The 57,671-nt window shown below is 61.9% G+C and carries 42 protein-coding genes (1 of these 42 only partly in view); 21 read left to right on the top strand and 21 right to left on the bottom strand.

What is annotated here, in order from left to right; genetic code table 11:
- Window positions 1-133: 133 nt before the first annotated feature.
- The 3 genes from I7X13_RS01005 to I7X13_RS00995 all read right to left on the bottom strand — a co-directional run bounded on the left by I7X13_RS01005 (window position 134) and on the right by I7X13_RS00995 (window position 3,053).
- Window positions 134-1,054 (bottom strand): helix-turn-helix domain-containing protein, encoded by a 921-nt coding sequence (locus I7X13_RS01005; protein ID WP_198074028.1) that lies wholly within the window; start codon window positions 1,052-1,054, stop codon window positions 134-136.
- 168 nt (window positions 1,055-1,222) lie between these two features.
- Complete coding sequence (locus I7X13_RS01000) at window positions 1,223-2,104, bottom strand: NAD(P)H-binding protein (protein ID WP_198074027.1); 882 nt, start codon at window positions 2,102-2,104, stop codon at window positions 1,223-1,225.
- A 76-nt stretch (window positions 2,105-2,180) separates the two neighbouring features.
- Window positions 2,181-3,053, bottom strand: coding sequence for a helix-turn-helix domain-containing protein (locus tag I7X13_RS00995; protein WP_198074026.1), 873 nt, complete (start codon window positions 3,051-3,053; stop codon window positions 2,181-2,183).
- A gap of 124 nt (window positions 3,054-3,177) precedes the next feature.
- Between I7X13_RS00995 and I7X13_RS00990 the strand changes: the two genes are divergently transcribed.
- A complete protein-coding gene (locus tag I7X13_RS00990; protein ID WP_198074025.1) occupies window positions 3,178-4,338 on the top strand; it encodes an XdhC family protein in 1,161 nt (386 codons plus the stop codon).
- Here the strand turns inward: I7X13_RS00990 and I7X13_RS00985 are convergent, their stop codons facing one another.
- Window positions 4,339-5,259 carry a DUF6268 family outer membrane beta-barrel protein gene (locus tag I7X13_RS00985; RefSeq protein WP_198074024.1) on the bottom strand — a complete coding sequence of 307 codons (921 nt, stop codon included), beginning with the start codon at window positions 5,257-5,259 and terminating at the stop codon, window positions 4,339-4,341.
- A gap of 114 nt (window positions 5,260-5,373) precedes the next feature.
- Here I7X13_RS00985 and purU point away from each other — a divergent pair, with 114 nt between their 5' ends.
- The gene (gene purU, locus I7X13_RS00980) at window positions 5,374-6,207 is read left to right on the top strand and encodes a formyltetrahydrofolate deformylase (RefSeq protein WP_198070304.1); all 834 of its coding nucleotides are present in this window, start codon (window positions 5,374-5,376) and stop codon (window positions 6,205-6,207) included.
- 67 nt (window positions 6,208-6,274) lie between these two features.
- Here purU and I7X13_RS00975 read toward each other — a convergent pair whose 3' ends face one another.
- The 14 genes from I7X13_RS00975 to I7X13_RS00910 form a co-directional block, all read right to left on the bottom strand.
- A complete protein-coding gene (locus tag I7X13_RS00975; protein ID WP_198070303.1) occupies window positions 6,275-6,568 on the bottom strand; it encodes a hypothetical protein in 294 nt (97 codons plus the stop codon).
- A 109-nt stretch (window positions 6,569-6,677) separates the two neighbouring features.
- Window positions 6,678-8,066 (bottom strand): NAD-dependent dihydropyrimidine dehydrogenase subunit PreA, encoded by a 1,389-nt coding sequence (gene preA, locus I7X13_RS00970; protein WP_198070302.1) that lies wholly within the window; start codon window positions 8,064-8,066, stop codon window positions 6,678-6,680.
- Window positions 8,067-8,144: 78 nt separating this feature from the next.
- Window positions 8,145-9,470, bottom strand: a complete 1,326-nt coding sequence (locus I7X13_RS00965) for an FAD-dependent oxidoreductase (RefSeq protein ID WP_198074023.1) — start codon at window positions 9,468-9,470, stop codon at window positions 8,145-8,147.
- A gap of 92 nt (window positions 9,471-9,562) precedes the next feature.
- Window positions 9,563-10,429 (bottom strand): nitrilase-related carbon-nitrogen hydrolase, encoded by an 867-nt coding sequence (locus I7X13_RS00960; protein ID WP_233454624.1) that lies wholly within the window; start codon window positions 10,427-10,429, stop codon window positions 9,563-9,565.
- A gap of 245 nt (window positions 10,430-10,674) precedes the next feature.
- Complete coding sequence (gene hydA / locus I7X13_RS00955; RefSeq protein WP_198074022.1) at window positions 10,675-12,048, bottom strand: dihydropyrimidinase; 1,374 nt, start codon at window positions 12,046-12,048, stop codon at window positions 10,675-10,677.
- Between the two features lie 154 nt (window positions 12,049-12,202).
- Complete coding sequence (locus I7X13_RS00950; RefSeq protein ID WP_198074021.1) at window positions 12,203-13,555, bottom strand: aminotransferase class III-fold pyridoxal phosphate-dependent enzyme; 1,353 nt, start codon at window positions 13,553-13,555, stop codon at window positions 12,203-12,205.
- Window positions 13,556-13,657: 102 nt separating this feature from the next.
- On the bottom strand, window positions 13,658-15,130 hold the full coding sequence (locus I7X13_RS00945) for a CoA-acylating methylmalonate-semialdehyde dehydrogenase (RefSeq protein WP_233454623.1): 1,473 nt from the start codon (window positions 15,128-15,130) through the stop codon (window positions 13,658-13,660).
- Between the two features lie 210 nt (window positions 15,131-15,340).
- Complete coding sequence (locus tag I7X13_RS00940) at window positions 15,341-17,437, bottom strand: WG repeat-containing protein (RefSeq protein WP_198074020.1); 2,097 nt, start codon at window positions 17,435-17,437, stop codon at window positions 15,341-15,343.
- 26 nt (window positions 17,438-17,463) lie between these two features.
- Complete coding sequence (locus I7X13_RS00935; RefSeq protein ID WP_198074019.1) at window positions 17,464-17,946, bottom strand: DUF6799 domain-containing protein; 483 nt, start codon at window positions 17,944-17,946, stop codon at window positions 17,464-17,466.
- A 150-nt stretch (window positions 17,947-18,096) separates the two neighbouring features.
- Complete coding sequence (locus I7X13_RS00930; RefSeq protein ID WP_198074018.1) at window positions 18,097-18,723, bottom strand: cyclase family protein; 627 nt, start codon at window positions 18,721-18,723, stop codon at window positions 18,097-18,099.
- 114 nt (window positions 18,724-18,837) lie between these two features.
- Window positions 18,838-21,474 carry an MGH1-like glycoside hydrolase domain-containing protein gene (locus I7X13_RS00925; RefSeq protein WP_198074017.1) on the bottom strand — a complete coding sequence of 879 codons (2,637 nt, stop codon included), beginning with the start codon at window positions 21,472-21,474 and terminating at the stop codon, window positions 18,838-18,840.
- A gap of 82 nt (window positions 21,475-21,556) precedes the next feature.
- Window positions 21,557-22,372 (bottom strand): SDR family oxidoreductase, encoded by an 816-nt coding sequence (locus I7X13_RS00920; protein ID WP_198074016.1) that lies wholly within the window; start codon window positions 22,370-22,372, stop codon window positions 21,557-21,559.
- 209 nt (window positions 22,373-22,581) lie between these two features.
- A complete protein-coding gene (locus I7X13_RS00915) occupies window positions 22,582-23,898 on the bottom strand; it encodes a sensor histidine kinase (RefSeq protein WP_198074015.1) in 1,317 nt (438 codons plus the stop codon).
- 80 nt (window positions 23,899-23,978) lie between these two features.
- Complete coding sequence (locus I7X13_RS00910) at window positions 23,979-24,656, bottom strand: response regulator transcription factor (RefSeq protein ID WP_198074014.1); 678 nt, start codon at window positions 24,654-24,656, stop codon at window positions 23,979-23,981.
- 162 nt (window positions 24,657-24,818) lie between these two features.
- Here I7X13_RS00910 and I7X13_RS00905 point away from each other — a divergent pair, with 162 nt between their 5' ends.
- The 7 genes from I7X13_RS00905 to I7X13_RS00875 all read left to right on the top strand — a co-directional run bounded on the left by I7X13_RS00905 (window position 24,819) and on the right by I7X13_RS00875 (window position 37,832).
- Window positions 24,819-26,165: a TolC family protein gene (locus I7X13_RS00905; RefSeq protein ID WP_198074013.1), complete on the top strand. Its 1,347-nt coding sequence runs from the start codon at window positions 24,819-24,821 to the stop codon at window positions 26,163-26,165.
- 126 nt (window positions 26,166-26,291) lie between these two features.
- Window positions 26,292-27,260: an efflux RND transporter periplasmic adaptor subunit gene (locus I7X13_RS00900; protein WP_198074012.1), complete on the top strand. Its 969-nt coding sequence runs from the start codon at window positions 26,292-26,294 to the stop codon at window positions 27,258-27,260.
- Window positions 27,261-27,299: 39 nt separating this feature from the next.
- The gene (locus I7X13_RS00895; RefSeq protein WP_198074011.1) at window positions 27,300-30,482 is read left to right on the top strand and encodes an efflux RND transporter permease subunit; all 3,183 of its coding nucleotides are present in this window, start codon (window positions 27,300-27,302) and stop codon (window positions 30,480-30,482) included.
- A 183-nt stretch (window positions 30,483-30,665) separates the two neighbouring features.
- Window positions 30,666-33,998, top strand: a complete 3,333-nt coding sequence (locus I7X13_RS00890; RefSeq protein WP_198074010.1) for an efflux RND transporter permease subunit — start codon at window positions 30,666-30,668, stop codon at window positions 33,996-33,998.
- Between the two features lie 53 nt (window positions 33,999-34,051).
- Complete coding sequence (locus I7X13_RS00885) at window positions 34,052-35,242, top strand: efflux RND transporter periplasmic adaptor subunit (protein ID WP_198074009.1); 1,191 nt, start codon at window positions 34,052-34,054, stop codon at window positions 35,240-35,242.
- A gap of 148 nt (window positions 35,243-35,390) precedes the next feature.
- Window positions 35,391-36,842, top strand: a complete 1,452-nt coding sequence (locus I7X13_RS00880) for an efflux transporter outer membrane subunit (RefSeq protein WP_198074008.1) — start codon at window positions 35,391-35,393, stop codon at window positions 36,840-36,842.
- A gap of 183 nt (window positions 36,843-37,025) precedes the next feature.
- Window positions 37,026-37,832 carry a phosphatase PAP2 family protein gene (locus I7X13_RS00875; RefSeq protein ID WP_198074007.1) on the top strand — a complete coding sequence of 269 codons (807 nt, stop codon included), beginning with the start codon at window positions 37,026-37,028 and terminating at the stop codon, window positions 37,830-37,832.
- A 112-nt stretch (window positions 37,833-37,944) separates the two neighbouring features.
- On the opposite strand, the gene I7X13_RS00870 is transcribed toward I7X13_RS00875, so the two are convergent.
- A complete protein-coding gene (locus tag I7X13_RS00870) occupies window positions 37,945-38,241 on the bottom strand; it encodes a hypothetical protein (protein ID WP_198074006.1) in 297 nt (98 codons plus the stop codon).
- A gap of 406 nt (window positions 38,242-38,647) precedes the next feature.
- Between I7X13_RS00870 and I7X13_RS00865 the strand changes: the two genes are divergently transcribed.
- The 6 genes from I7X13_RS00865 (at window position 38,648) to I7X13_RS00840 (ending at window position 48,001) form a co-directional block, all read left to right on the top strand.
- Window positions 38,648-40,300: a TldD/PmbA family protein gene (locus I7X13_RS00865; RefSeq protein ID WP_198074005.1), complete on the top strand. Its 1,653-nt coding sequence runs from the start codon at window positions 38,648-38,650 to the stop codon at window positions 40,298-40,300.
- Between the two features lie 102 nt (window positions 40,301-40,402).
- A complete protein-coding gene (locus I7X13_RS00860; RefSeq protein ID WP_198074004.1) occupies window positions 40,403-41,722 on the top strand; it encodes a TldD/PmbA family protein in 1,320 nt (439 codons plus the stop codon).
- A 125-nt stretch (window positions 41,723-41,847) separates the two neighbouring features.
- Window positions 41,848-43,500, top strand: a complete 1,653-nt coding sequence (locus I7X13_RS00855) for a TldD/PmbA family protein (RefSeq protein WP_198074003.1) — start codon at window positions 41,848-41,850, stop codon at window positions 43,498-43,500.
- A 44-nt stretch (window positions 43,501-43,544) separates the two neighbouring features.
- Window positions 43,545-44,879 carry a TldD/PmbA family protein gene (locus I7X13_RS00850; RefSeq protein ID WP_198074002.1) on the top strand — a complete coding sequence of 445 codons (1,335 nt, stop codon included), beginning with the start codon at window positions 43,545-43,547 and terminating at the stop codon, window positions 44,877-44,879.
- Window positions 44,880-44,992: 113 nt separating this feature from the next.
- Window positions 44,993-46,642 carry a TldD/PmbA family protein gene (locus I7X13_RS00845; protein WP_198074001.1) on the top strand — a complete coding sequence of 550 codons (1,650 nt, stop codon included), beginning with the start codon at window positions 44,993-44,995 and terminating at the stop codon, window positions 46,640-46,642.
- Window positions 46,643-46,675: 33 nt separating this feature from the next.
- The gene (locus I7X13_RS00840) at window positions 46,676-48,001 is read left to right on the top strand and encodes a TldD/PmbA family protein (protein ID WP_198074000.1); all 1,326 of its coding nucleotides are present in this window, start codon (window positions 46,676-46,678) and stop codon (window positions 47,999-48,001) included.
- A 107-nt stretch (window positions 48,002-48,108) separates the two neighbouring features.
- Here the strand turns inward: I7X13_RS00840 and I7X13_RS00835 are convergent, their stop codons facing one another.
- Window positions 48,109-48,738: a porin family protein gene (locus I7X13_RS00835; protein WP_198073999.1), complete on the bottom strand. Its 630-nt coding sequence runs from the start codon at window positions 48,736-48,738 to the stop codon at window positions 48,109-48,111.
- 255 nt (window positions 48,739-48,993) lie between these two features.
- Between I7X13_RS00835 and I7X13_RS00830 the strand changes: the two genes are divergently transcribed.
- The 6 genes from I7X13_RS00830 to I7X13_RS00805 all read left to right on the top strand — a co-directional run bounded on the left by I7X13_RS00830 (window position 48,994) and on the right by I7X13_RS00805 (window position 57,428).
- Entirely contained in the window at window positions 48,994-49,617 is a 624-nt protein-coding gene (locus I7X13_RS00830; RefSeq protein WP_198070276.1) for a DUF4159 domain-containing protein, read from the top strand.
- 98 nt (window positions 49,618-49,715) lie between these two features.
- On the top strand, window positions 49,716-50,693 hold the full coding sequence (locus I7X13_RS00825; protein ID WP_198073998.1) for an AAA family ATPase: 978 nt from the start codon (window positions 49,716-49,718) through the stop codon (window positions 50,691-50,693).
- 82 nt (window positions 50,694-50,775) lie between these two features.
- Complete coding sequence (locus I7X13_RS00820) at window positions 50,776-51,657, top strand: DUF58 domain-containing protein (protein ID WP_198073997.1); 882 nt, start codon at window positions 50,776-50,778, stop codon at window positions 51,655-51,657.
- Window positions 51,658-51,719: 62 nt separating this feature from the next.
- Entirely contained in the window at window positions 51,720-53,363 is a 1,644-nt protein-coding gene (locus I7X13_RS00815; RefSeq protein ID WP_198073996.1) for a BatA domain-containing protein, read from the top strand.
- Complete coding sequence (locus I7X13_RS00810) at window positions 53,360-55,612, top strand: DUF4175 family protein (protein WP_198073995.1); 2,253 nt, start codon at window positions 53,360-53,362, stop codon at window positions 55,610-55,612. Before I7X13_RS00815 ends, I7X13_RS00810 begins: the two co-directional genes overlap by 4 nt.
- Window positions 55,613-55,616: 4 nt before the next feature.
- On the top strand, window positions 55,617-57,428 hold the full coding sequence (locus tag I7X13_RS00805; RefSeq protein WP_198073994.1) for a hypothetical protein: 1,812 nt from the start codon (window positions 55,617-55,619) through the stop codon (window positions 57,426-57,428).
- Window positions 57,429-57,459: 31 nt separating this feature from the next.
- Here the strand turns inward: I7X13_RS00805 and pelA are convergent, their stop codons facing one another.
- Window positions 57,460-57,671 carry the 3' portion of a pectate lyase gene (gene pelA / locus I7X13_RS00800; protein WP_198073993.1) on the bottom strand. Its footprint extends 1,846 nt past the window's final position, so only the last 212 of its 2,058 coding nucleotides appear in the window; its start codon lies off the right edge, out of view; it ends in the stop codon at window positions 57,460-57,462.

Genomic DNA, 57,671 nt, shown 5'->3' with positions numbered 1-57,671 from the left:
GATTACCCCGCAAAGGTCCGGCAGGCGGGCAGCGGCGCTATTGCGCCGGTCAAACCATTTGCTGAATAAATCAAACAACTAAAAAGCCGTTATAAAGGACGCCGCAAAGCCCAACGTCCTTAACCAAAAACCCTCAACTCCGGAAATCACTCGGTGTCAAGCGCGTCTGCCGCTTAAAGAAATTGCAGAAGTGTGCCACATCGGCAAAGCCCAGGCTATCGGCAATTTCGGAAATATTCCAGTTCGTTTGCTTCAGCAGGATTTTGGCTTCCTGCGCTATCCGGCTGCCAATCAGGGCAGTGGTGGTGTGGCCGGTGGCTTCCTTGAGCACGCGGTTGAGGTGGTTGACATGCACGGCCAGATGGGCAGCATAGTCGGTGGCGGTGCGCAAGCGCAGGCGCTGCTGCGGCGATTCCAACGGAAACTGCCGCTCCAGCAGGTCGGCAAACTGGGCCGTGAGGCGGGTCGAGGCGTTTGGCGCAGGCACCGCTGCCGGGGCCGGCTGCAGTTTCTGCACGTAGTAAATCATTTCTAGCAAGTAGGCGCGCAGCAGGTCGTACTTGTAGGCGAAGTCGGAAGCAATTTCCAGCTCCATCTTCTGAAAAATGGCTTCTATGGCAGCAAATTCGGCATCCGTCACCCGCACAACCGGGTACGCGCCGGGCTGGTAAAACGGCAATTCCTCCAGCGCCGTCCGGCCCTTGGTGGGCTGCAGAAACGCCTCGGTGAAGATGCAGAAGTGACCGGTCTGGCTCTGGTCGTGCGGCAGCCAGCGGTAGGGCACGCGCGAAGAGGCAAACCACAAAGCGCCGGCTTCTACTTCCACCGCCTGGTCGGCATACTCGATGCGACTACGGCCCCGAATCAGGCTGATTTTGTAAAAGGAGCGTCGGTCAAAGCTCATCGGCGGCCGGTCGCGGTTGGCCAGCATCAGGTCCGCCACGTTGAAGACGTTGAAATGGCCGATTTCGCGAGGCTGCTCCGGTAGCAAAAGCGTCTCAGCAGCCTCCGGCGCCAGTTTGGTGTAAAGGTCGGAAAGCGGACGGGGTGACATGGCGAAATTTTGTAGAAATCAAATGTAAGCCGCCCTACAAAAGTATGCTATAAAAAACGCTATGCTAAGCTTGTCGAAGCATTTCTACCGCACAAGTAATTTATTTACTATTGTGGTAGAGATGCTTCGACAAGCTTAGCATGGCGTTCAATTAACAATCGGTCCCGACTAAAAAGCTGCCGCAAACTCCCGGGCGAAATCCTCCAATTTTACTTCGCCCAAAACCGGCCGGTGTTGCCAATAATCCTCGCCCAATTTACCGCTGTTAATGCTAGCGTAGATGTCCACAACTTCGTTGGCTCTGATTACGGGCACGCCGTGGCTCGTCATGTTTTCCCGCATCTGGGCATCCGTGAAAGCCACCCATTTCAGGTCAGGCTTACCAATGGCCGCGCCGATGGCGTGGGCGACTTCATCGGCCGTGCGCTCGTCGCTGGCCACGTAGCGCACGGCCTGACCGGACCCATCAGTAGGTTTCACCAATTCATCAGCCGCTGCGGTGGCAATGTCGCGCGGGTGCACAAAAGAAACCTTTATATCGCCGGCGTAATTGGCGCCCATTATCCCCGCGCCTTTTATCATCCCGGCCGAAGTGTAGAAATTGGTAAAGAAAGAGGTAGGCCGGAGATGCGTGAGCGCAATGCCGGGCACCTGGCGCAAAATACCTTCCACGTCGTGCGTGCCCAGGATGCCGCCGGTGCCCTTGCTCAGGTGTGCGCCCCAGCTGCTCAGCTGCACCACCCGCCGCACGCCGGCTTGCCGAAGGGCTTGCGCATAATTATGGCCCACTTGCTGATGGTAAGCCCGCGAATCGGCCACGGCAAAGTTGGGTGGCACCATTAGGTACGCGGCATCGGCACCGGTGAAAGTGGCTGTAAGGAAACCGGCATCTTCAACCGAGCCAATGGCAGCGGTTGCGCCCAAAGCTTCTATTTCGGCGCGCTTTTCCGGCTTGCTGCTGATAACCGTGACGGCATGGCCCTGCTGCACCAGCGCAGTGGCCAGGGGCTTGCTGATGTTCCCGAGGGAACCAGTGAGGATAATTTTCATGGGACAAAGCTCCGTTCGGACTTACCCTTGAAAAAGGGCAAAACGGCGGCAAGATTGGGCCAAAGTGCGGCAAGCATCAGGCCCAGCGCTGGCGGTAGGCTGCGGGCGAAACCCCGATGCTTTTCCGGAAAAACCGACCAAACGCGGACTGGTCAGCAAAATGCAGCGTATCCGCGATTTGGGCAATGCTGAGGGCTGGGTTTTGCAGAAGCACAGTGGCTTCCAGCAGCACGGCCTGGGCCAGCCATTCCACGGCGCGTTTGCCGGTGGCTTCCTTCACGGTTTCGGCCAGATGCTTGGGGCTGATGCAGAGTTTGTCGGCGTAAAATGCCAGGCTTCGCTCGGTAGTGTAATGCGTATTGACCTGCTTTTTAAATTCGGCGGCAATCAGCTGGCTTCTGGTCTGAATGGCATTCGCCGTAACGTGTTGCAAGTTGTAAATGGGCGCGATTTCGTGCAGCAAAATTTGAATAAGGCTGCACAGAATTTCCTCCCGATAAGTATGCGGCGCGTTATATTTCTGCCCAATGGAATGCAACAGTGCGGCAATATTATCGATTTGAAGCGCAGTTAATTGAAATACGTGGCGGGCATCTCGCTCAAAAAACGAAAAGGCGTCCGGATTCAGATTACTATTGGCAGAAATAAATTCTCTGGTAAAAAATATGCTTAATGCATCAAAATCAGCCGACATAAATGGCCACTGCTTGATAGCATACGGCGAGAGAATCATCAGCGAACCAGGCCTGATTTCGTAGTTTTCGAGGTTTACTTTCAGGCGGGCAGTACCGCGCAGGCACAAGCCGATTTTGTAATAATTGCTACGATAAGGCAGGTCGATGGGCAGGTGGGACGGCGCGGAATTCGGCCCCAAAAAGAAAACCGCCGCCGTTTTTTCCTCCGCGGCAGTGAGCTTATTTAATTGATAGACGGGAATAGTAGCAGTCATAAATTTCTACATGCGGGCTGATTGTTGGCGGCCCACTTCCAATCCAAAACCACTTTCTCCGGTCAGTGGTTTGCATAACCCCATGCCGCTACCGGGCGTACTGCCTGCGCAAACTACCGCCCTCATGACCGAACTCCAACGCCTGCTCCTCGCCTACGACCGGTACCGCGCCGAGGCCCGGCCATGCGCCCTGGCCACCGTGGTGGAGGTGTTGGGCTCGGCCTACCGCCGCCCCGGAGCCCGCATGCTCGTGACCGAAGACGGAGAACTGACCGGAGCCATCAGCGGCGGCTGTTTGGAGGGCGATGCTCGCCAACGGGCGCGCCAGGCCATTTTTCGGGGCCATCCGGCGCTGGTTACTTACGATACCCGCGACGAGGATGACCCGCGCCACGGCCTCGGCCCCGGCTGCCAGGGCGTGGTTCGCATCTTGCTGGAGCCGCTGGATTTTGACGCATCCGATAACCCGGTGGAGCTGTTGCGCGGCTTTGCCCAATACCCCGAGCCGGCGGTGCTGGCCACAGTATTTGAAACCGATACTACCGGCCTCAAAGCTGCCGTGGGGCAGCGGGTACTACTATCGGCCACCGGCGCATTGCGAGGCACTCCCCTGCTGGCCGCCCCCCTGGCCGAAGCCGCCAGCACAACACTGGCGCAGGACAAATCACAGATTCTGGATATTGAAACCGATGCCGGGCCGGTGCGGGCACTGTTGGAGGTGCTACGGCCACCTCTGAGCCTGGTAGTATATGGGGCGGGCAACGATGCGCAGCCGCTGGTGCATCTGGCAGCCTCGCTCGGCTGGCACATTACCGTGCTGGATGGCCGGCCCAACCTGGCCACCGCGGCCCGGTTTCCGGAAGCAGCCGAGGTACGCATCGTGCCAGTGCGTGAGTTGCAAACGCTGACCCCAGATGCGGGCGCGTACCACGTTTTGCTTAGCCACAATTATGCTTATGATTTGGCTGCGCTGCAAGTGCTACTCCCTTCTTCGGCCCCGTACATCGGTCTGCTGGGCCCCCGAGCCAAAGCCGGCCGGCTGCTCGGTGAAAGCGAGCTGGACTTATCCGAAGCAGCCATCTCGGATGCGCTGCGAAACCGCCTCCACAGTCCCATCGGGCTGAGCCTGGGCGGCGAAACGCCGGAGGAAATAGCGCTGGCTATTGTAGCCGAAATCCAAGCAGTGAAGAACAGGCAGCGACCCCAGCACCTGCGCGATACAACGGCGGCTATTCATGCTGACTCACCTAGCACGAGCAGCGCGGCACCGGTTGGGGCGGCCTAATCAAGGGGCCGGAACCCGGTAGCTCAGCGCCAGCCGGAACGCCAAGCCTTTTTCAATCGGTGAGCTTAGCGGCGTAGGAGCCTTGCCCAGACCGATGTAGTCGATGGTAGCGGGCCATTGGTCGTCCTTGGCATATACCTCCAGCCGCCGCGTCACGGCATAGGCGGCGGTGGCCCGGAGCGCCCAATGGGCACTCAAATACGTTTCGGCAAACAAACCGTAATGCCCCTGCTGGTACTGGAAATACTGGTCGTTATTCAGCAGCCGGTAGGCCGTATTGATGCCATTCAGATTGAAGCCGACATTGACCCGGGGCGTGGCAGCGTAACTAGCCGTGAAGGTGGTCGGCAAGTCGCCAAACAGCCGCCACCGCTCCCCCAGCCGCCAGTCGAGCCCCAACAGCAGCACGTACTGCGGCCCGTAGAACTGCTGTCGGTAGCCCACCGTCAGGCGATAAGCCCGGCGGGCACTGCTGCGGTAGGCCGCCCGCAGCACGCCGCCCCAGGTCACGTCGGCCCCGCGCACCTCGCGCAGGTCTGAGTTGAGGGACGGCAGCGCGATGGCGGTAAGCTCGGTACGGGGCGACACGCGCTGCCGATAGCCCAGCACTGGCGTGATGCCGTACACATTGTTCACTTCAAATCCTGGCCGGCTGCCGCTGAAACGTACTATTTCAAGATTCAGACCCGCCAATACCGCGTGTGAAGTGTCGGCCGCCACGGCCAGGGGCACAATAATATTGGCCCGAAAAATATCGCCCCTAAACGTGGCTTCGCTGCCGCCTTTCAGCTTCAAGGGCAGCACCTCGTAGCTGAGGCCGATGCCTTCGGCGTAGCCTTGCGCCCGGCTGAGATTGGGCGTAAACAGGCAGGCGCTGAGCAGCAGGGCCGGCAGCAGCCGGGCAGGTAGAGGTGAATGCACAGAATATTTTGGTAGAATTGAGCGACAAATAAAAGCGCAATTATCCAATAGCTAGCGCTCTACTTTTGCAGCGCGGCCTTCAGCCGCCTCACCCGACTACTTACCCTATTTCGCATGGCGCATCTACTACTCATTCATTGCCCCGACGAGCCGGGCCTGGTTTACAAAATCACGGGGGTGCTGTTTAAACACGGCCTCAACATCGTTCGCAACGGCGAGTTTGTAGAGCGCGACGGCAACCACTTTTTCATGCGCACCGAGGTGGCCGGCGAGTTTGACGCAGAGGCACTTCAAGACGACTTGGGGTTAGCGCTGCCGCCCTCTGCCGTCATCCGCCTCACCACCAACCAGCCCAAAAATATTGTGCTGATGGCCACCAAAGAGCACCACTGCCTCAGCGAGCTGTTGGTGCGCCACGAGTTTGGCGAGCTGAATGCCCGCGTGCTGGCCGTCATCAGCAACTACGAGGTGCTCGGCGACCTCACCCGCAAGTTCAACCTACCCTTCCACTACCTGCCCCACGCCGACCGCTCCCGCGAAACCCACGAAGCCGAAGTGCTGGCGGTGCTGGCCCAATACCAGCCCGATTTTGTGGTACTGGCCAAGTACATGCGCATCCTGACTCCCGAATTTGTGGCGCACTATTCCAACCGACTCATCAACATTCACCACTCCTTTCTGCCGGCCTTCGTGGGGGCAAGCCCTTATGCGCAGGCCTACGCCCGGGGCGTAAAAATTATCGGGGCCACCGCGCATTTCGTCAACGAGCAGCTCGACCAGGGCCCCATCATTGCCCAGAACGTCATCCCCATCGACCACACTCAGAGTGCCCACGAAATGGCCCAGGCCGGCCGCGACGTGGAGAAAATTGTGCTGGCTCGCTCCCTCAAAATGGTGTTCGACGAGCAGGTGTTCGTCCACGGCAACAAAACCGTCATCTTCGACTGAAAGGCCATAAAAAAGGGGACTACTCACTTTATTAAGCGAATAGCCCCCTTCAATTAATTGCTGTCGGTTAGTGGCCCCGGCCGTGGCCACCGCCGCCGTGGTAGCCTCCGCCACCATAACCACCGTGGTAGCCACCGCCGTGGCGCCCCCCATCACCCCGGTACCCACCGTAGGCGGGCCGATATGCCGGCCGCACCACCACAGTCCGAGGCGCGTAATACGGACGGGCATAGCCGTAGCCATACGGCTGCACGGGCGGGTAATAACCGTAATCGGGGCCGTAGCCCGGGCCAGCCGCAACACAGCCACCCAGCATGAGCAGGCTGATACTCAAGGCAAAAATTACTGATTTGGTCTTCATGATATAGCAGCGTGCCAGAGCACGTCGATTTACAAGTGAATGTACTTCTTACGTCTATAAACAAAATGCGGACCAGAATTAGTGCCGTGAAACTGCGTTATTGACCAGCTTAAGCCTCGGTTGGCAACACCGTTTCGCCGGAATACAGCCGGGCTTTGCCGGGCAGCGTTTTGTGGCGCTCCTTGCCGAGAGCGGCGCTGGGCTCAGGCACCCAGTGGTGGCGGCCGCCGGCCTTTTCGTCGTTGAATTCGGTGGGTGCGGTGCCGGCTTCGGTGCGCTCTTTCCAGGTGAGGTGCTGGGTAGCGTCGTCGGTGCGCTCCATGGTGATGCATTGCTCCACGGGGCATACCAGCGAACACAGGTTGCAGCCCACGCAGTTTTCCTCGATGATTTCGGGGATGCGCGTGCCGGCGTTCAGCTTGATGGCCTGGTGGGCGCCATCTTCGCAGGCCGTGTAGCATAGCTGGCAGCCAATGCACTTGTCCTCGTTGATGTTAGCCGTCACCTTATACTTCATGTTCAGGTCTTCCCAGTGCAGCACATTGGGCAGGGCCTTGCCCACGAAGTCGTAGATGGTATTGAACCCCTTCTCCACCATGTACTGCTCCAGCCCTGAAGTCATCTCGCGGATGATGCCGAAGCCGAAGTGCATAGCCGCTGTGCACACCTGCACCGAGCTGGCCCCTAGCAAAATATGTTCCACCGCATCGCGCCAGTTCTCAATCCCGCCGATGCCCGAAATGGGCAATTTGATATCGGGATGCTGGGCGCAGTTTTTCACCATGTTCAGAGCAATTGGCTTCACGGCCGGGCCGCAGTAGCCGCCGTTGGTGCCCTTGCCATCCACAATCGGATACGGGGAGAATTGGTCCAAATCAACCCCCACAATGCTCTGAATGGTATTGATGAGCGAAATGGCATCGGCCCCGGCCCGACGAGCGGCCATGGCCGGCTCCGTGATATCCGAGATATTGGGCGTGAGCTTCACGATGACAGGCTTTTTGGCCACTTCCATCACCCATTCCACTATCATCTGGAGTACCTTGGGCTCCTGCCCCACGGCCGAGCCCATGCCGCGCTCGCACATGCCGTGCGGGCAGCCAAAGTTCAGCTCGAAGCCATCAGCGCCCGCGTCCTGGCTCTGGCGCACGATGTCGTGCCACTCCTGCCGCGTCTGCACCATGAGCGAGGCGATGACGGCGTGGTTGGGGAAGCGCTTTTTCACTTCCTCAATCTCGCGCAGGTTATCGGCCAGCGGCCGGTCCGAAATCAGCTCGATGTTGTTGAAGCCCACGAGGCGCTTGTCACGGTAGTTCACGCCGCCGTAGCGGCTCGATACGTTGACAACGGGCACGCCCAGGGTCTTCCACACCGCACCGCCCCAGCCGGCGTCGAAGGCCTTCATGATTTGGTAGCCGGAATTGGTGGGCGGAGCCGAGGCCAGCCAGAACGGGTTCGGCGATTTGATGCCGGCGAAATTGATGGATAAATCAGGCATAATGTAGCGCGGACGTTTAGTCCGCGATTGAATACGAAATGTGGAAAATGGGCTCAACTCGCGGACTAAACGTCCGCGCTACTTGCTCAAATAAGCGTGAATACCGCGCGCCGTGAGCTTGGCCTCGGCGGCGGCGTTCACCACTTCGGCCCCGCCATTCCAGGCATCACCGGAAGCGAAATATTTGGGGTTCGACGTTTGCCCGGTATGCGCATTGGCGATGATGCGGCCTTTACCATCCAGTTTCAGGCCCGGAATCAGGCTCAGAAACTCCGTTTGCTTGGCCTGGCCAGTGGCTTTAATCACCATATCGCAAGGCTCCACAAATTCAGAACCGGCGATTTCCGACACTTTGCCGTCCTTGGTTTCGGTGCGGATAAATTTTACGCCCGCCACGTAGCCATTACCCGTAATTTCAACCGGCGCCACATTGAACAAGCCCTTCACCCCTACCCCTTTAGCCAGGTCGTATTCGAACTCATAAGCGCCCATTTCTTCCTTGGCCCGGCGGTAAGCCAGAATCACGTTTTCCGCCCCCAGACGCGAAGATTCGGAGGCGGCATCCATGGCGGTATTGCCGCCACCCAGCACAATTACCTTGCGGCCCACGGCAACTTTATGCTGGAACTCACGCAGTTCGGCAATAAATTCTACCGCGCCGGTGCAATTTATTTTATCCTCGCCGGGCAATCCCAATTCATTGGTTTTTCCGAGGCCAATACCCAGGAAAATAGCATCATATTTATTTTCCAGCTTTTCTAATTCTTCACGCGAAGAAATAGCTGAATTAAAATGCACATTGTAGCCGAATTGCGATTGCAAATAGGCCATTTCGGCCAGCGTTTCTTCGTTGGTAATTTTATACGGTGCAACGCCGTAAACCGTCAGGCCCGAAGGCTGCGCTTTGGCTTCAAAAACATCAACATCATAACCTAAAGAGCGAAGCTCGCAAGCCGCCGAAATACCAGCCGGACCCGCCCCAATTACCGCTACTTTCTTGCCGTTATCCGCCCCGGGGCCGAACAGCTTTTCGCCGTTTTTAATCACCTTGGTGGTGGCAAAGCTTTGCAGGCGGCCAATCTCTATTGGCTTCACTTCCTGCAGGTTATACACACATGCACCTTCGCACAGCACTTCTGTGGGGCACACTTTTCCGCAGGCATTGCCGAAGTAATTGGCTTCGTAAATGGTGCGCGCCGCGCCGGTGTCGTTTCCCGAGTTTATCTGACGAATAAACTGAGGAATATCAATCCCCGACGGGCACGCTTTTATACACGGCGCATCAAAGCAAAAAAGGCAGCGGGAGCTTTCGTAAAGCGCCTCGGTGCGGTTCATCACCGGCTTCAGCTGCGCGAAATTTTCCGCGAATTGCTGCTCGGTGGTAGGTGTAGAAAATTCAGCCATTGGGGAAGGTTAATTTCGAAATTATTAGTGAATAAAAAAACGGTCATGCTTCGACTACGCTTAGCATGACCGTTTTTATGTCAGCCAAGCGCCTACAATTCCACCAGTTTCTCGTAGGTTTCGGGGCGGCGGTCGCGGAAGAACTGCCAGGTGTTGCGCACTTCGTCAATCATGTCGAGGTCGAATTCAGCCACAAGCAACTCGTCCTTGTACTCGTCGGCTTCGGCAATTATTTGGCCGCGCGGGTCCACGAAATAGCTTGTGCCGTAGAAACGGCCCAGGTTCCAGGGCTTCTCTTCGCCTACGCGGTTGATACAGCCCATGAAATAGCCGTTGGCCGCCGCGTGGGCGGGCTGCTCCAGCTTCCAAAGGTATTGCGAGAGGCCGGCCACGGTGGCCGAAGGGTTGTACACGATTTCGGCGCCGTTCAGGCCCAGGATGCGGGCGCCGTCGGGGAAGTGACGGTCGTAGCAGATGTACACGCCTACTTTGGCGTATTTGGTCTGGAACACGGGGTAGCCCATGTTGCCGGGCTTGAAGAAGAATTTCTCCCAGAAGCCAGTGGTGTGGGGGATGTGGTTTTTGCGGTACTTGCCGAGGTAAGTGCCGTCGGCATCAATTACGGCGGCGGTGTTGTAGAGGAAGCCGGCCGACTCGCGCTCGTACACGGGCACAATCATCACCATGTTGTATTTCTTGGCGTATTCGGCCATGCGGTCCGTCGTAGGGCCGGGCACCGACTCGGCAGAAGCATACCATGCTTTGTCCTGGCCGGGGCAGAAATACGGGGTGTTGAAGATTTCCTGCAGGCAGAGAATCTGCACGCCTTGGCGGCCGGCTTCTTCGATGAGCGGAATGTGCTTCTGCACCATGGCTTCCATGATTTCGGCAATCGTGCCTTCGCCTTCGGTCATCGGCAGGCTCATCTGGATGAGGCCGGATTTAATAATTCTGGGCATTGTTGGGGGTGAGAATGAATGGAGTTGAGTTAAGTCGTAGCGAGTGCCGTGCGGCAGGAATTACCGGCAAGTCACAACGCTTTAAGTTGTGATGAAAGTCAATTCAAATTAAACAGCCCAAAGCGGGCTTTAAATTAAGCAAAAAAACGGTCATTTGTACGCCCTACACACTAGGGCACAGCAAGAAATGAATGCCTGAAAGCATTCGTAATGTCAGCCGGTCCGTTGGCAATGATAATTGCCTGTTAGAAATTGGTTTTGCCGCGCTTGATAAACTGTCCGTACCCTTTGGCTACTTTGGTTTCTCCGGCATCTACGGCCACCTTTCCGCGGAGTAAAACTGTGTCAATCTTACCAGTTAGCTCCCATCCCTCGTAGGCTGAGTAGTCACAATTCATGTGGTGCGTATCGGCCGAAATCGTGTGTTTTTTATTGGGGTCGAATATCACCAAATCCGCATCGGCGCCAATACTGATAGTGCCTTTGCGCGGAAATATGCCAAATATTTTCGCGGCATTGGTGGAAGTTACTTCCACGAATTTATTCAGCGTTATTTTACCCTTGTTCACGCCTTCCGAAAACAATAATTCCATGCGGTGCTCCACGGCGGGGTGGCCATTGGGAATTTTCGAGAAATCGTCCTTGCCCATCAACTTCTGCTCCCACATAAAAGGACAATGGTCGGTGCCAACAACGTTGACCAAGCCTTGATTCAGGCCTGCCCAGAGCGTAGCCTGGTCCTTCTTTTCGCGTAGCGGCGGCGACATTACCACTTTCGCGCCGTTGGCTTCGTCTTCATAAAGCGAAGCATCCAGCACCAGGTACTGAATGCAGGTTTCGACCAGCATGCGCTGGTTGCGCTCGGTGGCGCGGCGCACCTGGTTGAGGGCGCCCTCGCAGGTGAGGTGCACGATGTAGGCGTTCACGCCCGTGTAGTTGGCAATGTCGGCGAAGCGGCCGGAGGCTTCGGCCTCAGTCACTTCGGGTTGCGAGAGGTAATGGTAGAGCGGCGTGAGCTTGCCCTGCGCCCGGTGCTGGGCGATGAGCGTGTCAATCATGTCGCCGTTGGTGGCGTGGGCCGTCACGAGGCCGCCGTGCTTTTTCACTTCCTGCATCAGGCCTACCATCTGAGCGTCGTCAATCATGAGCGCGCCTTTGTAGGCCATGAAGGTTTTGAAGGAGGTGATGCCCTCGGCCACCATGTCCTTGATTTCCTCCTTGGTGCTCGGATTAAAATCCGTCACGGCCATGTGGAAGCTGTAGTCGCCCACAGCGTTGCCAGTGGCCCGGCCACTCCACTCCTCAAAAGCTGAACGCAACGAATTCCCCTGCTTTTGTAGAATGAAATCGATGACCATCGTGGTACCGCCGTGCAGCGCAGCGCGGGTGCCGGTTTCGTAGGTATCGGACGAAAACGTACCCATAAAAGGCATTTCAAGGTGCACGTGCGGGTCGATGCCGCCGGGCACGATGATTTTGCCGGTGCAGTCAATTACCTCCGCGCCATCGCCTGAAAGGTTGCGGCCGATGGACACGATGGTTTCGCCTTCAATCAGAATATCGCAGACGGCGTCCGAATCGGCGGTGACGACGCGGCCGTTTTTGAGGAGGATGGACATGTTGTGGCGTGAAACCTCACCCCCAGCCCTCTCCCCAGGAGAGGTGAGCTACGGCGGCGCGGGAATGCAGTTTGAATTTATTGCAGTCTTATAAAATCGGCAGGCTCCCCTCTCCCCAAGGAGAGGGGTCGGGGGTGAGATTAGGCGAGGGCAGTTAGTACACGTATTTATCCGCAATGCTAATGGCCTCGCTGATAATGGCCAAGCCCTCGTCAATCTCCTCCTTGTTGATGCTCAGCGGGGGGCAGATGAAGATGTAGTTCCAGCGCACGAAGGTGTACATGCCCAGCTCGCGGATTTTGGCGGCTACCTGGTTCATGATGTCCATTTGGGCGGGTGTGGCGTTCCAGGGGGCCATGGGCTCTTTGGTTTCGCGGTTTTTCACCAGCTCCAGGCAGCCGAAGAGGCCGGTGTTGCGCCAGTCGCCGATGCTGGGGTGGAGGTGCATGAGCTGGGCCACTTGCTCGTCCATGTATTTGCCCATTTCCACGGTGTTTTCGAGCAGGTTGTCCGTCTCGTAGATATCGAGCACGGCCACAGCGGCGGCGCACGAAACCGGGTGGGCCGAGTACGTGAGGCCGAGTGGCAGCGGCTTGTCGTCGAAGGATTTGGCAATTTTCTCATCCACCATCACGGCACCCAGGGGCAGGTAGCCGGCAGTGATGCCTTTGGCCATGCACATGATGTCAACTTTGACATTGTGGTGGTCGGAACCGAACCACTTGCCGGTGCGGCCGAAACCCGACATCACCTCATCGGCAATAAGCAGGATGCCGTGCTTGTCGCAGATTTCACGAATGCGCGTCCAGTAGCCGGGAGGATATTTGATGCAGCCGGACGTACCCGACTCGCCTTCGAGCACGATGGCGGCCACGCTGCCGGGGTTTTCGTAGCCAATGATGCGCTCCATGGCATCGGCGGCGCGCTGGGCGCACTGCTCGGGCGTTTCGGAGTGCCAGGGGCAGCGGTAGAAAAACGGATTTTCGACGTGGATGGTGCTGGGCATGGCTTGGCTATCCACGGCAAATTTGCGGGGGTCGCCGCCCACGCTCATGGCGCCGTAGCTGGCCCCGTGAAACGACTGGTACAGCGACACAATCTTGTGGCGACCGGTGTACACCCGCGCCAGCTTGATGGCATTTTCGATGGCCTCGGCCCCGCCCAGCGTGAAAAACGCCTTGGTGAGGTTGGGAGCCGTGATTTCAGCCAGCCGGCGGCCGAGGTCGCCGCGGGCCTTGGTAATCATGCCGGGGTACACGTAGCTGAGCTCGCGCATCTGGGCGGCCACGGCCTCGGTAACGCGCTGGTCGCCGTGGCCGATGTTCACGTTCATGAGCTGGGCCGAAAAGTCGATGTAGCGCTTGCCGTCGCGGTCGTACACGTACACGCCCTCGGCGCGCTCGGCGTTGATGGGGTTCAGGCCCGTTTGCTTGGACCACGAGAAGAGCGTGTGGTCGAGGTTATCGTGCAGGATTTGGTCTTTGTCGGTGGCGAAGGTGGTTTCCATTTACTTAGCTGTTAGCCTTTAGCTGTTAGCTATTAGCTTTTGTATCGTTGTAATTATTAGGGGCTAATAGCTATCAGCTAAAGGCTAACAGCTCAATCCAAACTAGCTCATCCAGTTCACCCTCGACTCCGGGTTCCACTTGGTCGTGGTCTTCTTGAGTTGCGTCCAGAACTCAATCGAGCTTTTGCCGGTGATGTCGCAGGCGCCGAATTTCGACTCGTTCCAGCCGCCGAAGGAGAAGGGCTCGCGGGGCACGGGCACGCCGATGTTCACGCCAATCATGCCGGCGTTGGCGTGGTCCATCACATAGCGGGCGCTGCTGCCGCTGCTCGTGAACACGGCGGCGGCGTTGCCGTAGGGGTTGGCGTTTTCGATGGCCAGGGCCTCGTCCAGGGTGTTGGTGCGCATGATGGCGAGCACCGGGCCGAAGACTTCTTCCTGGGCAATGCGCATGTCGGGCGTCACGTGGTCGATGACGGTGGCGCCCACGTAGTAGCCGTCTTCGTGGCCGGGCACCACGGCGTTGCGGCCGTCGAGCAGCACCTTGGCGCCGGCCGCTTCGGCTTCGCTGATGTGCTTTTCGATGCGCTCCTTGGCTTCTTTGCTGATGACGGAGCCGAGGTTCTGGCCGGCCACAATCTTTTTGGCTTCTTCCACAATTTTAGCCACGATGCCATCCACAGCCCCCACTCCTACCATGGTGGAGCCGGCCATGCAGCGCTGGCCCGCGCAACCGCTCATGCTGGCGGCCACATTCGAGGCCGTCATCTCGGGGTGGGCGTCGGGCAGCACCATGAGGTGGTTTTTGGCGCCGCCGAGGGCAACGCAGCGCTTGAGGTTGCTGGTGGCGCGGATGTACACCACTTTGGCAATCTTGGTGGAACCCACGAAGCTCACGGCCTGGATTTCGGGATGGTCGCAGATGGCTTCCACAATTTCCTTGTCGCCGTTCACGATGTTGAGTACGCCATCGGGCAGGCCGGCTTCCTTCAGCAGCTCGGCGATTTTGACGGCGCTGAGTGGCACTTGCTCCGAGGGCTTCAGAATCATGGTGTTGCCCAGCACGATGGCATTCGGGATGGTCCAGTGGGGAACCATGTTGGGGAAATTGAACGGGGCGATGCTGGCCACCACGCCCAGCGGCTTGCGTTCGGCGCGGGCTTCCACGCCCTTGCTCACCTCCAGAAATTCGCCCTGAATGAGCTGCGGCATGGAGCAGGCAAACTCGGTCAGTTCGATGGCTTTTTCGACTTCGGCACGGGCTTCGTCGTAGGTCTTGCCGTTTTCCTCGCGCACGAGGTCGGCGAGGGCTTTCATGTCACGCTCCAACAGCGTCTTATAGCGATAAAAAATTTGCACCCGCTCCTTAATCGGCGTGGCCGACCACGAGGGAAAAGCGGCTTTGGCGGCCTGTACGGCGGCGTCGAGCGCGGCGGCGTTGCTAAGCGGCAAGGTGGAAATCAACTGCCCGCTAAGGGGGCTAAATACGTCCATGGTGGGCGTAGAGGCACTTTCTACCGACTGGCCAGCCACGTAGTTACGAATGGCCGGATACTTCAATGTTTGAACTTCCATGTTACCTTATTGTTAAGCGGGGTGCAAGCTAAGGGTTTTGCAGGATATGGAATAATTCCACAATCGTTTCCGAGAGAAATATTTTTAAACTCACTCACATTCAACCAACTATTTCATCCAAAAAATCTACCTAAAGTAATCAGGCGCAGGCGAGCCACCAATGTAGCTTGCCTGCGCCTGAATATTTTACCTGCGGTGGGAGCATTTACGTCACCTCACTTCTTCGCCGTGCTTATTAATACTAAAGCTGCGGCCTCCTTGCTTCACCCGGGCTTTGCCATCGACAAAATCGGAAGCCTGCTGGTAGCGGCCGAAAGGCTTGGTGCCTCGGGCGGGGTCGGTGAGGTAATCAGGGGTGATAAAGGTGTAGCCATCGGTGAGCTTCACGCGGGCCAGACCGCCGGCAAAGGAGTAGGCTTCTTTGAAGATGACGGGCGGCGTATCGGGCTCGTCGGGGCCGCTGATGTAGTGCCAGCCGCGGTGGTCGAGTACGGCGGCATGGCCTTCGGCGAAGTCGAGGGCGTTGAAATAATAATGGTCAAATTCCTGGCCTTCTTCGTCGATGAACGTGTAAGCATCGCCCACCCGGGCGCGGGCGTAGTCGCCAGCGTAGGGATTGAGGGCATCGTAGGAGGCGGGGATTATTTCCTTGCCCTTTTCATCCACGAACCCATACGCGCCGTTTTTCGCCACCACGGCCTGCCCTTTCTCAAACGGGCTGGCAGCTGTGAACTGCGCCGGGATTACGGGCTGGCCGCTGGCATCGGCGTAGCCCCAAAGGCCATTTTTCTGGAAAGGAACGGGCGGCGTGCTGCCAACATGACTCAGCCCCCAAATGCCCAGGCTGAGCACGGCCGCGGTGGCCGCCGCCAGCACGGCACGGGGCTGGGCCTGCCCCCACTCCCGCGCCTGCCGTAGCCGGGGCCGCAGCGTAGCGGCGACCGCCTGCGCACGGGCGCGCAGGTGCTCAAGGCGGTTGGAGCGCGCGAGAACCCGTGGTGATGCTTCGGCATCTGGCTTTGCAGTAGCAGTTGCCGAGGAGCTAACTCCTGCCGAATCTGGCCCCCTTTCTACGGGTTCGGCACAAAGCGCGTCAGATTCGATAACACCAGAGGAAGTAGAGGCAGCAGCGACGGGCTTGCTTTTAGCAACTGATGAAGCTGCCGGGGCGGGCGGGGCAACGGGATTTGTTGGCGGAAGTGGGGCCGTTATCGGCGGGGCGGCAGCCGGCGAAATAGCGGCCGGATTGGCACTTAGCTGCCCGATGAGTTGGCTGAGCTGCTGAATCTTGGCATCCAGCTCCTGATTGCGGGCAGCCAGCTCATCGCGGGAGGCTTGCATTTCGGCTTCGAGGGCGGCTTTTTCGCGGGTTTCGGCCCCGAGGCGCGAGACGAGGGCGGTGGCTTCGGCCGCTACGGGCGGGGCTTGGGCCAGCTCGGCGCGGAGCTGAGTAATGCTGCGCTCACGCTCAGCTTCGCGGGCTTCCAGGGCCCGGAGCTGGGTGTTGAGGTCGGCCTGCATTTGCCGGCGCAGGTCTTCGAGCTGCTGTTTTTCCTCGTTGCGGGCGCTGAGGGTATTGGCGTAGCCGTAGGGCAGGTCGTCGTCGGGCACGTCGTTGGCCCCGAGCCAGCCCCAGAGGGCGCGGGCCTTCTGGCCCAGGAAGCGGCTGGCGCTGGTGGTATTGGCGGTGGCACGGGCCTGCGCGCCGGGTGGCGCACCGGCAGCCGGCGCGGCTACGAAGGCGGCCCATTCGGCGGTCCACTCGGCAATATCGTTGGCGGTGAGGTTGATTTCAGGGGTCGCCAAACTCCGCAAGCAGATTGGCAATTCGACCACGGTATTTATTCGGAAGCCGGCCGGAGCTTCTTCCAAAGCAGCTTCCGCATCGGCACTAAATTCAACGGGCGCTTCGAACAGCACTAACCCAGAAATCCCACTCAAATCGGCCTGCTCAGGCGTGAAACGCGGCTGCAGCCAGGCGGCCAGCGCGGCTTTCTGCTCCCGAAACTGCTCAAAGGGATTGTCAAAATCCTCGGAACGAGGCACGGGCGTGCCATCGAGTAGCCAGCGGCCATAGCCCAGGGCAGGAATACTGAGCCGGCCACCACGGGGCGCCAATATCAGCAGGGTAATACTGTGCGGGCGCACCACCACCGCATCGAGCGGGGCGGTGCCATCGGCCAACACCAGGTTGCCCAGTAGCAAGGTATCGGGGCCTGCCTCGGCCTGCAGCGCGGCTTGCACGGCGGCAAACTGCCCGGCGCGGGCCGCATCAGGGAAAGGAGACGCGAGAAAATAATGAACCATGAACTACTGAAATACGCGGCCGGCCGCTAGTCGTCGCCCCTGCCCCGGCCATGGCCCTTGCCGTGGTGTTTTTTGTGCTTTTTAAATTTGAATTTTCCTTTGCCTTCGTCATCATCCGGGCCAAACAATTGTTCCAGCAACGAAGGCGCAGGCACGGGGCGGGCACTGCGAACGGATACCGGCATCGGGCGCGCGCCCAGCGCCAAGGCTCCATTGGCGGCGGTACGCACGGCCACGGGACGGCCGCGCAGGTCGCAACCCTGGCCCTCGCGCAGCTCGATGCGCTGGCCGGTGGGGCTCACCACGAAGCCGTCTTTGGTGACGGTGGCGCCGGTGGGCAGGTGGGCGTCGCGGGTCATGGGGCGGGGCTGGCCATTGCGGATTACCTGCATCTGGCCGTTGCGGCGCTGAAAGCCGTCATTGTTCGGCGTTTGGCGGGCGTGCGCCGGCCCAAGTAGTGCCAGCAAACCGGCAACGGCTCCGCAAAGCCAGAAGGTGCGCAAAAACATAGTATGGAGTACCCTGAATAGACAAAGCCGCACGGCCCGGGAGCCGGCGGCAAGCCGTATACGTCAAATAAGAAGCCAGGCTGCTTCGATTTGTATTATCCTGCCCGGTCCTGGAAACCGAGCAGCAGCACTCCGGTTTGTTGCGGGCTGTTACTGAGGGCGCAGCAGCACCCGGGCGGGCGCGCCGTCGCTGTCCACAATTTTCAGCGGCAGGCACAGCATTTCGTAGTCGCCGGGCGCAATGTGCTGCAAAGCCAATCCCTCAATCACACAGATACCGGCATCGAGCAGGGCGTGGTGGGCGTCGGCTTTTCCCACCGACAAGTAGTCGACTCCGACGCAGACCACGCCCGCATCGCGCAGGAAAATGGCTGCGTCACCGTCCAGGGCCACAAAATCGGGCTGAAACGGCATGGTGCTCCACTCCGAATCCGACATGCGGGTGCGGAACAACAGGCGGGCGCCGGGCTCAATTTCCAGGCGTTGCACTTCGGCCAGGCTGATGCTTTTGGGGTCGGCGATGGCTACCACCCGGGCCGGGCCAATAAGTTGGGCCAAATCTAACGTGGTGCTGTCGCCGGCATTGGCGGTAAAGTGCAGCGGGGCATCGACGTGGGTGCCGGTGTGGGCGCTCATCGACACTTCAGTGACGTTGGCCGCCGCGCCGGCAGCGATGCTGAGCGTCTTTTTGACGTGGACGGGGGCGTTATCGGGCCAGTGCACCATTCCGTTGCGGATGGGCGTGGTGGCGTCTAGCCAGGGGGTGGGGATGGGCATGGGCTTTGGGTTAGATTTGGTGAAGTGAGCTTGTCATGCTGAGCGCAGCGAAGCATCTGGATTTATCCGATGAGAGCAAGTCAGATGCTTCGCTGCGCTCAGCATGACAGGCAGCTACACCCCGATTCTCGGCTGCAGCAGCTTGGCAATCAGTCCGGTCCAGCCCGTTTGGTGGCTGGCGCCGAGGCCGTGGCCGTTGTCGCCGTGGAAATATTCGTGGAACCAGAGATAGTCGCGGAAATTGGGGTCGTTTTGCAGCTGTTTGTCGTCGCCGAAGCAGGCGCGGCGGCCAGTTTCAGGGTCGCGCAGGAATAGCTGGGTAAGGCGCGTGGTGAGGGCATCGGCCACTTCGAGCAGCGTTACCGTTTTGCCGGAATTGGTGGGGTATTCTACTTTGAAATCGTCGCCGTAGTAGTGGTGAAAGCGTTGCAGCGACTCGATGAGCAGGAAGTTCATGGGCATCCACACGGGGCCGCGCCAATTGCTATTGCCGCCGAAAAGGCTGGTTTGCGACTCGGCCGGCTCGTAGTTGACGGTGAACTGGGTTTCGGTGCCCCGGAAGATGAACGGGTGCTCCAGGTGGTAGCGCGAGAGGCTGCGCACGCCGTAGGGCGAGAGAAATTCAGCTTCGTCCAGCATCCTCGCCAGCAGGCGCTTCACGCGGTGGCCGCGCAGCAGCGAGAGCAGGTGTCGCGCCCCTTTGCCGGGCTCCTGCCAGCGCGAAACCAGCGATGCCAATACGGGCCGATTGTCCAGAAACCAGTTCATGCGGGCCAAGAATTCCGGCGCGCCCTTTAGCAAATCCTCGTCAATCACCTCCACCGCAAACATGGGAATCAGGCCCACGAGGCTGCGCACTTTCAGCAGTTCGTGGCCGCGGTCGGGCGTGTTCAGGGCATCGTAGTAGAACTCGTCCTCGTCGTCCCAGAGGTCCATGTGCTCGTTGGCCACGTTGGTCATGGCCTCGGCGATGTAGAGGAAATGCTCGAAAAACTTGCTGGCCAAGTCCTGGTACACTGGGTTGGTCTGGCTGAGTTGCAACGCAATGCGCATCATGTTGAGCGCGTACATGGCCACCCAGGCGGTGCCGTCGGCCTGCTCCAGGAAGCCACCGAAGGGCAGTGGGGCCGAGCGGTCGAACACGCCAATGTTATCCAACCCCAAAAATCCACCCTCGAAGATGTTGCGGCCGTCACGGTCCTTGCGGTTCACCCACCAGGTGAAGTTGAGGAGCAGGCGGTGGAAAATGGTTTCCAGAAATTTCACGTCGCCGTGGCCGCCGCGGGCCTTCTGGTCCATTTTAAACACACGCCAGGTGGCATAGGCGTGCACGGGCGGGTTCACGTCGCTCAGCTTCCACTCGTAGGCGGGCAGCTGGCCGTTGGGGTGCATGTACCAGTCGCGGCACAGGAGCAGCAGCTGGTCTTTGGCAAACTGCGCGTCGAGCTGGGCCAGCGGCAGGCAGTGGAACGCCAGGTCCCAGGCCGCGTACCAGGGGTATTCCCAGGTATCGGGCATCGAGATGATGTGCTGGTTGTTGAGGTGCACCCAGCCGGTGCTGTTGCGGCCTTCGAGGCGCTCAGAAGGCGGAGGCGGGAAGGCGGGGTCGCCGGCCAGCCAGCGGGGCACGTCGTAGTAATAGAACTGCTTGCTCCAGAGCATGCCGGCGAAGGCCTGCCGCTGCACCAGGCGAGCGTCGGCGCCGGGCAGGTCGCACTGCAGGGCCTGGTAGAACTGGTCGGCTTCGGCCAGGCGCAGCTTCAGGGTCTGGTCGAAATCGACGAAGGGAGTTTTCAGGTCGGGCGCGGCCAGGCGCAGGCGCACCACCCGGGTAGCGCCCGCTGCGATGGCCAGCTCGTAGTGCGCGGCGGCTTTGGTGCCGGTGCGGGCGGGGTTTACGGCCCCGGCCTGGCCGTGGAGCAGATAGTCGTTGATGCCGTCTTTGAAAAACTGCTCCGTGGACGGGGCATTGTGCAGCCGGCCGTTGTTGGTAGCGTTTTCACAGAAAAGCAGACCGGGCGCTTCGTCGCAATACAGCGTGAAAGCGCCCAGGTCGCGGTGCTCGGCGTGAATGTGGTTATCGGCAGTAGCGGCCAGGCGGGGCCGGTAGGCATCCTCGCCCCAGGCCCAGGTGTTGCGAAACCAGAGCTGCGGCAGCAGGTGCAGCGTGGCCTCGGCCGGGCCCCGGTTGACGATGGTGAGCTGGATGAGCACGTCCTCGGCATCGGCCTTGGCATACTCTACAAATACGTCGAAGTACTTGTTTTCGAGAAATATGGCCGTGTCCATCAACTCAAATTCCGGCTTCATGCGGTCGCGGCGGGCGTTTTCCGTCACCAGCCACTCGTAGGGGAAAGCGTGCTGCGGGTACTTGTACAGCATCCGCTGGTAGGAGTGCGTGGGTGTGGCATCGAGGTAATAATAGACCTCCTTCACGTCCTCGCCGTGGTTGCCTTCTGGCCCGCTCAGCCCAAACAGCCGCTCCTTGAGAATGGCATCCTGCCCGTTCCAGAGGCCTAGGCCGAAACAAATGAGTTGCTCGTCGTCGCAGAAGCCGGCCAGGGCTTCTTCGCCCCAGCGGTAAGCGCGGCTACGGGCCTGGTCGTGGGTGGTGAAGTTCCATGCGTCGCCGTTGGCGCTGTAGTCTTCGCGCACGGTGCCCCACTGCCGGTCGGCCACGTAGGGGCCGAACTTGCGCCAGGGTTTGGTACCAGCATTGGCTTCCTGGAGGCGGGTTTGTTCGGGGTTCATGCTTTCAGTTAACAGTTATCAGTGTGCAGTTATCGCTACAGTTAATTGCTATTAACTGCTCACTGATAACTGTTAACTGAAATCAGCCATTGTCGGCGAAGCCGGGGTACAGGGTCATGCCGCCGTCCATGAAAATGGTTTGGCCGGTGATGTAATCGGCTTCGTCCGAAGCGAGCCAGGCGGCGAGGTTGCCGATGTCGGCGGGGTCGCCCACGCGGTTGTAAGGAATGAGTGTTAGCAGGGCTTTTTCTTCCTCGGGCGTGTCGCGGGCCGAAAGGTTGATGGGTGTGGCAATGGCCCCGGGGGCAATGCTATTGACCCGGATTTTGTGCGGGGCTAGCTCCTGCGCGGTGCTTTTCATAAGCTGCATGATGCCGCCCTTGCTGGCCGCGTAGTTCACGTGGCCAGCCCACGGAATGACTTCGTGCACCGAGCTCATGCAAATGAGCTTGCCGGTGGCGCGGGAAATCTCGGGCTGCTCGCCGCGTCGGATGAACTCGCGGGCTCCCTCGCGCAGGCACAGAAACTGGCCGGTCAGGTTCACGTCAATCACCTTCTGCCACTGGGCCAGGGTCATATCGACGAACTTCGCGTCGACCTGCAGGCCGGCGTTGGCCACCACAATGTGCACCGTGCCAAACTGCTCGATGGTTTGCTTGAACATGGCCTGCACCTCGTCTTCCTTGCTTACGTCGGCCTTGATGGCCAGGGCCGTGCCGCCGGCCGCCTCAATGGTGGCCACGGTGGTTTTGGCACCCTCTTCGTCGTGGCCGTAGTTCACCACTACTTTGGCCCCGTGGGCGGCCAGGGCCACGGCTACGGCCACGCCGATGCCGGAACTAGCCCCCGTGACGAGAGCAATTTGATTGGCGAGACGCCGGGGGTCGGGAGTGGCCATGCGGGAAAGCGGGATTTTGGTGAAGAGCGGATTGAAGCAGGCCCAATGCTACGGCACCGGCCCTGTGCTTCTGATGAAGCACACGGCCCGGCCGATTCGGGACCTTACGGTTAGGCTTACGCGACGACCGGGGCTAGGTTCAGGAATTGAAAAGCCCGGTGGCCGCTTACGACCACCGGGCTGCCGATTCGTTAATTCGTGGGCGGGGCCTAACCCTGCGCCGCGAGGCGGGCACTGCTTCTTTTCGCGGGCACCCCGGCCGTGGGGCTCAGGCTGACCCGGAGGGTGTGGCGCGTGCCCTGCTTCGCCACCGAATAATCGACCCCAAAGCCATAATAGCCGCAGATTTGCTGCACAATGCTCAGGCCCAGGCCCGGCGACTCGGAGGCGGCGTTGTGCTTGCGGAAGCGCTCGAAGAACCGGGCCGGGTCGCCCTCCACGGCCGGGCCGGTGTTGGTCACTTTCAGCTCGGCTTTCGACAATGACACGGCCAGCTCGCCGCCGCGCACGTTGTGCTTCACGGCATTTTGCAGCAGGTTTTGCAGCAACGAATCGGCCAGGCCGGGGTGCATCTGCACCACCACGGGGCCGTGGCTGACGTCGAGGCCGTAGCGCAGCTCGCGAGCTTCAAACAGCGGTTCGAGCTGGGCCACTTTCTCCTCCAGCAATTGGTCGAGGCGCACGGGCTGGGCCTCGGCAAACTGCCGGTTTTCAATCTTGCTGAGCAGGCTCAGGGCTTGATGCAGGCGGGAGAGCCGCAGCGTGGCCCCGTAGAGGTCGGCCACGAGCGGGGCGGCGGCCGGGTCTTCGGCCAGGGCGGGCACCTGCAGCAGCTGCTCCAACTGGGCCTGCATGATGGCCAGGGGCGTCTGGGTTTCGTGGGCGGCGTTGGCCGTGAACTCGCGCAGATGTTCGTAATCGGTCACCAGGCGCTGACTGAAACCGTTCAGGGCCTGGTTCAGCTCGGCAAACTCGGCCACGGCCGGCGCGGGCAACGCCAGGGGCCGGTGCTGCTGCAAATCGTACTGCCGCAGGGCCGCCAGCGTGTGCCGGAACGGCGCCCACAGCCGGCTCGACAGCCAGCGGTTCAGCGCCACCATGCCGCCGAGCAGCAGGGCCAGCACACTCAGCATCACGGCCAGCACCACGCCCAGCAGGTCTTCGGCTTCGACCAATGACTTACGCAATGACACCCACACCGGCCCCTCGCCGCGCACCGTGAGCGGAAACGTGAGCTGCCGGTGCGGCACCATTTCGTGTTCGATGCGGTCGAGCAGCACTGTGTCGCGGAAGCCCAGCGGGCGGGGCGTGCGGCTGATGTCGAGCAGCACGGCCAGCTGGTCGACGGGCAGCAGCTCGTTGGCCTCGGCCTTGGCCAGCAGCTCGCGGCGGCGGTCGGCCAGCTGTTCGCTCACCTCGGTGCGCAGCGCCCAGTTGATGCCGTAATAAAGCCCCAGGCTCCCGCCCACGAACAAGAGCAAGGCCAGTAGTAGGTAGTAGCGAGTGGTAGCGTTAAGCAGGTTCATGCAGAGACGGCGGAGAAGCGCGGGGCGGGTGCAATGATACGAGTAACCTACGGCCCGCTTCTGTTTCTTTCCGTGTCGCTTTACTCGTGGCTCAGCTTGTAGCCCACGCCGTACATTGTCCGGATGTAGTTGTCGGCGCCCTTCTCCTGAAGCTTTTTGCGCAGGTTTTTGAGGTGGGTGTAGATGAAATCGAACGAATCGGCCGCGTCCACGGCATCGCCGCAGAGGTGCTCGGCAATGGCTTCCTTGGTGAGGATGCGACCGGGGTTGGCCAGCAGGTACAGCAACAGGTCGTACTCCTTGCGGGTGAGGGTGAGGTGCTCGCCGCGCACGTGCACTTCGGCCAGTTCGGGCAGCACGAGCAGGTCGCGGAAGGTGATTTGCTGCTGGCCCTGAAACTGGCGGCGGCGGATGATGGCCCGCAGCCGGGCGTTGAGCTCAGAGAGGTGGAAGGGCTTGATGAGGTAGTCATCGGCGCCGAGGTCGAGGCCCGCGATTTTGTCGTCGAGCGCGTCCCGGGCCGTGATGATGAGCACACCGGCCGGCGAGCCGTCCGCTTTGAGGGCGCGGAGCAAATCCAGGCCGGAGCCGTCGGGCAGGGTCAGGTCGAGCAGCACGCAGTCGTACTGGTAGAGCTTGATTTTTTCGTGGGCCTGCGCAAAGTCGGCGGCGGCTTCCACCAGGTAGCCGGCCTGCTTCAAAGAGCTCAGCAGGGCGGTGCGCAGGGCGGCTTCGTCTTCAACAAGGAGAATTTTCATGAGCGAGTGGCCGAAGGGATGGCGGCACAGCCGCGAAGGAAGGCCCAAAGTTTGTATATATTCTGTGCCCTTGTGCGTATGAGGGACTTCAAGCTGATAAGCGGCCGATTCTCTTCAGAATTGGCCCGCAGCTTTGTGGCGCTTACCATCCTCCCCTGTCTGTTGTTCGCTCGCTTTTCCTGCCTGATTTGGTGCCTGACCTTGAGCGGGCTGCCGGCGCTGTTTGCCGGCGCTGCCCGCGCCCAGACCGGCGCGGCCCCAGCCGTTCTGGCCCCTTTGCCGGCCGTGGCCCCTACCCCTGCCAGTCCGCGCCGGCTCGATGATTTCCTGCTGGTGGCCCGCCAGAACAGCCCGCTGCTACGCGAAACCGCCAACCAGGTGCGCCAGAACCGCCTCGACAGCCTCGTGAGGGCCCGCCAGAACGGGGTGCAGGTGGGCGGCATCGGCTCGGCGCTGTATTATCCGTCCATCACCAACAACCAGGGTGAAAGCGTGCTGGGCTACGACAACGCCATTTCGAACGGCGGCAACTACGCCGCCATCGCGCAGGCCACTAAGCCCATTCTCAACCGCTTCCAGCTGCAGAACGACTACCAGATTCTAGCCAATCAGGGCCAGGTGCTGCGCAATACCGGGCGCTTGTCAGCGCTGGACCTGCGCCGCAGCATCACCGACCAGTTCCTGACCGCCTACGCCGCCGAAACCCAGCTCACGTTCAGCCGCACGCTGCTCACTCAGCTGCGCCAGCAGGACGCGCAGCTCCGCCAGCTGGTGAACGGCGGCATTTTCAAGCAGACGCAGTACCTGAGCTTCTACCTCTCGGTGCGTACGCAGGAGGTGACCGTGGAACAAAACCGCCTGGCCTACCGCCGCGAGCTGGGCACCCTGCGCGCCCTGGCCGGCGTGGCCGATACGGCCCTCGTGGCCCTCGAAGCCCCTACCCCACCCACCCACCGCCCGCTGGCGGGCCTGCTGGCCCCCGCCCAGCGCCAGTACACCCTCGACAGCCTCCGCCTGTTGCTCGACCGCCGCGCCGTGGATGCCAATTACCGCCCCAAAGTGAGTGCCGTGGTCGATGCCGGCCTGCAATCCTCGTCGTACCTGCCCGTGGCGCTGGCCCACAGCGTGGGCATCGGGGGCGGCTTGCAGCTGAATATTCCGATTTTCGACGGCCACCAGCGCCAACTGCAGTACCAGCGCATCGAGCTGAGCGAGCAGAGCCGGCGCGGCTACCGGCAGTTTCTCACGGTGCAGCGGCAGCAGCAGTACGAGCAGCTCGAAGGCCTCATCCGGTCCTCAGATGCGCTGCTGGGCCGCATCCGGGAGCAACTGCGGGTGGCCGATGCGCTAGTGGGCGCCGCCCGGCAGCAGCTGGCGACGGGCGATGTGGCCATTCTCGACTACCTGAACCTGGTAACCAGCTACCGGACCCTGCAATTCAGCCTAACCCAGGCCCAGACCGACCAGCTCAGGAGCCGCTTTGCGCTGGATTACCTGGCCGAGCAGTAGAGACGCAATATTTTGCGTCCCGTCGTTGCTGACGTTGTTTTAGCCGCACAGCAGGCGCGGTCCCAGTCGTTCAACGACGAGACGCAAAATATTGCGTCTCTACTTCGTTCGCCTCTTTTTTACTTTATGACCTCCCTTCCCCGCCGCTTCCTTCTCCTCCTCACCTTCGCCAGCCTTTCGGCTTGCGGTTCGAAAGACCCGGCCGCTGCCGGCGATGCTGACGCCGAGGAAGAGCCCGCCGTGAAGCCCAAGGCCCTGGTAACCATTGGCACTGTTCAGAGCGATACCCTTACGGACGTGCTGCGGCTGAGCGCCGTGTCGGCCTTCCCGGCCAAGGATGCGCTGCGGGCCACCACCGCGGGCTACGTGCTGCCGCCCTCACCAGTGGTGGGCCAGCAGGTGCGGGCCGGCCAGACGGTATTCACCATCCAGACCAAGGAATCGCGGACCCTGCACCTGGATAAGCTCACCGGCGACCCGCGCCTGCGGTTCAGCGGCATCATCCCGATAAAATCGGCCCGCAGCGGCGTGCTGGCCACCGTGGACAAGCTGGCAGGCGACTACGTGCAGGACGGCGAGCAGCTCGGCCTCACCTACGACCGCAGCCGCTTCGGCTTCATCCTCGACGTGCCCGTGACGCAGCTGCGCTACGTGCATACCGGCCAGAGCTGCCGCATCCTCCTCCCCGATGGCCGGGTGCTGACGGGCCGCGTGGCCGAGGTGCTGGCCACCGCCGATGTCAGCATTCAGACCCAGCGCTACACCATCCGGCCCACCGGTCAGGTACCGGACCTGCCCGAAAACCTGGCCGTGCAAGTCGAGCTGGACCGCACGGCCCCGCGCCAAGCCAGCACCCTGCCCCGCGGCGCGGTGCTCACCGACGAAACGCAGACCGAGTTTTGGGTGATGAAGCTGCTCAACGATTCCACCGCCGTGAAAGTCCCCGTGACGGTGGGCGCGCAGGAAAAGGACCACATCGAAATCAAAGCGCCGCGCTTCAGCCCCCACGACCGGATTCTGCTCAGTGGCAACTTCGGGCTGGACGACACGGCTGCCGTGAAGGTGACGCGGCCCGTGGCGGCCGAAAAGGAATAACAAGGCGAATTGCTGGCACGCATCCTCAATCTCAACCCAATGCCCAACCGCCCCTCCCCTTTTCTAGCTTATAAAGCGCCCATTGCGGTGCTGCTGGCGTTAGCCCTCGCCCTGGGCACGGTGGCCTACCGGCGCATCAGCGTGGCCCTGTTTCCGGAGGTGACTTTCCCGAAGGTGAAGGTGATTGCCGAGAACGGCCTGCAGCCCGTCGACCGCATGATGGTGACCGTGACCAAGCCCATGGAGGATGCCATCAAGCGGGTGCCGGGCTTGAAGCTGCTGCGCAGCACCACCAGCCGCGGCAGCTGCGAAATCTCGGCCTTTCTGGACTGGAACGTGGACGTGGCCAAGAGCCAGACACTCATCGAGTCACGCCTCAACCAGATTCGGGGCGACCTGCCGTCCACCGTCAATATCTCGGTGGAGCGCATGAACCCGGCCATCCTGCCGGTGATGGGCTACACGCTGGAAGCGCCCGGCCGCTCGGCGCTGGAGCTGCGCAAGCTGGCCCTCTACACCATCAAGCCCTTTCTATCGCAGGTCGACGGCGTGTCGTCGGTGCAGGTACAGGGCGGGCGCACCAAGGAGTACCAGATACAATTGCTGCCCGACCAGCTGGCCGCCCTCGCCCTCGGGCCCGACGACGTAACCAAGGCCCTCACCGCCACCAATTTCGTGCAGAGTAACGGCTACCTCTCGGACTACCGCCGCCTCTACCTTACCGTCACGGACGCCACCATCGTTCAGAAGGAAGACCTCGAAAACCTGGTGCTGCGCAACGACGGCCGCCGCATCGTGCGCCTCGCCGACGTGGCCACCGTGACCCTGGGCGAGCAGCCCGAGTACACCCGCATCAACGCCAACGGCTCCGACGCCGTGCTCATCTCCATCCTGCGCCAGCCCGATGCCAACGTGGTGCAGGTATCCGACGGCGTGCGGGCCAAAGTAACCGCGCTAAAATCGGGCCTGCCGCGCGGCGTCCGCATGGCCCCGTACTACGACCAGGCCGATTTTGTGGCCGAAGTGGTAAAATCGGTGCAGGATGCGCTCTGGGTTGGCCTGGCGCTGGCCCTGGTGGTGACGGCGCTGTTTTTGCGCTCCTTTCGCGCCACCCTGACGATACTCGGCACCATTCCGGTGGCGCTGGCACTCACCATTGCGGTGCTCTACTTCGGCCTCGGCTACTCTTTTAATATCATGACGCTGGGGGCCATTGCCGCCGCCATCGGCCTGATGATTGACGATGCGGTGGTGATGGTGGAACAGCTGCACCGCGTGGGCGAGGAGCACCCCGAGGCCACGCCCGGCGAGGTGGTACGCCGCTCGGTGGGCCATTTGCTGCCTGCGCTGGTGGGCTCCAGCCTCTCGACAATTGTGATTTTTCTGCCGTTTGCGCTGCTGGGCGGCGTGGCGGGGGCCTATTTCAAGGTATTGGCTACTACGATGGTAGTGGCGCTGGTGTGCTCTTTCCTGGTAGCGTGGCTGGGGTTACCGGTGATTTATTTGCTGCTGTCGCGGAAGGCCGGGCAGCCGGTCGCCTCACCTCCCGGTCCCCTCTCCGGTGGAGAGGGGGTGCCAGCCGACAGCACCAATCAGGAATCGCTAGGCTCCCCCCTCTCCACCGGAGAGGGAGGCCGGGGGGGTAAGGCGCACGTCAGCGCCGCCCACCACGAAATCCCCTGGGTGCGCGCCGTCATCCGCCACCCGGCTTACTCCATCGTTGGCATTTTGGTGCTCATTGGCTGCATGGTGCTCATCATCCCGCGCCTGGCCACCGGCTTCCTGCCCGACATGGACGAGGGCGCCATCGTGCTCGACTACAACTCGCCGCCCGGTACCAGCATCGAGGAAACTGACCGCATGCTGCGCCAGGCCGAAAAGCTGATTGTGAAGGTGCCGGAAGTGGCCAGCTACTCGCGCCGCACCGGCACCCAGATGGGCTTTTTCATCACCGAGCCCAATCGCGGCGACTACCTCATCCGCCTGAAAACCGACCGCAAGCGCACCACCGAGGAAGTTATTTCCGATATCCGCGAGAAAATTGAAGCCACCCAGCCGGCCCTCACCATCGACTTCGGCCAGGTAATCGGCGACATGCTGGGCGACCTGATGAGCACCGTGCAGCCCATCGAAATCAAAGTCTTCGGCCCCGATGCCGCCAAGCGCTACGCTCTGGCCGAGCAGGTGACCAAAGTAGTGGAAGGCGTGAGCGGTACCGCCGACGTGTTCGACGGCATTGTGCGCATGGGCCCCAGCGTGGACGTGCGCCCCGACCCGCGACGCTTGGCACAGTACGGCCTCACCGCCACCGATTTCCAGACCCAGCTGCAAACTCAGCTGGCCGGCACTACGGCCGGCAATGTGCTCGAAGGCGAGCAGCTCCTGAACATCCGGATGCGCTACCCCAACGCCGCCCAGGCCAACCTGGCCCAGATGCGCGGCGAGCCCGTGTTCTTGCCCAACGGCCAACGTCGCCGCCTCGACGAGCTGGCGATGGTGCATGTGTCGGTCGGCGATGCCGAGCTGGAGCGCGAAAACCTGCAAGCCATGACGGCCGTCACGGCCCGCCTCGACGGCCGCGACCTGGGCGGGGCCATGGCCGAAATCCGCCAGAAGCTGGAGCGCGACGTGCCGCTGCCGCCCGGCTACTTCATCCAGTACGGCGGCTCGTATGCCGAGCAGCAGCAGTCGTTCCAGGAACTACTGACCATTCTGGGCACGGCCTGCCTGCTGGTGTTTGCGGTGGCACTGTTTCTGTTTCGGGATTTGAAGGCGGCCGGGTTGATTCTGCTGATTGCCGTGCTGGGGCCGGCCGGCGGTTCGCTGGCACTGTTTGTCACGAATACCCCGCTGAACGTAGGTTCTTACACCGGGTTGATTATGGTGGTGGGCATCATCGGCGAGAATGCGATTTTCACCTTTCAGCAGTTTTTTGAGATATTGGAGGAAGGCCGGCCCGTGGAGCAGGCCGTGGGCTACGCCATTGCGGCGCGCCTGCGGCCCAAGCTGATGACGGCCCTCTCGGCCATTGCGGCGCTGCTGCCGCTGGCCCTCGGCATCGGGGCGGGCGCGCAGCTGCACCAACCGCTGGCCATTGCCGTAATTGGCGGGCTGCTGCTGGCATTGCCGCTGCTGTTGATGGTGTTGCCCAGCTTGTTGCGCCTCGCCTACCAGCAACAAACGATACCGGAAAACTCGGTTTTGACAGCCCGGGCGACGTAACAGTGCCCGGTCTGGAAAATGCGCCGGGCCCGTCGATAAAATCCCCCCTCCCCGTCGATGAAAACGGCTTCAGCAGCTGAAGGGGGTTAATTTTGCGCTACATTCTTAACAAAAACTCGTGCCGAGTAGTTAGGAGCCCTTGCAGTCGATGCGCTGCACCGGCGAACGCAGAAAACGGACGATATGTGGATAGTTAGACTAGCGCTGGCGCGCCCCTACACCTTTGTGGTGATGGCGTTGCTAATTCTGGTGGGCGGCGGCCTCACCATTCAGCGGATGGCGGTGGATATTTTTCCCGACATCCCGATTCCGGTGGTGGGCGTGGTGTGGGGCTACTCCGGCATCTCGCCTGAGGAGATGAACCAGCGCATCATCATCCCGGTGGAGCGCGCCATCACCACCACCGTGAACAACGTGGAGCATCAGGAAAGCCAGAGCCTGAAGGGCGTGGGCCTGATTAAGGTGTTCTTCCAGCCCGGCTCGAACCCTGATGCCGGTGTGGCCCAGCTCACGGCCATCACCCAAACGCTGCTGCGCGTGCTGCCTCAGGGAATTACGCCGCCGCTCATCATCCGCTACTCGGCCTCCAACGTGCCCATTGCCCAGACCTCGCTCAGCTCCGAGACGCTGGGCGAGTCGGACCTGTTTGATGCGGCCAACGCCTTCATCCGGCCGGGGCTGGCGGTGGTGCAGGGCGCGTCGGTGCTGCTGCCCAACGGCGGCAAGCCCAAGCAGATTATGGTCGACCTCGACCCTGACAAGCTGGCCGGCAAAAACCTGAGCGGCAACGACGTGGTGACGGCCCTGCTGGCCCAGAACCTCATCATCCCGGCCGGCTCGGCCAAAATCGGCGACCGGGAATACGACGTGAAGCTGAACTCCAGCCCCGAGGCCATTGCCACGCTCAACGACCTCCCCATCAAGACGGTAAATGGCACCACCACCTACATCCGCGACGTGGCGTTTGTGCACGAGGGCGCGGCCGTGCAAACCAACATTGTGCGCCAGAACGGCCGCCGCACGGCCATTATCCCGATTCTGAAAAGCGGCGCGGCCAGCACGCTCGACATCATCGAAAAAATCAAAAAGGCGCTGCCCAATATCCAGGCCAACGCCCCCCCGGCCCTGAACATCAAGCTGTTGTTCGACCAGTCGTTCTTCGTGCGGGCCAGCATCAAGGGCGTTATCATCGAGGCCTGCATCGCGGCGGCCCTCACGGCCCTCATGATTCTGCTGTTTCTGGGTTCCTGGCGCTCCACGTTGATTATTGCCACCAGCATTCCGCTCTCGATTCTGGTCAGCATCATCGTGATGAACATTCTGGGGCAGACGCTGAATATCATGACGTTGGGCGGCCTCTCGCTGGCCGTAGGCATTCTGGTGGATGACGCGACGGTGGAAATCGAGAACATCCACCGCAACATGGGCATGAAGAAGCTGCTTAAGCGCAGCATTCTGGATGGAGCTCAGCAGATTGCTACGCCCGCGCTGGTGGCTACGCTGGCTATTTGCATTGTATTTGTGCCGGTGTTTTTCCTGGGCGGGGTGGCGTCGGCCATCTTCGCACCGCTGGCCACGGCGGTGATTTTCGCCATGCTGGCGTCTTACATTCTGAGCCGGACGCTGGTGCCCACGCTGGTTATGTACCTGCTGCGCAAGGAGCTGCCCATCTACCACGCCCAGGAGGAGCCCGACCTGCCCAGCCTACACCAGCGCAACGGCCAGCCGGTGAGCAAGATTGAGCGCGACCTCGAAATAATTCGTCGCGAACAGTACGAGAAGGCCCACCCCAGCGGCACGCCCGAGGAGGAAGCCGAAGATGAAATCACCGATTCGGAACGCGAAGCTGGCCAGGCCATCACCCAGACCTGGGTCTGGAAGCTGCACAAGGGCTTCGAGCATCGGTTCGAGAAGTTTCGCGGCGTGTACGGCGGGGCGCTGGACTGGGCGCTAAGCAACCGGCCCAAAGTCATTCTGGCGTTTATGGTGCTGTTTATTGGCTCGCTCGGCCTGTTCCCGCTCATCGGCCAGAACTTCTTCCCGACCGTGGACGCCGGCCAGTTACGCTTGCACGTGCGGGTGCCCACCGGCACGCGGGTGGAGGAAACGGAGGTACGCTTCCGGCAGGTGGAGCAGGTAATTCGGCAGGTGATTCCGGCCGATGAGCTGGACCTCGTGCTCGACAACATCGGCCTGCCCGTCATACCCATCAACCTGCTGCTGAGCGACAACCCCACCATTGGGGCCGGTGATGGCGAAATCCTGGTGAGCATGAAGGAGGAGCACGGCCCCACTGGCGAGTACATCAACGAAATCCGCCGCCGGCTGCACAAGCAATATCCGGACCTGACCATCTTCTTCCAGCCGGCCGACATCGTGAACCAGACCCTGAACTTTGGTCTGCCCGCCCCAATTGACATTCAGGTAATTGGCCGCGACAAAGTGGCTAACCAGCGCATCGCGGGCGAAATCAAGGAGAAAATCGTGAAGATTCCCGGCCTCGTCGATGCCTTCGTGTACCAGGCTTTCGACCAGCCCCAGCTCCGCCTCGACATTGACCGGGTGCGGGCTCAAGAGGCCGGCCTCTCGCAGCGCGACATTGCCAACAACGTACTGGTCAACCTCAGCTCCAGCTCCCAGACTTCGCCCAGCCAGTGGCTGAACCCTGCTACCGGCGTGAGCTACCAGGTGGCCGTGCAAACCCCGCCCCGCGCCCTGTCCACGCTCGATGAAGTTGGCAGTATTGGGGTGACCGGCGCGGGCCAGGACCAGGCCCAGCTGCTGAGCAACTTCGCCACCGTGCGCCGCAGCCAGGCGCTGGCAGTAGTATCGGACTATAACATCCAGCGCACCGTGGACGTGTACGCCAGCGTGAGCGGCCGCGACCTGGGCGGCGTGAGCAAAGACATCCGTAAAATCCTGGCCGACACGGAGAAGAACCTTCCTAAAGGCACCACGCTGGCCCTGCGCGGGCAGGCCGATTCCATGCGCACGTCGTTTGCCGGGCTGGGCCTGGGGCTGGCCGGTGCCATTGTGCTGGTGTACCTGCTGATGGTGGTGAATTTCCAGAGTTGGATGGACCCGCTCATCATCATCACCGCCCTGCCGGGCGCGCTGGCGGGCATCCTGTGGATGCTGTTTGTGACGCAAACCACGCTCAGCGTCCCGGCCCTGATGGGCGCCATCATGTGCATTGGCGTGGCCACGGCCAACTCTATTCTGCTCGTCACATTCGCCAATGAGCGGCGCGAGGAAGAGCCCGATTTGAGCCCGCGCGATGCGGCGCTGGACGCCGGCTTTACTCGTCTGCGCCCGGTGCTGATGACGGCGCTGGCCATGATTATCGGCCTGCTCCCCATGTCGTTGGGCATGGGCGAGGGCGGCGAGCAGAACGCTCCGCTTGGCCGCGCTGTGATTGGCGGCCTCACGTTGGCCACGGTGACGACCCTGTTTTTTGTGCCGATTATGTTCTCTTACCTGAAGAAGACGAAGCCGGTGGCCACGGCTCAGGCTTAGCCCTCCCCGCTTCCACTTCCAACTGCTGCATTCCGCCCCGATTCTTTTGCCTAATGTCCGATTCTAATTCTTCCGGCTCCAGCCGGTTTTGGCTGATAATTCTGGTTGTGCTGGTCGTCTTCGCCGGCTTGTTCGTGCTGGGCTACATGCCACGCCACAAGCAGGAAAAAGCTCGCGACGCCGAAGCCAAACAGGTTATCGACGCGAAGCCGACCGTGACCGTGGCCCCGGCCAAAGCCGCGCCCGATACCACCACCGTTACCCTGCCCGCCGATACCAAGTCGCTGCGCGAAACATTCGTGTTTGCCCAGGCCAACGGCTTCGTGAAATCGTGGAGCGCCGACATTGGCCAGAAGGTGCACGCCGGCCAAGTGCTGGCCGAAGTAACCACACCCGAGCTCGACCAGCAGGTGGCCCAGGCCCGTGCCAACCTCGGCCTGGCCAAAACCAGCTACAACCGCTTGGCCGGTGTAGCTCTGCCCGGCGCCATCTCCAAGCAGGAATTGGACGTGGCTAAGTCGCAGTTTTCGGTGCAACAGGCGGCCCTGCAACAGCTGCTGGCCCAGCAGAATTTCCGCCGCATCACGGCCCCGTTCAGCGGCATCGTCACACAACGGAACGTGGAAGTAGGCAGCCTGGTGAGCAGCAGCAACGCGCCGGGTTCGCAGCTGTTCAAGATTGAGCAAACCGAGAAGCTGCGCGCCTACGTGCAGGTACCGCAGAACTTCGCCCCCGCCATCAAAAACGGCATGACGGCCGACTACCTGGTGCCGGAATTTGTGGGCAAGCCTTTTAAAGGCAAGGTGGTGCGCGATGCCGGCGCCCTCGACCCCAACACCCGCACCCTGCTCACCGAAGTGCAGGTGCCGAACCCGCGCGGCGAGCTGCGCCCCGGCTCCTATGCCCAGGTGAAATTTTATCTACCGCGCACCGCGCCCAGCGTCATCATCCCGGCCAATGCGCTGGTCCCCGGCGGCACCGACAGCCGCGTGGCCATGGTGCAGGATGGCAAAATCCACTACCAGTCCATCACCACTGCCCGCGACTTCGGCAACCAAATTGAAGTATCGCAGGGCCTGCAAGGCGGCGAGCAACTGGTGCTGAACCCGGCCGAAACCCTTGTCGAAGGCCAGGCCGTGCAAACCAAAGCCTTCGTCCCGCCCACCAAGCCCGCCGGCCCGCCGCCCGCCAAGCCCCGCCCGAATGACCCGGACGCGCCGCGCGTGTCGTCGCCGGTGAAGTAACGGATAGTTGTTAGCTGTTAATTGAACGGTCATGCTGAGCGCAGTCGAAGCATCTCTACCACTTCGTTGCAGCAGATTGATTACTTGCGCGGTAGAGATGCTTCAACTGCGCTCAGCATGACCGCCAGATTTGACTTTGCTTCGTCCAATGACCCTCCGCATCTCTCCTTTTCTACTCCTCGCGCTGCTGGCCGGCTGCGTGCGGCCGCCCAGCTACGCGCCGCCTAGCCTGCCCACGCCCGCCGCCTGGAAAAACACGGCCGATAGCCTCACGGCCGCCACGCCGCCGGCGGCCGTGGCCAGCAGCACACCGCCCACCGTGGACAACCCGCCCGTGTCCGGCAGCTGGTGGACGCTCTTCAACGATGCCGGCCTGAACACGTTGGAACAGCAGGCCACCGCTCAGAACTTCAGCCTGCAAGCCGCCCTGGCCCGCGTGGAGGAGGCCCGCGCCAATGTGCGTGTGGCCAATTCGTACCGCTCGCCGTTGGTAACGGTGGACCCGCAGGTGTACCGCTCGCGGCTGTCGGGGCTGCGGCCGCTGCCGTTTCCGGTAGCGACCAATAATCTGGGCGTAATTCAGACCCAGTATTATATTCCCATCAATGCCAGCTACGAGTTTGATGTGTGGGGCCGCATCCGCAGCAGCATCCGGGCCGCCGAGGCCGACGCGCAGGTGCAGGAGGCCAACCGCCGCACCGTGCTGCTCTCCCTCACGGCCGATGCCGCGACCTACTACTTCAACATTCGCGGGCTCGATGCGCAGCTGCTCGTGCTCGACACCGCTCGTCTCGACCGCCAGCACAGCCTGGAGCTGACCCGCGCCCGCTACCAGGCAGGCGTGGACAATGAAATAGCTGTGCACCGCGCCGAAACCGAGCTGGCCAACGTGGACGCCAGCGTGGTAGAAACCCGCCGCCAGCGCTTGGGCATCGAAGCCTCCCTGGCCACGGTGCTGGGCCAGCCAGCCAGCGGTTTCGCGGTGCCGGCGCAGGCCGGGCCGCTCACTGCGCCGGTGGTGCCGGCTTCTCTGCCCGCTGCCCTCCTGGCCCGCCGGCCCGATTTGCAGCAGGCCGAGCGCCGCCTCGCCGCCGCCAGCGCCCGCGTCGATGTGGCAAAGCTCACCCGCCTGCCCACCGTGCGCCTCAACGGCTACCTGGGCCCGCAAAGCGCCCAGCTGGGCGATATCGTGAAGGTAGCCGACAACTACACCTACTACGTGGGCGGCGGCGTAAGCATCCCCGTCTTCAACGGTGGCCGCAACCGCGCCAACGAGCAGGTGGCCCGCTCCGAAGCGGAAGCGCTGGTGGCCGACTACCGGCAGGCCGCGCTCAACGCCTTTCAGGAAGTGGAAACCAGCCAGGCCGACGTGCGCCAGTACCAGGCCCAGGTGGCGGCCCGCCAGCGCGCCTACCGCGCCGCCCGCCTGGCCAGCGCCCTCACCAAGGAGCGGTACCGCGCCGGCCTCACCACCTACTTCGAAGTGGTGGATGCCGACCGCCAGACCCTCGACGCGGCTACGCTGCTCACCCAGGCCCAGAGCAATTTGCTGGGAGCCAGCGTGGCACTGGTCCGGGCACTGGGCGGCGGCTGGGAATAGCCACTAAATCAACAGATTTCGCACAGAATTCAACGTCCTCGCCAAGCTGGCGGGGACTTTTTTATTGCGGCAACTTATTCATACCAATCAACTTACTATTTTCCTCAGAATATGATGTTACGTTTTTATTACCCCACCCGTAGAAATGAATTTGCTGTTTAATCTGACTCAAATTCTTTCTTCATGCGCTCCTTTTTAGTTACCCGTTTTGCTGCCGCTATGCTGCTGTTCGGGGCAATCCACCCGGTTCAGGCTCAGGTTAAGCCTACGCCTTCTGACACTACGAAAAAATACGCCAACCCCGGCGGCGTTTCGGCCCCCAGCAACAAGCCATTTTTGAAAAGCAAGCTGTTCAAAGCGGTAGCCATTCCTGCGGTGCTGATAACCTACGGCGCCATCACGGCGCAGGGCGATGCGGGCATCAACCACGATGCCCGCACGTTTGTGCAGAAGCAGTTTCGGCCCGTCAATACGATGATTGACAACACGGTAATTTTCTTGCCTTACGTCGAGTTGGGCGCGGTGGCGCTGGCGGGCGTGGAGTCGCGCAATGACCGCATCAACACGCTGCTTATCATTGCCAAAGGCGAGGCCATCATGCTGGCCAGTACCTTCGCCGTGAAATACCTCGCTAACGAGACCCGGCCCAACGGCGCCGATAACCTCTCGTTTCCCTCGGGGCACACGGCGCAGGCATTTCTGGCGGCCAGCATCGTGCACACCGAGTTTCGGGACAAGAGCCAATGGTACGGCGTGGGCGCTTACACCATTGCCACGAGCGTGGCCGCCCTGCGCATGATAAACGACAAGCACTGGCAGAGCGACGTGGTGGCCGGCGCGGGCTTTGGCATTCTATCCGCTCACTTGGCCTATCTGAGCCACCGCAACCGCTGGGGCCGCAAGTCCATCGGCCGCGATGTGAGCATGGCGCCCAGCTACTTTGGCAACGGTGCCTCGGGCGTGAGCATTTCCTGGCGGCCGTCGAAATAGTCCTAGGCCATCCAGTGTAAGGCTGACGAGCCCATCAAACCAAAAAAGCCCCGCCAATTGGCGGGGCTTTTTTGGTTTTAGTAAGTGCTGTACGTAACGAGCTAGGTGGGATTTAGTAGCTGTTGTTATCGAAATACTGCAGGCCATCGGCATAGCCCTGCCACCACTCGGCGCGTCCGGTTTCGCCGGTGCTGTTGTAGAAATCAACATTTTTGAGCGCTTTGTGCCACTCATCAGCAATGCGGGCCATGTCGGTGGTGTACGTCAGGTAGCGCTGGCCGGCGGCGTAGCCATAGTTATAGCCCTCGTCTGGAATTGTAACCGCAACCGCCTGGGTGGCAGCGAGTGAGTGGGTAGCGGTGCTCGTCATCAAAGCGGCAGCCAGCAGCAACATTGAAAGTTTGTTCATGAAAAATGGAAGTGAAGGTTGAAAATTGAACGACACAAAGACACGCGTCCTCACTTGCTTATTCAAGGACAAAGTGGTGCTGGCTGCGACTTGTATTTAGCTGGTATTTCATAGCGCTATGGCTGGAATAGCAGAATAAACAGCAGGAACAAAGCTCCCAACCTCGCTAAAGCAGGCTTTTTTCAGACAGCCAATCTTCCTGCATTCATAGGCTGAGGCGCCGTAGCCCTCGCAATTGCTGGCTATTTGGCCCGGCCCCGACAAGCTTTCTGCAACAAAATTTTCCGCAAGTCCCGGGCTCCAAAAAGACAACGCAACGTTTCGGTTATCTGCTTGTCTTTTTCATTAAGATTCCGTCCCATCTTTACGAATCTGCTTTCCTTATCATCCGAATCCCTACTCTCTTTTGAAAAGACGCGACTTTGTGGGACTGTCCGGCCTGGCCGCCGGGGCCCTCTTTCTGCCCAGCTTCCCTAGCCTGGGCGGCACGCTCGTAGATGCCGCCCGCCTACTGGAGCCCGGCCTCGACCCGGCCCAGAAAAAACGCCTGGCCGACGCGGCCCTGAACGCCGCTAAAGCCGCCGGCGCCAGCTACGCCGACGTGCGCATCGGCCGCTACCTCAACCAGAGCATTTTCACCCGCGAAAAGCAGGTGCAAAACATCGCCAGCGGCGAAAGCTTTGGGGGCGGCGTGCGGGTGCTGGCCAACGGCACCTGGGGCTTCGCCGCCACCAACACCGTGACCGAAGCCGGCCTGGCCAAAGCCGCGCAGCTGGCCGTGGCCATTGCCAAGGCCAACGCCAAAGTGCAGAAGGAGAAGGTGCAGCTGGCCCCGCAAAAGGGCTACGGCGAAGTGAGTTGGCGCACGCCCATCAAGCAAAATGCCTTCGAAGTGCCGGTGGCGCAGAAGGTGGAATTGCTACTGGCGGCCAACGCAATAGCCACCGACAACGGCGCGAGCTTCGTGAACTCCTCGCTGTTTCAGATTAACGAACAGAAGTATTTTGCCAGCACCGACGGCTCCTACATCGACCAGGACGTGCACCGCATCTGGCCCACGTTTTCGGTCACGGGCATCGACCGGGCCAGTGGCAAGTTCCGCACCCGCGACGCGTTGAGCGCGCCCATGGGCCTGGGCTACGAGTACCTCACGCCCCAGGCTGCCGACAAGATTGCGGGCGCCAGTGGCACCGGCCTCATCGGCTACCGCAACAGCTACGATATGCTGGAAGATGCCGCCCTGGCCGCCAAGCAGGTGAAGGAAAAGCTGACTGCGAAATCCGTCACGGCCGGCAAATACGACCTCGTGCTCGACCCCAACCACCTGGGGCTTACGATTCATGAAAGTATCGGCCACCCGCTCGAACTGGACCGCGTTCTAGGCTACGAGGCCAACTACGCGGGCACTTCGTTTGCCACGCTGGAGTGGAAGGCCAAGCAGATTCCCTATGGCTCGAAGCTGGTGAACATCATGGCCGACAAGCTGCAGCCCGGCTCGTTGGGCGCGGTGGGCTACGACGACGAAGGCGTAAAAACCAAGCGCTGGGACCTGATTAAAGACGGCGTGCTGGTGAACTACGAGAAAATCCGCGACCAGGCGCACATCGTCGGCCAGACGGAATCGGACGGCTGCTGCTACGCCGACTCCTGGGATTCGGTGCAATTCCAGCGCATGCCCAACGTGAGTTTGCAGCCCGGCAAAACCAAGCTGAGCGTGGACGAGCTGATTAAGGGCGTCGACAAGGGCATTTACATCGCCGGGCGCGGCTCCTATTCCATCGACCAGCAGCGCTATAATTTTCAGTTTGGCGGGCAGGTATTTTACGCCATCGAAAAAGGCCAGATTGCGGGCATGATTGAGGACGTAGCCTATCAGGCCAACACCCAGGAATTCTGGAACTCCTGCGCCGCGATTTGCGACGAATCGGACTACCGCCTGTTCGGGTCGTTTTTCGATGGCAAGGGCCAGCCCAGCCAGGTTTCGGCGGTGAGTCACGGGTCGTCCACCACGCGGTTTAATGCCGTGAACGTGATAAATACCGCCCGCAAAATCGGGTAGGAACGCGCCCCGGCGCGTTCGGCGGTCGTGCCGTGGAAACAGCCCGGCTGATGGTACAACGATTGAACGCGCCAGGGCGCGTTCCTACAAACCCTTATTTCAATGGCCATTCTCTCCAAAGACGAAGCCCAAACCATACTCAAGAAAGTCCTCAGCTTCAGCACCGCCGATGAGTGCGAGGCAACGCTCAACGGCAGCACCGGCGGCAACGTGCGCTCGGCCCGCAACTCCATCAGCACCGCCGGGGCCAGCGAAAATGTGGCCCTGGCCGTGCAGGCGCGCTTTGGCAAGCGCAGCGGGCTAGCCACCTGCAACGAGTTTGACGACGCCTCGCTGCGGCGCTGCGTGCAGCGGGCCGAGGAAATTGCCCGCCTGGCGCCCGAGTCGCCCGAGTACGTGCCGCTGCTCGGGCCGCAGACCTACCTGGCCTCGCCGGGCTCGTTTGCCCAGCGCACGGCGGCTATTACGCCTGATTATCGGGCTGAGCAGATTGGGGCCAGCATGGCGCTGTGCGAGCAGAAAAAGCTGAGTTCTGCCGGCTTCTTTAATGATTCGGCGGGTTTTGTGGCCAAGCGCAACTCCAAGGGCCTGGAGGCTTACCAGCAGGTTTCCAACCTTGACTTTTCCATTACGGTGCGCACGGCCGATGGCACGGGCTCGGGCTACGCCATTGCCAACTACACGGATTTGGCGAAGTTCGACGCGGCCCGCCTGACGCGGGTGGCGGCTGATAAGGCGGCATCGTCGGTGGGCGCGAAGGCCATTGAGCCGGGCAAGTACACCGTGATTCTGGAGCCGGCCGCCGCCATCGACTTGCTCAACAACATGATGGGTGCAATGGACGCCCGCAACGCCGACGAGGGCCGCAGCTTCCTCAGCAAAAAAGGCGGTGGCAACAAGAAGGGCGAAAAGGTATTCGACGAGCGGGTGACCATTTACTCCGACCCCACCCACCCCGACGTGCCCGACCTGACCTTCGCCAACGACGGCCGACCGCAGCAAAAAGTGACTTGGGTAGAAAAAGGCATCGTGAAGAACCTCTATACCTCACGCTTCTGGGCCCAGAAATCGGGCGCGCCCGATATCCCGCCGCCCGGCGGCTGGATTATGGCCGGCGGCACCCAAAGCACCGCCGAGCTCATCAAAGGCACGGCCAAGGGCATTCTCGTGACGCGCCTCTACTACATTAGGGCCGTCGACCCGCAAACGCTGCTCTACACCGGCCTCACGCGCGACGGCACGTTCTACATCGAAAACGGCCAGATTAAATTCCCGGTGAAAAACTTCCGCTTCAACGAAAGCCCGGTAATTATGCTGAACAACTTGGAAGCGCTGGGCAAGCCTGTGCGCCTGAACGGCAGCCTCGTGCCGCCGCTCAAAATCCGGGATTTCACCTTCACCAGCCTCTCAGACGCGGTGTAGGTTGTAGCGTGGACTCTGCGAGTCCGCGCATCGGCCGGCTTGCAGCGGGCGCATTCGCTTTCAACTTTAACTAAAACTCTCCCACGCGCGGACTCGCAGAGTCCACGCTACATTTCTTCCCTTCAATGAAAAGACGCGACTTTGTGGGACTTTCTGGCCTGGCAGCCGGGGCCCTTTTTCTGCCCAGCTTCCCCAGCCTGGGCGGCACCCTCGTGGACCCTGCCCGCTTGCTGGAGCCCGGTGCCGACGTGGCCCAGAAAAAACGCCTCGCCGATGCCGGCCTGAATGCCGCCAAAGCCGCCGGGGCCAGCTACGCCGACGTGCGCATCGGCCGCTACCTCAACCAGAGCATTTTCACCCGCGAAAAGCAGGTGCAGAACATTGCCAGCACCGAGAGCTACGGCGTGGGCATCCGCGTCATTGCCAACGGCACCTGGGGCTTTGCCTCGACCAACAATGTGACCGAGGCCGGCATTGCAAAAGCCGCCCAACTGGCCGTGCAGATTGCCAAGGCCAACTCGAAAGTGCAGAAGGAAAAAGTGCAGCTGGCCCCGCAACAGGGCTACGGCGAGGTGAGCTGGAAAGCCCCGATTCAGCAGAATGCCTTCGAGGTGCCCATCAAGGACAAGGTGGATTTGCTGCTGGGCGTGAACGCCAAGGCGCTGGATTTGGGGGTATCGTTCATCAATTCGGTGTTGTTTCAGGTGAACGAACAGAAGTATTTTGCCAGCACCGACGGCTCCTATATCGACCAGGACATTCACCGGATTTACCCCACGTTCGGCGTCACGGCCATCGACCGGTCCAGCGGCAAGTTCCGCTCGCGGCAGGCCATGAGCTCGCCCGTGGGTATGGGCTACGAGTACCTCACGCCCAAAGCCGCCGATAAGGTGGCCGGCCCCACCGGCTCCGACCTCATCGGCTACAAGTACAGCTACGACATGCTGGAAGACGTGGCCGCCGCCGCCAAGCAGGTGAAGCAGAAGCTGACCGCCAAATCGGTGGTGCCCGGCAAATACGACCTCGTGCTCGACCCGCACCACCTGGGCCTGACCATTCACGAAAGCGTGGGCCACCCGCTGGAGCTCGACCGCGTACTGGGCTACGAGGCCAACTACGCGGGCACCTCATTCGCTACGTTGGAGTGGAAAGCCAAGGGTATTCCTTACGGCTCGAAAGTGGTGAACATCGTGGCCGATAAAATCCAGCCCGGCACCCTGGGCGCGGTGGGCTACGACGACGAGGGCGTGAAAACCCGCCGCTGGGATTTGATTAAGGAAGGCCGTTTGGTGGACTATGAGAAAATCCGCGACCAGGCGCACGTGGTGGGCCAGGACCATTCGGACGGCTGCTGCTACTCGCAGAGCTGGCAGGACGTGCAGTTTCAGCGCATGCCCAACGTGAGCCTGCTGCCCGGCAAAGACAAGCTGAGCGTGGACGAGCTGGTGAGCAAGGTGGACAAGGGCATTTACATTGCCGGCAACGGCTCGTTCAGCATCGACCAGCAGCGCTACAACTTCCAGTTTGGCGGGCAGGTGTTTTACGCCATTGAGAAAGGCAAAATCACCGAAATGCTGGAAGACGTGGCCTACCAGGCCAACACCCAGGAATTCTGGAACTCCTGCGCCGCCACCTGCGACGAAAGCGACTACCGTTTCTTCGGCGCCTTCAACGACGGCAAAGGGCAGCCCAGCCAGAGTTCGGCGGTGAGCCACGGGTCGAGTACCACGCGGTTTAACGGCGTGAACGTGATTAACACGGCGCGCAAAATCGGTTAATTGAAAGGTCCTATCAGACCCTCATCCCCACATCTGAAAATATCATGGCCATTCTTTCCAAAGACGAAGCCCAAACGATACTCAAGAAAGTCCTCAGCTTCAGCACCGCCGACGAGTGCGACGCCACGCTGAGCGGCAACACCGGCGGCAACGTGCGCTCGGCGCGCAACTCCATCAGCACGGCTGGGGCCAGTGACAATATTTCGCTGGCCGTGGAAAGCCGCTTCGGCAAGCGTGCCGGCGTGGCTACCTGCAACGAGTTCGACGATGCCACCCTGCGCCGCTGCGTGCAGCGGGCCGAGGAAATTGCGCGCCTCGCGCCGGAAAGCCCGGAGTATATGCCGCTGCTCGGGCCGCAGCAGTACATCGATGGCAGCCGCTCCTACTCGGCCGCCACGGCTGGCATCACGCCCGACTACCGCGCCGCGCAAATCGGGGCCAGCATGGCGCTCTGCGACCAACGCAAGCTCAGCTCGGCGGGCTTTCTGGACGATTCGCACGGCTTCGTGGCCAAGCGTAACTCCAAGGGCCTGGAAGCTTATCAGCAGGTTTCCAACGTCACGTTTTCGGTGACGGTGCGCACGCCCGACGGCACCGGCTCGGGCTACGCCTCGGGCGACTACATTGATTCGAGCAAGATGGACGCGGCCCGCTTCACGAAAATTGCGGCCGATAAGGCTGCTTCTTCGATGAAGGCGCGGGCCATTGAGCCGGGCAAATACACCGTGATTCTGGAGCCGAATGCGCTGCTGTCCAACGTGGACACTTCGCTCATCGGGGCGCTTATGCAGAGCCTCGACGCCCGCAACGCCGACGAAGGCCGCAGCTTCCTGAGCAAGAAAGGCGGCGGCAATCGCAAGGGCGAAAAGCTGTTCGACGAGCGGGTGACGATTTACTCCGACCCGCTGAATCCGGAAATCAGCGACCTCACCTTCAGCGGCGACGGCCGGCCCCAGCAGCGCACCACCTGGATTGAAAAGGGCGTGGTGAAAAACCTTTACTCCTCGCGCTACTGGGCGCAAAAAGCCGGCATCCCCGACCTGCCTCGGCCCAACGGCTGGATTATGGAAGGCGGCACCCAAAGCACCGCCGACCTCATCAAGGGCACGGCCAAGGGCATATTGGTGACGCGCTTGTGGTACATCCGCCCCGTCGACCCGCAGACGCTGCTGTTCACTGGCCTCACGCGCGACGGCACGTTCTACATTGAAAACGGCCAAATCAAGTTCCCCATCAAGAACTTCCGCTTCAACGAAAGCCCGGTGATTATGCTGAATAACCTGGAAGCCATCGGCAAACCAGTGCGCTTGAACGGCAACCTCGTGCCGCCGCTCAAAATCCGGGACTTCACGTTCACGAGCCTGTCGGACGCGGTGTAGTTTGTAGCGTGGGCTCTGCGAGTCTGCGCTTAGTGGGTTTTACTCTTGCATTACTAACCAAGGCGTGGACTCGCAGAGCCCACGCTACACTTTCACTTTTTTCTGCAAACCTTATGAAAAGACGCGACTTTGTGGGCCTCACCGGCCTCGCCGCCGGAGCCTTGTTTCTGCCGAGCCTGCCGGGCTTTGGTCACACGCCCGTCGACCCCGCCCGCCTGCTGGAGCCGGGCGCTGACGTGGCCGTGAAAAAGCGCCTGGCCGACGCGGCCCTGAACGCCGCCAAAACCGCCGGAGCCGACTACGCCGACGTGCGCATCGGCCGCTCGCTGAACCAGTATGTGTTCACGCGCGAAAAGCAGGTGCAGAACATAGTGAGCACCGAGAGCTACGGCGTGGGCATTCGGGTGCTGGTGGCGGGCTGCTGGGGCTTCGCCTCCACGAGCGTGGTGACCGAAGCCAACCTGGCCGCCACCGCCCGCGAAGCCGTGAGCATTGCCAAGGCCAACAAGCTGGTAATGAAAGAGCCCGTGCAGCTGGCCGCGCAGCAAGGCTACGGCGAGGTGAGTTGGAAAACGCCTATTCAGCAAAGTGCCTTCGAGGTGCCCATCAAGCAAAAAGTGGACTTGCTGCTGGCGGCCAACGCCGCCGCCATGGATGCGGGGGCCAACTACATCAACTCGGCCCTGTTTCAGGTGAACGAGCAGAAGTATTTCGCCAGCACCGACGGCTCCTACATCGACCAGGACATTCACCGGCTTTGGCCCACGTTCTCGGCCACGGCGGTGGATATGAAGTCGGGCAAATTCCGCTCGCGCGAGGCCTTGAGCGCACCGGTGGGTTTGGGCTTTGAGTACCTCACGCCCAGCGCGGCCGAGCAGGTGCGCGGCCCGCAGGGCACCGATACCATCGGCTACAAGCTGCGCTACGACATGCTGGCCGATGCCGCCCTGGCCGGCAAGCAGGCCAAAGCCAAGCTGACCATGAAATCAGTAACGCCCGGCAAGTATGATTTGGTCCTTGACCCCGGCCACCTGGGACTGACCATTCACGAGTCCGTCGGCCACCCCACGGAGCTGGACCGCGTGCTGGGCTACGAGGCCAACTTTGCCGGCACCAGCTTTGCCACCCTGGAGTGGAAGGCCAAAAACCTACCCTACGGCTCGAAGGCCGTGAACATTGTGGCCGACAAGCTGCAGCCTGGCTCGGTGGGCAACGTGGGCTACGATGACGAGGGCGTAAAAACCCGTGAGTGGGACCTCATCAAGGAAGGCAAGCTGGTGAACTATCAGAAAATTAGGGACCAGGCGCACATCGTGGGCCAGAAAGAATCCGACGGCTGCGCCTACGCCCAGAGCTGGGAAGACGTGCAGTTTCAGCGCATGCCCAACGTGAGCCTCCGCCCCGGCACTGCCAAAATGAGCCCCGATGAGATGGTGAAGGGCGTGGACAAGGGCATTTACATTGCGGGGGCGGGTTCGTTCTCCATCGACCAGCAGCGCTTCAATTTCCAGTTTGGCGGGCAGCTGTTTTTCGCCATCGAGAAAGGCAAAATCACCGAGCCGCTGGAAGACGTGGCCTATCAGTCGAACACCCAGGAATTCTGGGGCGCTTGCGCCGGCTCGTGCGACCAGTCGGACTACCGCCTGTTCGGCACTTTCTTCGACGGCAAGGGCCAGCCGGCCCAGGTGTCGTCGGTGAGCCACGGCTCGGCCACCACGCGGTTCAACGGCGTGAACGTCATCAACACGGCCCGCAAGGTTTAGCCCTTTCCTTCCCCCACATTTCTGCAAATCATCATGGCTATCTATTCCAAAGACGAAGCCCAGGCTCTCTTGAAAAAAGTCCTCAGCTACAGCACTGCTGACGAGTGCGCGGTATCGCTGAACGGTCGCACCACCGGCAACATTCGCTACGCGCGCAACAGCGTGAGCACGGCCGGCGCCCAGAATTCCGTGTCGCTGGTGGTCGAGAGTCGCTTCGGCAAGCGCAGCGGCATTGCCACCTGCAACGAGTTCGACGACGCCACCCTGAAACGCTGCGTGCAGCGGGCCGAGGAAATTGCGAAGCTCGCCCCCGAAAGCCCCGAATACGTGCCCCTGCTCGGCCCGCAAACCTACGTGAGCCCGCCCTCCACGGCCACCACGCTGCTCACGGCCGCCACCCGCGCCCAGGCCGCGGCCGACAGCATGAACCTGTGCGCTGCCAAAAACCTGACCGCCGCCGGCTTTCTCGATGGCGGCACGCGGTTCCAGGCCATCCGCAATTCCAAGGGCCTCGAAGCCTACCAGCAATCCACCAACACCGACTTCTCGGTGACGGTGCGCACCGCCGACGGGCGCGGCTCGGGCTACGCCATTGCCGACGTGACGGACCCCGCCAAGCTCAACGCCAAAGCCCTGACGCAGCGCGCCGCCGACAAAGCCCTGGGCTCGGTAAACGCCAAGGCCATCGAGCCCGGCAAGTACACCGTGATTCTGGAGCCGGCCGCGCTGATGGACGGCGGCGATTTGTCGCTGCTCGGCGGGCTGATGTATGGGCTGGATGCCCGCTCGGCCGACGAGGGGCGCAGCTTCATGACCAAGAAAGGCGGCGGCAACCGCAAGGGTGAAAAGCTGTTCGATGAGCGGGTGAACATCTACTCCGACCCCATGAATGCCGAGGTACCCGGCAGCGCTTTCGACGGCGAAGGCCTGCCCACCAAGCGCCTCAACTGGATTGAGAAAGGCGTGGTGAAGCAGCTATACTACTCCCGCTTCTGGGCTGAGAAAAACAAGGTGGCGGCCACGGCTTTCCCCAGCGGCTTCATCATGGCGGGCGGCACCCAAAGCACCGCCGAGCTCATCAAAAGCACGGCCAAGGGCATTTTGGTGACGCGCCTGTGGTACATCCGCGAAGTCGACCCGCAGACGCTGCTTTACACCGGCCTCACGCGTGACGGGACTTTTTACATCGAAAACGGGACCATCAAATTCCCCATCAAGAACCTGCGCTTCAACGAAAGCCCGATTATCATGCTGAATAACATCGAGGCCATCGGCCGGCCCCAGCGCCTGGCCGGCTGCCTGATTCCGCCCCTAAAAATCCGGGACTTCACGTTCACGAGCCTCTCGGACGCGATTTAGATTGTAGCGTGGACTCTGCGAGTCCGCGAGTGAGTGCAGCGAACATCTATGGCCGTACCATACGCCGGATGCTCGCTGTGCTCGCTCGCGGACTCGCAGAGTCCACGCTACTTCTTCCCGCCAAACTGCAGCGCGGCATACACCTGAAACACCCGATTTTGCAGGCGCGGGTCGTTGATGCCGGACAGGTTTTTGGCGTCGTTAATATCGTTCAGGCCCGCTACGAGGCGGCCGCCCAGCGAAAATCCGCTGGCAAGTTTCAGACCTACACCACCTACCACACTGAAATCGTTGCGTTTAAACTCGCTGCTGGCCGACCGCGACTGGTTGCCATAGGCAGGCTGGCCATCGGGGGTAAATCCTACCTGCATAGTACCCGACTGGTTGGCGCTGAGCAGGATGCCATATTGCGGCCCGGCTTCCACAAATACCGGCCCCACGGTAAGCTTGGCCAGGATGGGTACGGTGAGGTAGTGCAGTTCGCTATCGTAGTTGGTAAAGGCCGATTTCAGGTTGCCGCCGGCCACCGAATACTGCACTTCGGGCTGAATGGACAGCGGCCCCAGGATATTGGCCTGATAGAAAATCCCGACGTGGTAAAACGGTTTGTAAGAAGCGCTTTCGCCATCGCGACCGGTCATTTCGGCCACGTTCAGCCCGCCTTTAATGCCAAACTGTGCGTGCGCCAGCGGCATCAGCCCAAAACTCAGTAATGCGATTATCAACAGCTTTTTCATAGCAAATAGTGGATATAGGATGAGGATAACAGGACGAAGCCATCCGAGATTTCAGGCGTAGCTTCGGCAACAGCAGGGCCGAAAACAGTAGCCTTTAATACAGTTGGACGCTGGCAAAAGGTTGCGGTTTAGGGCAAGCCCTGATTTAATTACCGCCGATTTCAACGCCCTGCGCAACCGATTTATTTCCCGACCGACTATCGCGCTAGCGCCTGTTCGCTTTTTCGTTTTTCTTCCGCTGCTACCCTTTCTACTGTGCCCGCTGCCCCTTTCACCTTTGTGCGCCTGAAATACCACTCCGGCGACTGGGATGCGGTGGACGAGCGCATGCCCGCCAACCTGCTGCACTCGCTGGTGCAGTACACCAAAGTACCCGTCGACCCCAAGGAAAAAGTAGTGGCGCTGGACAGTGCAGAGCTGTTCAATTACCCCTTCTGTTACCTCTCGGGGCACCGGCTGGTGCAGTTTTCGGGCGCTGAGAAACAGAACTTTATTCAGTACGTGCGCAACGGCGGCTTCGTGTTCGTCGACGACTGCAACCACGACATCGATGGCCTGTTTGCCCGCTCGTTTGAGGAGCAGATGCGCCAGTGCTTCGGCAGTGGCGCGCTGAAGAAAATTCCCAAAACTCACCCCATCTACTCCCAGTTTTTCACCTTCAAAGACGGCCCGCCCAACACCGGTTTCGAGCTCAACGGCTGGGGCGACGACCTAGTGCACGACTACCTGAAAGCCATCGAAATCAAGGGCCGCATCGGCGTGCTGTATTCCAACAAAGACTACGGCTGCGAGTGGGACTACGACTTCCGCAACAAGCGCTTTCTGGCCGAGGATAACACCAAGTTTGGAGTGAATATTTTGCTGTATGCGCTGACGTAGGGGTCTTGGGGACTTAGGGTCTTAGGAACTTGGATTGACTGTCCAACAACCGGAAGAAAACCAAGTCCCCAAGACCCTAAGTCCCCAAGACCCAATACATGACCGAACAAGAAGTAAACACGCTGCTGGCCAAGCTGCCCGTCCTCAAAGCCGAAATTGCCAAGGTCATCGTGGGCCAGGAAGCCGTGCTCGATGAAGTGCTGGTGGCGCTGCTCGCCGGGGGCCACGCCCTGCTGGAAGGCGTGCCCGGCCTGGCCAAAACCCTGCTGGTACGCACGCTGGCCGCCGCCACGGATTTGCCCTTCCGCCGCATCCAGTTCACGCCGGATTTGATGCCGACGGATATTCTCGGCACCGAAGTTTTGGAGGAAGACCACGGCACGGGCCGGCGCTCGTTCAAGTTCAACCCCGGGCCTATTTTCGCCAGCTTGGTGCTGGCCGACGAAATCAACCGGACGCCGCCCAAAACCCAGGCCGCCCTGCTGGAGGCCATGCAGGAGGGCCACGTCACCTACGCCGGGCAGGAGCATGCGCTGCCCAGGCCCTTCTTCCTGCTGGCCACCCAAAACCCTATCGAGCAAAGCGGCACCTACCCCCTGCCCGAGGCCCAGCTCGACCGGTTTTTACTGTACGTGCGCATCGGCTACCCCACGGCCGAGGAGGAGCTGGCGGTGCTGCGCGGCACCACCGGCGCGGCCGGCCAGGCAGTGCAGCCCGTGTTGGGCGGGGCCGATATCCGGGCCTTGCAGGCATTGGTGCGGCAGGTGAGCCTGAGCCCCGAGCTGATGGATTTCGTGAACCGGCTGGTGCGGGCCACTCGTCCGGCCACGTCGGAGGTGAAATTTATTAAGGACTACGGGCGCTGGGGCGCGGGGCCGCGCGCCGGGCAGGCCCTGATACTGTGCGCCAAGGCGCGGGCGCTGCTGCACGGCCGCTTTGCCGCCACGCTGGAGGATATCCGCACGCTGGCCCCGCCGGTGCTGCGGCACCGGGTGCTGCTGAATTTCAACGCCGAAGCGGAAAACATGACGCCGGATGATGCGGTGACCGAATTATTTAAATCGGTAAAATTGTGATTTTTAACGAATTGCTTCACGGTGGACCGTTGAACGACACTTCGGAACACTGCGATTTTAACCCTGCGAGACACTGCGAGAGATGACGTTGCTGACGCCTGAACATTTACATGCCCTGCGCAACCTCTCCCTTGCCGCCCGGCAAGCGGCCGAGGGCTTCCTCAACGGCGCGCATGCCAGCCGGCGGCACGGCGCGGGCATGGAGTTCAGCCAGTACCGCCCCTACCAGCCCGGCGACGACCTGCGCCGCCTCGACTGGCGCCTGGCGGCCCGCTCGGACCGGTATTATCTGCGAGAGTCAGAGATTGACACCAGCCAAACGGTGCACTTGCTACTGGATGCCAGCGCGAGCATGACTCATCGCGACGACAACGGCCTCACCAAGCTCGACTACGCCCGGCTGCTACTGGGTGCGCTGGCCTATATTGCTACGCAGCAGGGCGATGCCGTGGGATTAAGCATCCTCAGTCCCGCTGGCCTGCGCCACCTCGCGCCCCGTGCCGATGCCCGCCAGCTGCCCCGCCTCTACCACGCCCTGGAAACGGCGGAGGCCGCCGGCCGCTTCCCCAGCGTCGGCACGCTGGCCCCGCTCACGGCACGGCGGCAGCGCGCCCTCACGGTGTGCGTGAGCGACTTGTATGAGGAAGGCACCGAAATCAATGCGCTGCTTACGCGCCTGCGCGCCACCAGCGGCGACGTGCTGCTATTGCACCTGATGGCGCATAATGAGCTGCAATTCAGTTACCAGGGGGCGGTTACCTTTCGGGATTTAGAAACCGGCCAAACCCTGCAAATCGACGCCAACCAGCAGCGCGACGCTTACCAAAAGCAGCTGCAGGTGTGGCTGCAAGAGACGGCCAGGCAAGCCCGCCGCCAGGGATTTGATTACCATCTGCTGGATACCTCGCAGCCGCTCGATGCGGCGATGCGGGAGTTTCTCCGGCTACGCACCCTGAGTAGCTAACCACAAAGCCACCTTCGGCGCCGTTTTTCCGTCTGTTATTGCGATTCTGATTCCACCGCACATTGTTCACTCTGCTTAATCCTGCCGCGTTGCTGGCCCTGCTGGGCTTGCTGGTACCGGTAGCCATCCATCTCTGGAACCGCCGGCCGGGCCGTGAGGTAGCTGTGGGCAGCCTGCGCTGGCTGACCGCGGGCGCCAACCGCCGCCTGCGCAACCTGAAGCTGGAGCAGCTGTGGCTGCTGCTGCTGCGGGCCGCGCTGCTGGCCGTGCTGGCCGTGGCGGTGGCCGGGCCGGTGTGGCGCACGGCGCTGCCCACCAGCCGGGGCGTGGTGCTGCTGAGCGCCGAGGCGGCGGGCCTGCCCGCACTGGCCGAGTTGAAACCGACCATTGATTCCCTTCGCCGCAAAGGCTACGCGTTGCGCTGGCTGGCGGCGGGTTTCCCCCGGGTGTCGGGCAGCGTGTGGCAGCGTGTGAAGACCGGCCAATCCGGAACGGCGACCGATTCTATGGCTGCTTTGGCTACTACCCGCCCTCAAAGCCAGGAGTTTGCCTGGGCACGGGTGCAGCAGGCGGCCGGCGCTTTTCCGGGCCAGCCGCTTCTGGTAGTAACGGGGGCCGCGCTGCGCAACTTTCAGGGCAGCCACGCTCCGCTGCCGGCGGCCGTGCGCTGGCAGGCGCTGCCAGATGCGAAGGCCACGAACTGGCTCCAGGCGGCAGCGCTACGTGGGGACAGCCTGCGCCTGGAGCTGGGCCAGAGCACGGAAAGCCAAACGCGGTTTCAAACCACAACACTGGCCCAACCTACGCCAGGGGCGACGCTGCGCGTGGCCGGACTGGCCCCATTGCGTCTTCAAAATACTGCCACAGGCACCCGAATCACCCTGGTAAAAACGGCGACTAGCTCCGAAATCGATACGGCAGCGGTAGCGGTGCAAACCCGGCCATTGCGGGCCATTATCTACGCCACGGCCGATTACCGCTCCGATGCGCGCGTGCTGCAGGCCGGCTTGCGGGCGGCAAGTGCAGGCCTGCCCGTGGCGCTGGAGCTGAGCACCACGACCCAGGCACCCAGTCCGGCTTCACCGCCCGATTGGCTTTTCTGGCTGAGCGATGCCCCGGCACCGACGGCATGGCGAAACGCCGTGCAACAGGGCACTCGCCTGTGGCTGGAGGCCGCCGGCCCGGGCGTAGCCGATACCGCACACCTGGCCCTCAATGATGCCGAAGCAGCTCCTGTAACCGTGTTTCGGCGGGACACAGCGGCTCTGGGCAAGAGCACCGTAGCCAGGTGGACCGACGGCCGGGGCCGCGCTGTGCTGTCGCGCCAAACGCTGGGACGAGGCGCTATTTACCACCTCGCTACCCGCCTGAACCCCGAGTGGAGCGAACTTGCCGATGCTCCGCAGCTGCCCGCGTGGCTGCTGGAGCTGTTGCAACCCGCCATTCCCGCCAATGAGCAACGGGTGGTGGCGGGTGCGGCATTCTCCCAGCAAGACCAACGGGCACTTGACCCGGCCCAACTGGTTAAACCAAGTCTGACCGCCGCAGAAACGACTGCTGATGCAATGCCACAAGCCCCGGCGTTCAGCGGCTTCCGCCAAACTGACCTGCGGCCGTGGCTGGTGCTACTGGCGGGACTGCTGCTGTTGCTCGAACGCCTGCTGGCCCGGCGGCGCGAAACCTTAACCCCGCCCGCCGCCTCATGAAACCGGCCACCGACACCATGCCCACTACCAGCGTGGCCGCTGCCCGCGAACTGCTCCGGGCGGCCGGGCGGCGCGATGTGCGCCGCCGGGCCGCAACCGTGCTCTTGCCGGCGCTGGCCGCTGCCGTTGGGCTGCTGGGTTGGGCAAAGCACTGGCCCACTGGCGGCCTGGCACTGACAATGGTAGGCGGGCTGGGCCTGCTGCTGGCGGGCTGGCGGCTGTGGCCGTTGCGGCGAGTGTCGCCCGCTACCATCGCGCCCCGGCTCGACCGGCAGTTTCCTCAGTTGGAAGACAGCACCGGCCTGCTCCTGCAGGATTCCGAAAAGTTGAATTTGCTGGAAACGTTGCAACAGCAGCGCGTGGCCCAGCGCGTCGGCGAGTTGGGGGCCGCTGATGCGCTCGTCCTGCCCGTGGACTTCCGCCCGGCCGGCTGGCTGGCGGGCGGCTTGCTACTGGCTGGGGCGCTGCTCTGGTGGTGGCCTGCCGGGCCAGCCCGCCGGACGCAGCCATCTGGTGTGGCGGTGCATTTTCCGGAACCAGCCCAGCCTGCCAAGCCCGGCCAGGCCCCGCCCCGCATCACCGAAACCACGCTGCTGGTAACGCCCCCGGCCTATACCCACTTGGCGGTATTCGCGCCAGCGCAGGCGTCGTTTCAGTGCCCGCAGGGTGCGCGGGTGCGCTGGCAGGTGCGCGTGAGTGGCCGCCAGCCCGCGCCTGAGCTGGAACTGGGAGCGCAAAGGCGGCGCATGCAATCCGTGGCTGGGCAAGCGGGCACATTTGCCATTGAACTGGTTCTAAACGCCTCCACGCTGTACCAGCTGCGCTACGCGGGCACGGTATCGGACGATTACGCCATCGACGTGCGGCCCGACCTGGCGCCGGTGCTGCGCATCGTCACGCCGAAGCCTTACACGCTGGTGGCGGCGCTGGGCCAGCGGCCAGAAGTGCCCGTCCGGGCCACGGTGCACGATGACTACGGGCTGAGCCGGGCCGAGCTGGTCATCACCGTGGCCCAGGGCCAGGGCGAAGCGGTGAAATTCCGCGAGGTGCGGCGCGACCTGAGCGCGGGGCTGGGCGGTTTGCAGGCTAACATCAGCAGCATGCTCAACCTGCCCAAGCTGGGCCTGACCTACGGAGACGAGCTTTACTTCTATCTCACGGCCCGCGACAACAACGGCCACACCGCCCGCACCGATTCCTACCTGGTGCAGTGGCAGGACACGGCCGTGGCCGATGGCGCCCTCGACATGGGCATGGGCGTGAAAGTGGCCCCGGCCTACTTCCGCAGCGAGCGCCAGATTATCATCGACACCGAAAAACTCATCGCCGAAAAGCCTAAGCTCGATGCCGCCATTGTGGCCAGCCGGGCCAATGCCCTGGGCTTCGACCAGCAGAGCCTGCGCCTGCGCTACGGCAAGTTTATGGGCGAAGAAGCCGAGGCCGGCATTGGCGCGGAAGCGCCGCACTCGCCCATCGCCGAGGACGAGGAAGCGCCTGCCACTCCCACCGCCGACGCCCCCGAACCCGACGACCACCACGACCACGCCGCCCCTCCCACCTCGCCCGCCAAGGCCTCGCCCACCGCCGAAACCGACGCCCTGATGGACCCCTACATCCACAAGCACGACGACGCCGAAACGGCCGACTTCCTGGAGCCCGCCGTGAAGGCCAAGCTCCGCGCCGTGCTCGACCAGATGTGGGCCGCCGAGCTGCGCCTGCGCACCGGCCAGCTCCGCGAGGCCCTGCCCTACGAGTACCGCGCCCTGCGCCTGCTCAAGCAGGTGCAGCAGCAAACCCGGGCCTTCGTCAAGAAAGCCGGTTTCAGCCCGCCGCCCATGCCCGAAGCAACCCTGCGCCTGACCGGCGATTTGGCCGGGGCCGCCGTGCCCCAGCGCCAGCAAACCCTGCCCGCGCCAAACCCGCAGCCTGCCATCCGCGCCGCCCTGCGCTGGCTGGCCGCGGCCGACAACGGCCAGCCCACCCGCCCCGCCGATGCCGCCGCGCTCGACCAGGCCGGCACCGTGCTGGCCGGTGCGGCCCTCACCCGGCCGGGATTCTACCTGCCGGCCCTGCGCGCCCTGCGCGAGCTGGGAGCCGATGTGCGCGCCGGCCGCCCCAGCCGCGCCGCCAGCCGCGCCCCCGTGGCCCGGGCCCTCACCGACCTGCTGGCCGCCCCCGCCCCCGCACCCGCCGCCCCGCCCGCCCCCGACCGGCTGGCGCGCCGCTATTTTCAGGAATTAAGCCGTTAATAAGTTGCCCGCACTAGCCCCAAATCCGGTTCTTTACTACGGCCTGATGGCGTTTTGCCTGTTGCTGGGCGCGGGGCTGCTGGTGCAAGCCTGGCGGCGCCCCCACCGGCGGCAGATTGCGGCCCGGCTGCTGGCTAGCGCGGTGGCGGCAGCGGCGCTGTGGTTCATAGCCTTTCCTCCCTTGCACCACCTGCCGGCCGCCCACGCCGAGGTCATTCTTCTCACCCCCGGCTACTCGCCCGATACACTCCGGGAATTGCGTCAGCGGCTGGGTGCGGGCACAACGGTGTGGGTGTATGGCGACGTAGAAAAAGTCGGAAAATTGCGCCCGCTGACCAGCCTGCTCACGCTGGCTGAGCAACGGCCGGCCCTGCACCGTCTGCACATTCTGGGCCACGGCCTGCCGGTGGCCGACCTGCCGCTGCTGCGCTCCTTGGATGTGCAGTTGCACCCCAACGCGCCGTTTTCCGGTTTCGGCACCGCTTTTTGGCCGGCGAAACTGCCATTGGGCGAAACGCTACGGCTGGAAGGCACGGTGACCGCACATGGCCAAGCAACTGTTGCGTGGGTGGTGCTACGGGCCGCCGGCACCGGGCGCGACTCCGTGAAGCTGCCGGCCGGCGGCGGGCCATTCCGGCTGCATTACCAGCCCAAAACGCCCGGGCTGGCTACCTACGAGCTGCTGCTGCGCCGCCCGGGCCAGCCATTGCTGCAAGAGCCGGTGCCAGTCGAAATCACTACGCCCGCGCGGCCAGCCGTGCTGCTGCTCGCGGCCACGCCTTCCTTCGAATTTAAGTTTTTGAAAAACTACCTGGCCGAAGCGCACTACCCGGTGGCTCTGCGCACGAGCGTAAGCCGGGGCCTGGTCCAGACCGATTTCGTGAACCAGCCGGCCCAGCCGCTCGACCGCCTCACGCCCGCGCTGCTGGGCCGCTATTCGGTTCTTGTTGCAGATGCTGCTACGATAGCAGCCCTTACGCCCTCCGAAACCCAAGCCCTGCAAGCGGCCCTACGCGCCGGCCGGCTCGGCCTCGTCGCGCTGGCCGAGGCCGAGCCGCTGCCCCGCAGCGCCCCCGCCCGCGCCGATTTCACGGTGCAGCCCCGGCCGGCCAATACTGTCTCGCAGCCCCTCGCCTGGCCCGATGCCCCCGGTGAAGCCCGCGCTGCGTTGTCGGCCCAGCTCCAACCCAACCCCAACTTGCGAGCCCTCATCACGGGGCCGCGCCAATTACTGCTAGCCGCCAGCCGGCGCGTGGGGCTGGGCTTCGCGGTGGTGTCGGTGGTGCCCGAAACGTTTCGCTGGGGGCTCCAGGGGCATAGCGCCGTGTATGCCTCCTTCTGGAACCGGCTGCTAACGGCAGCCATACCTCCGGCTCCGGCTGAGGCAAGCTGGCACACGGGCAGCCGCTGGCCCCGGCCGACCCAGCCGCTTACACTGCATCTGGCGGCAGATTTTCCAGCCGCGCCGCCCACCGTGGCCCCGCTGGCCGGTGGCCCTGCCGTGCGCCTGGCCCTGCGCCAAGACACCCGCCTGCCTGAGTGGAGCAAGGCGCAGTTCTGGCCCGGCGCGGCCGGTTGGCACCAAGTACGCGGGCCGGGCCGCATCAGCTACCATTTCTACGTGTACCCTGCCACGGCATGGCTGGGGCCGGAGCTGCAGGAGCGCGAGCAGGCGGCCCAGCTGACCGCCGGAATTAAAGCACCAGAAGCTACCGAAGCCGCACCCGATACGGAGCCGGAGCCGTGGCCGGTGGGCTGGTTCTTTGGGCTGTTTCTACTCGCCGCCGGGTATCTCTGGCTAGAGGAGAAGCTTTGAGTCACTGAATGGTTCTTCCTTAAGCCAGCGGCTACTTCCGGGCTTCGCCGGCCACGCGCTTTTGCCAGGCGGGGTATTCCTGGGCCAATAATTCGGCAGGCCAGGTGCCGGCGTAGAGGTAGCCAGCGCGGCGCTCGTTTTCGATTTCGGTGAGCTGGTAATGCACCTGGCTGTCGCGGCCGACATAGATGGGACGGTCGGTGCCCAGCTCGTAGAAGCGCGCCCAGAGCACCGCGCCGGGCG

The organism is Hymenobacter negativus (assembly GCF_016056375.1).
Lineage (GTDB): Bacteria > Bacteroidota > Bacteroidia > Cytophagales > Hymenobacteraceae > Hymenobacter > Hymenobacter negativus_A.
The sequence above is the reverse complement of the archived record's forward strand: the minus strand, read 5'-3'. Positions and strand labels throughout refer to the sequence as shown.

What these genes read in the sequence shown, in the direction of transcription:
- I7X13_RS00860 (WP_198074004.1), top strand. Translation starts at nt 40,403, where the DNA reads ATGGCCATTCTCTCCAAAGACGAAGCCCAAACCATACTCAAGAAAGTC.
- I7X13_RS00935 (WP_198074019.1), bottom strand. Translation starts at nt 17,946, where the DNA reads ATGTTTTTGCGCACCTTCTGGCTTTGCGGAGCCGTTGCCGGTTTGCTG.
- I7X13_RS00895 (WP_198074011.1), top strand. Translation starts at nt 27,300, where the DNA reads ATGCCCAACCGCCCCTCCCCTTTTCTAGCTTATAAAGCGCCCATTGCG.
- I7X13_RS00880 (WP_198074008.1), top strand. Translation starts at nt 35,391, where the DNA reads ATGACCCTCCGCATCTCTCCTTTTCTACTCCTCGCGCTGCTGGCCGGC.
- I7X13_RS00920 (WP_198074016.1), bottom strand. Translation starts at nt 22,372, where the DNA reads ATGGCCACTCCCGACCCCCGGCGTCTCGCCAATCAAATTGCTCTCGTC.
- I7X13_RS00870 (WP_198074006.1), bottom strand. Translation starts at nt 38,241, where the DNA reads ATGAACAAACTTTCAATGTTGCTGCTGGCTGCCGCTTTGATGACGAGC.
- hydA (WP_198074022.1), bottom strand. Translation starts at nt 12,048, where the DNA reads ATGTCCATCCTCCTCAAAAACGGCCGCGTCGTCACCGCCGATTCGGAC.
- I7X13_RS00910 (WP_198074014.1), bottom strand. Translation starts at nt 24,656, where the DNA reads ATGAAAATTCTCCTTGTTGAAGACGAAGCCGCCCTGCGCACCGCCCTG.
- I7X13_RS00900 (WP_198074012.1), top strand. Translation starts at nt 26,292, where the DNA reads ATGACCTCCCTTCCCCGCCGCTTCCTTCTCCTCCTCACCTTCGCCAGC.
- I7X13_RS00885 (WP_198074009.1), top strand. Translation starts at nt 34,052, where the DNA reads ATGTCCGATTCTAATTCTTCCGGCTCCAGCCGGTTTTGGCTGATAATT.
- I7X13_RS00930 (WP_198074018.1), bottom strand. Translation starts at nt 18,723, where the DNA reads ATGCCCATCCCCACCCCCTGGCTAGACGCCACCACGCCCATCCGCAAC.
- I7X13_RS00960 (WP_233454624.1), bottom strand. Translation starts at nt 10,429, where the DNA reads ATGCCCAGAATTATTAAATCCGGCCTCATCCAGATGAGCCTGCCGATG.
- I7X13_RS00940 (WP_198074020.1), bottom strand. Translation starts at nt 17,437, where the DNA reads ATGGTTCATTATTTTCTCGCGTCTCCTTTCCCTGATGCGGCCCGCGCC.
- I7X13_RS00810 (WP_198073995.1), top strand. Translation starts at nt 53,360, where the DNA reads ATGAAACCGGCCACCGACACCATGCCCACTACCAGCGTGGCCGCTGCC.
- I7X13_RS00820 (WP_198073997.1), top strand. Translation starts at nt 50,776, where the DNA reads ATGACGTTGCTGACGCCTGAACATTTACATGCCCTGCGCAACCTCTCC.
- I7X13_RS00845 (WP_198074001.1), top strand. Translation starts at nt 44,993, where the DNA reads ATGAAAAGACGCGACTTTGTGGGCCTCACCGGCCTCGCCGCCGGAGCC.
- I7X13_RS00990 (WP_198074025.1), top strand. Translation starts at nt 3,178, where the DNA reads ATGACCGAACTCCAACGCCTGCTCCTCGCCTACGACCGGTACCGCGCC.
- purU (WP_198070304.1), top strand. Translation starts at nt 5,374, where the DNA reads ATGGCGCATCTACTACTCATTCATTGCCCCGACGAGCCGGGCCTGGTT.
- I7X13_RS00840 (WP_198074000.1), top strand. Translation starts at nt 46,676, where the DNA reads ATGGCTATCTATTCCAAAGACGAAGCCCAGGCTCTCTTGAAAAAAGTC.
- I7X13_RS00995 (WP_198074026.1), bottom strand. Translation starts at nt 3,053, where the DNA reads ATGACTGCTACTATTCCCGTCTATCAATTAAATAAGCTCACTGCCGCG.
- I7X13_RS00875 (WP_198074007.1), top strand. Translation starts at nt 37,026, where the DNA reads ATGCGCTCCTTTTTAGTTACCCGTTTTGCTGCCGCTATGCTGCTGTTC.
- I7X13_RS00950 (WP_198074021.1), bottom strand. Translation starts at nt 13,555, where the DNA reads ATGGAAACCACCTTCGCCACCGACAAAGACCAAATCCTGCACGATAAC.
- I7X13_RS00850 (WP_198074002.1), top strand. Translation starts at nt 43,545, where the DNA reads ATGGCCATTCTTTCCAAAGACGAAGCCCAAACGATACTCAAGAAAGTC.
- I7X13_RS00835 (WP_198073999.1), bottom strand. Translation starts at nt 48,738, where the DNA reads ATGAAAAAGCTGTTGATAATCGCATTACTGAGTTTTGGGCTGATGCCG.
- I7X13_RS00945 (WP_233454623.1), bottom strand. Translation starts at nt 15,130, where the DNA reads ATGGAAGTTCAAACATTGAAGTATCCGGCCATTCGTAACTACGTGGCT.
- I7X13_RS00890 (WP_198074010.1), top strand. Translation starts at nt 30,666, where the DNA reads ATGTGGATAGTTAGACTAGCGCTGGCGCGCCCCTACACCTTTGTGGTG.
- preA (WP_198070302.1), bottom strand. Translation starts at nt 8,066, where the DNA reads ATGCCTGATTTATCCATCAATTTCGCCGGCATCAAATCGCCGAACCCG.
- I7X13_RS00915 (WP_198074015.1), bottom strand. Translation starts at nt 23,898, where the DNA reads ATGAACCTGCTTAACGCTACCACTCGCTACTACCTACTACTGGCCTTG.
- I7X13_RS01005 (WP_198074028.1), bottom strand. Translation starts at nt 1,054, where the DNA reads ATGTCACCCCGTCCGCTTTCCGACCTTTACACCAAACTGGCGCCGGAG.
- I7X13_RS01000 (WP_198074027.1), bottom strand. Translation starts at nt 2,104, where the DNA reads ATGAAAATTATCCTCACTGGTTCCCTCGGGAACATCAGCAAGCCCCTG.
- I7X13_RS00975 (WP_198070303.1), bottom strand. Translation starts at nt 6,568, where the DNA reads ATGAAGACCAAATCAGTAATTTTTGCCTTGAGTATCAGCCTGCTCATG.
- I7X13_RS00825 (WP_198073998.1), top strand. Translation starts at nt 49,716, where the DNA reads ATGACCGAACAAGAAGTAAACACGCTGCTGGCCAAGCTGCCCGTCCTC.
- I7X13_RS00855 (WP_198074003.1), top strand. Translation starts at nt 41,848, where the DNA reads ATGAAAAGACGCGACTTTGTGGGACTTTCTGGCCTGGCAGCCGGGGCC.
- I7X13_RS00925 (WP_198074017.1), bottom strand. Translation starts at nt 21,474, where the DNA reads ATGAACCCCGAACAAACCCGCCTCCAGGAAGCCAATGCTGGTACCAAA.
- I7X13_RS00965 (WP_198074023.1), bottom strand. Translation starts at nt 9,470, where the DNA reads ATGGCTGAATTTTCTACACCTACCACCGAGCAGCAATTCGCGGAAAAT.